The organism is Paenibacillus qinlingensis, assembly GCF_013204845.1.
Classification (GTDB): Bacteria; Bacillota; Bacilli; order Paenibacillales; family NBRC-103111; genus Paenibacillus_E; species Paenibacillus_E qinlingensis.
The window spans coordinates 1-57671 of record NZ_JABMKY010000034.1; the positions used below are offsets into that span (position 1 = coordinate 1).

52 protein-coding genes and 2 riboswitches (1 of these 54 running past the window's edge) are annotated in these 57671 nt (G+C 46.6%); of the genes, 34 read left to right on the top strand and 18 right to left on the bottom strand.

From position 1 onward, the window contains the following. Window positions 1–402: 402 nt before the first annotated feature. Complete coding sequence (locus HQN88_RS34325) at window positions 403–933, bottom strand: MarR family transcriptional regulator (protein ID WP_173120757.1); 531 nt, start codon at window positions 931–933, stop codon at window positions 403–405. Window positions 934–968: 35 nt separating this feature from the next. Continuing rightward, the gene (locus HQN88_RS34330) at window positions 969–1691 is read right to left on the bottom strand and encodes a siderophore-interacting protein (RefSeq protein WP_173120759.1); all 723 of its coding nucleotides are present in this window, start codon (window positions 1689–1691) and stop codon (window positions 969–971) included. Window positions 1692–1846: 155 nt separating this feature from the next. Here HQN88_RS34330 and HQN88_RS34335 point away from each other — a divergent pair, with 155 nt between their 5' ends. The 8 genes from HQN88_RS34335 (at window position 1847) to HQN88_RS34370 (ending at window position 13255) form a co-directional block, all read left to right on the top strand. Next, window positions 1847–3154 carry an MFS transporter gene (locus HQN88_RS34335; protein WP_173120761.1) on the top strand — a complete coding sequence of 436 codons (1308 nt, stop codon included), beginning with the start codon at window positions 1847–1849 and terminating at the stop codon, window positions 3152–3154. 369 nt (window positions 3155–3523) lie between these two features. Beyond that, window positions 3524–4294 carry an ABC transporter ATP-binding protein gene (locus tag HQN88_RS34340; RefSeq protein ID WP_173120763.1) on the top strand — a complete coding sequence of 257 codons (771 nt, stop codon included), beginning with the start codon at window positions 3524–3526 and terminating at the stop codon, window positions 4292–4294. Then, window positions 4257–5357: an efflux RND transporter periplasmic adaptor subunit gene (locus tag HQN88_RS34345; protein WP_173120765.1), complete on the top strand. Its 1101-nt coding sequence runs from the start codon at window positions 4257–4259 to the stop codon at window positions 5355–5357. The genes HQN88_RS34340 and HQN88_RS34345 overlap by 38 nt, the downstream gene beginning before the upstream one ends. 5 nt (window positions 5358–5362) lie before the next feature. Continuing rightward, complete coding sequence (locus HQN88_RS34350) at window positions 5363–8272, top strand: ABC transporter permease (RefSeq protein WP_173120858.1); 2910 nt, start codon at window positions 5363–5365, stop codon at window positions 8270–8272. 1 nt (window position 8273) lies between these two features. After that, entirely contained in the window at window positions 8274–9200 is a 927-nt protein-coding gene (locus HQN88_RS34355) for an ABC transporter ATP-binding protein (protein ID WP_173120767.1), read from the top strand. Beyond that, on the top strand, window positions 9197–10681 hold the full coding sequence (locus HQN88_RS34360; protein ID WP_173120769.1) for an ABC transporter substrate-binding protein: 1485 nt from the start codon (window positions 9197–9199) through the stop codon (window positions 10679–10681). Before HQN88_RS34355 ends, HQN88_RS34360 begins: the two co-directional genes overlap by 4 nt. A gap of 27 nt (window positions 10682–10708) precedes the next feature. Next, complete coding sequence (locus HQN88_RS34365) at window positions 10709–12859, top strand: hypothetical protein (RefSeq protein ID WP_173120771.1); 2151 nt, start codon at window positions 10709–10711, stop codon at window positions 12857–12859. A gap of 168 nt (window positions 12860–13027) precedes the next feature. Continuing rightward, on the top strand, window positions 13028–13255 hold the full coding sequence (locus tag HQN88_RS34370) for a helix-turn-helix domain-containing protein (protein ID WP_173120773.1): 228 nt from the start codon (window positions 13028–13030) through the stop codon (window positions 13253–13255). Here HQN88_RS34370 and HQN88_RS34375 read toward each other — a convergent pair. Both HQN88_RS34375 and HQN88_RS34380 read right to left on the bottom strand, forming a co-directional pair. Further along, entirely contained in the window at window positions 13252–13983 is a 732-nt protein-coding gene (locus tag HQN88_RS34375; protein WP_173120775.1) for a suppressor of fused domain protein, read from the bottom strand. The genes HQN88_RS34370 and HQN88_RS34375 overlap by 4 nt on opposite strands. Window positions 13984–14207: 224 nt before the next feature. After that, entirely contained in the window at window positions 14208–16409 is a 2202-nt protein-coding gene (locus tag HQN88_RS34380; RefSeq protein ID WP_246320621.1) for a YhgE/Pip family protein, read from the bottom strand. A 196-nt stretch (window positions 16410–16605) separates the two neighbouring features. Between HQN88_RS34380 and HQN88_RS34385 the strand changes: the two genes are divergently transcribed. Next, a complete protein-coding gene (locus HQN88_RS34385; RefSeq protein ID WP_173120779.1) occupies window positions 16606–17496 on the top strand; it encodes a LysR family transcriptional regulator in 891 nt (296 codons plus the stop codon). On the opposite strand, the gene HQN88_RS34390 is transcribed toward HQN88_RS34385, so the two are convergent. The 3 genes from HQN88_RS34390 to HQN88_RS34400 are packed head-to-tail and all read right to left on the bottom strand — an operon-like array spanning window position 17456 to window position 19171. Then, on the bottom strand, window positions 17456–18469 hold the full coding sequence (locus HQN88_RS34390; RefSeq protein ID WP_173120781.1) for an NAD(P)-dependent alcohol dehydrogenase: 1014 nt from the start codon (window positions 18467–18469) through the stop codon (window positions 17456–17458). The genes HQN88_RS34385 and HQN88_RS34390 overlap by 41 nt on opposite strands. Window positions 18470–18501: 32 nt before the next feature. Next, a complete protein-coding gene (locus HQN88_RS34395) occupies window positions 18502–18723 on the bottom strand; it encodes a helix-turn-helix transcriptional regulator (protein WP_173120783.1) in 222 nt (73 codons plus the stop codon). A 1-nt stretch (window position 18724) separates the two neighbouring features. Continuing rightward, complete coding sequence (locus HQN88_RS34400) at window positions 18725–19171, bottom strand: hypothetical protein (RefSeq protein WP_173120785.1); 447 nt, start codon at window positions 19169–19171, stop codon at window positions 18725–18727. Window positions 19172–19346: 175 nt separating this feature from the next. Here HQN88_RS34400 and HQN88_RS34405 point away from each other — a divergent pair, with 175 nt between their 5' ends. The 7 genes from HQN88_RS34405 (at window position 19347) to HQN88_RS34435 (ending at window position 26843) form a co-directional block, all read left to right on the top strand. Next, window positions 19347–20918 (top strand): ABC-F family ATP-binding cassette domain-containing protein, encoded by a 1572-nt coding sequence (locus HQN88_RS34405; RefSeq protein ID WP_173120787.1) that lies wholly within the window; start codon window positions 19347–19349, stop codon window positions 20916–20918. Window positions 20919–20933: 15 nt separating this feature from the next. Next, window positions 20934–21377, top strand: a complete 444-nt coding sequence (locus HQN88_RS34410; RefSeq protein ID WP_173120789.1) for an SRPBCC family protein — start codon at window positions 20934–20936, stop codon at window positions 21375–21377. A 419-nt stretch (window positions 21378–21796) separates the two neighbouring features. Next, a complete protein-coding gene (locus HQN88_RS34415; RefSeq protein ID WP_173120791.1) occupies window positions 21797–22003 on the top strand; it encodes a hypothetical protein in 207 nt (68 codons plus the stop codon). Beyond that, window positions 21996–22580 (top strand): hypothetical protein, encoded by a 585-nt coding sequence (locus tag HQN88_RS34420; RefSeq protein WP_173120793.1) that lies wholly within the window; start codon window positions 21996–21998, stop codon window positions 22578–22580. Before HQN88_RS34415 ends, HQN88_RS34420 begins: the two co-directional genes overlap by 8 nt. A 42-nt stretch (window positions 22581–22622) precedes the next feature. Then, a complete protein-coding gene (locus HQN88_RS34425; protein WP_173120795.1) occupies window positions 22623–25061 on the top strand; it encodes an S-layer homology domain-containing protein in 2439 nt (812 codons plus the stop codon). Window positions 25062–25136: 75 nt separating this feature from the next. Beyond that, window positions 25137–26363 (top strand): redoxin domain-containing protein, encoded by a 1227-nt coding sequence (locus HQN88_RS34430; RefSeq protein ID WP_173120797.1) that lies wholly within the window; start codon window positions 25137–25139, stop codon window positions 26361–26363. Between the two features lie 84 nt (window positions 26364–26447). Further along, a complete protein-coding gene (locus HQN88_RS34435; RefSeq protein WP_173120799.1) occupies window positions 26448–26843 on the top strand; it encodes a VOC family protein in 396 nt (131 codons plus the stop codon). Window positions 26844–26848: 5 nt separating this feature from the next. On the opposite strand, the gene HQN88_RS34440 is transcribed toward HQN88_RS34435, so the two are convergent. From HQN88_RS34440 to HQN88_RS34450, 3 genes are all read right to left on the bottom strand, one after another. Beyond that, on the bottom strand, window positions 26849–27373 hold the full coding sequence (locus tag HQN88_RS34440) for a hypothetical protein (RefSeq protein WP_173120801.1): 525 nt from the start codon (window positions 27371–27373) through the stop codon (window positions 26849–26851). Window positions 27374–27458: 85 nt separating this feature from the next. Beyond that, on the bottom strand, window positions 27459–28115 hold the full coding sequence (locus HQN88_RS34445; RefSeq protein ID WP_173120803.1) for a DUF2306 domain-containing protein: 657 nt from the start codon (window positions 28113–28115) through the stop codon (window positions 27459–27461). A 126-nt stretch (window positions 28116–28241) separates the two neighbouring features. Beyond that, entirely contained in the window at window positions 28242–29000 is a 759-nt protein-coding gene (locus tag HQN88_RS34450) for an exodeoxyribonuclease III (protein WP_173120805.1), read from the bottom strand. Between the two features lie 535 nt (window positions 29001–29535). Here HQN88_RS34450 and cysK point away from each other — a divergent pair. From cysK to HQN88_RS34480, 6 genes are all read left to right on the top strand, one after another. After that, window positions 29536–30474: a cysteine synthase A gene (gene cysK / locus HQN88_RS34455; RefSeq protein WP_173120807.1), complete on the top strand. Its 939-nt coding sequence runs from the start codon at window positions 29536–29538 to the stop codon at window positions 30472–30474. Window positions 30475–30666: 192 nt separating this feature from the next. Continuing rightward, window positions 30667–31683 carry a helical backbone metal receptor gene (locus HQN88_RS34460; RefSeq protein ID WP_173120809.1) on the top strand — a complete coding sequence of 339 codons (1017 nt, stop codon included), beginning with the start codon at window positions 30667–30669 and terminating at the stop codon, window positions 31681–31683. An 18-nt stretch (window positions 31684–31701) separates the two neighbouring features. Continuing rightward, the gene (locus HQN88_RS34465; protein ID WP_173120811.1) at window positions 31702–32703 is read left to right on the top strand and encodes a FecCD family ABC transporter permease; all 1002 of its coding nucleotides are present in this window, start codon (window positions 31702–31704) and stop codon (window positions 32701–32703) included. After that, a complete protein-coding gene (locus HQN88_RS34470) occupies window positions 32696–33484 on the top strand; it encodes an ABC transporter ATP-binding protein (RefSeq protein WP_173120813.1) in 789 nt (262 codons plus the stop codon). Before HQN88_RS34465 ends, HQN88_RS34470 begins: the two co-directional genes overlap by 8 nt. After that, the gene (locus tag HQN88_RS34475) at window positions 33484–33993 is read left to right on the top strand and encodes a HugZ family pyridoxamine 5'-phosphate oxidase (RefSeq protein WP_173120815.1); all 510 of its coding nucleotides are present in this window, start codon (window positions 33484–33486) and stop codon (window positions 33991–33993) included. The genes HQN88_RS34470 and HQN88_RS34475 overlap by 1 nt, the downstream gene beginning before the upstream one ends. A 32-nt stretch (window positions 33994–34025) precedes the next feature. Beyond that, a complete protein-coding gene (locus tag HQN88_RS34480) occupies window positions 34026–34517 on the top strand; it encodes a DinB family protein (RefSeq protein WP_173120816.1) in 492 nt (163 codons plus the stop codon). Between the two features lie 48 nt (window positions 34518–34565). Here the strand turns inward: HQN88_RS34480 and HQN88_RS34485 are convergent, their stop codons facing one another. Continuing rightward, window positions 34566–35348 (bottom strand): lipase family protein, encoded by a 783-nt coding sequence (locus HQN88_RS34485; RefSeq protein ID WP_246320622.1) that lies wholly within the window; start codon window positions 35346–35348, stop codon window positions 34566–34568. Between the two features lie 177 nt (window positions 35349–35525). Between HQN88_RS34485 and HQN88_RS34490 the strand changes: the two genes are divergently transcribed. The 5 genes from HQN88_RS34490 to HQN88_RS34510 all read left to right on the top strand — a co-directional run bounded on the left by HQN88_RS34490 (window position 35526) and on the right by HQN88_RS34510 (window position 41335). Then, complete coding sequence (locus HQN88_RS34490; RefSeq protein ID WP_173120818.1) at window positions 35526–37241, top strand: ABC transporter ATP-binding protein; 1716 nt, start codon at window positions 35526–35528, stop codon at window positions 37239–37241. A 149-nt stretch (window positions 37242–37390) separates the two neighbouring features. Then, window positions 37391–38467, top strand: coding sequence for an ABC transporter permease subunit (locus HQN88_RS34495; RefSeq protein WP_173120820.1), 1077 nt, complete (start codon window positions 37391–37393; stop codon window positions 38465–38467). A 62-nt stretch (window positions 38468–38529) separates the two neighbouring features. Then, window positions 38530–39420: an ABC transporter permease subunit gene (locus tag HQN88_RS34500; protein ID WP_173120822.1), complete on the top strand. Its 891-nt coding sequence runs from the start codon at window positions 38530–38532 to the stop codon at window positions 39418–39420. Window positions 39421–39945: 525 nt separating this feature from the next. After that, window positions 39946–40839: a methyltransferase domain-containing protein gene (locus HQN88_RS34505; RefSeq protein ID WP_173120824.1), complete on the top strand. Its 894-nt coding sequence runs from the start codon at window positions 39946–39948 to the stop codon at window positions 40837–40839. A 46-nt stretch (window positions 40840–40885) separates the two neighbouring features. Next, complete coding sequence (locus HQN88_RS34510) at window positions 40886–41335, top strand: YdeI/OmpD-associated family protein (RefSeq protein WP_216855919.1); 450 nt, start codon at window positions 40886–40888, stop codon at window positions 41333–41335. Between the two features lie 14 nt (window positions 41336–41349). Here HQN88_RS34510 and sugE read toward each other — a convergent pair whose 3' ends face one another. The 5 genes from sugE to HQN88_RS34535 form a co-directional block, all read right to left on the bottom strand. Next, a complete protein-coding gene (sugE, locus tag HQN88_RS34515; protein ID WP_171629092.1) occupies window positions 41350–41670 on the bottom strand; it encodes a quaternary ammonium compound efflux SMR transporter SugE in 321 nt (106 codons plus the stop codon). A 96-nt stretch (window positions 41671–41766) separates the two neighbouring features. Then, a riboswitch (guanidine-I (ykkC/yxkD leader) is annotated at window positions 41767–41869 on the bottom strand. Between the two features lie 70 nt (window positions 41870–41939). Then, on the bottom strand, window positions 41940–42551 hold the full coding sequence (locus tag HQN88_RS34520) for an MSMEG_1061 family FMN-dependent PPOX-type flavoprotein (RefSeq protein ID WP_173120826.1): 612 nt from the start codon (window positions 42549–42551) through the stop codon (window positions 41940–41942). Between the two features lie 192 nt (window positions 42552–42743). Further along, window positions 42744–43214 carry a C40 family peptidase gene (locus tag HQN88_RS34525; RefSeq protein ID WP_173120828.1) on the bottom strand — a complete coding sequence of 157 codons (471 nt, stop codon included), beginning with the start codon at window positions 43212–43214 and terminating at the stop codon, window positions 42744–42746. Between the two features lie 3 nt (window positions 43215–43217). Further along, a riboswitch (cyclic di-AMP (ydaO/yuaA leader) is annotated at window positions 43218–43356 on the bottom strand. A gap of 167 nt (window positions 43357–43523) precedes the next feature. Further along, window positions 43524–44342 carry a hypothetical protein gene (locus HQN88_RS34530; protein ID WP_173120830.1) on the bottom strand — a complete coding sequence of 273 codons (819 nt, stop codon included), beginning with the start codon at window positions 44340–44342 and terminating at the stop codon, window positions 43524–43526. Window positions 44343–44433: 91 nt separating this feature from the next. Continuing rightward, window positions 44434–46434: a M1 family metallopeptidase gene (locus HQN88_RS34535; RefSeq protein ID WP_420794153.1), complete on the bottom strand. Its 2001-nt coding sequence runs from the start codon at window positions 46432–46434 to the stop codon at window positions 44434–44436. A 188-nt stretch (window positions 46435–46622) separates the two neighbouring features. Between HQN88_RS34535 and HQN88_RS34540 the strand changes: the two genes are divergently transcribed. Continuing rightward, window positions 46623–47114 carry a YwhD family protein gene (locus tag HQN88_RS34540; protein WP_173120832.1) on the top strand — a complete coding sequence of 164 codons (492 nt, stop codon included), beginning with the start codon at window positions 46623–46625 and terminating at the stop codon, window positions 47112–47114. 172 nt (window positions 47115–47286) lie between these two features. On the opposite strand, the gene HQN88_RS34545 is transcribed toward HQN88_RS34540, so the two are convergent. Then, the gene (locus tag HQN88_RS34545; RefSeq protein WP_420794152.1) at window positions 47287–49398 is read right to left on the bottom strand and encodes a transglycosylase domain-containing protein; all 2112 of its coding nucleotides are present in this window, start codon (window positions 49396–49398) and stop codon (window positions 47287–47289) included. 285 nt (window positions 49399–49683) lie between these two features. On the opposite strand from HQN88_RS34545, the gene speE reads away from it, so the two are divergent. The 4 genes from speE (at window position 49684) to argS (ending at window position 54186) form a co-directional block, all read left to right on the top strand. Further along, entirely contained in the window at window positions 49684–50511 is an 828-nt protein-coding gene (gene speE, locus HQN88_RS34550; RefSeq protein ID WP_173120834.1) for a polyamine aminopropyltransferase, read from the top strand. 761 nt (window positions 50512–51272) lie between these two features. Beyond that, window positions 51273–51776: a DinB family protein gene (locus tag HQN88_RS34555; protein ID WP_173120836.1), complete on the top strand. Its 504-nt coding sequence runs from the start codon at window positions 51273–51275 to the stop codon at window positions 51774–51776. A 320-nt stretch (window positions 51777–52096) separates the two neighbouring features. After that, complete coding sequence (locus tag HQN88_RS34560; protein ID WP_056621981.1) at window positions 52097–52507, top strand: YwiB family protein; 411 nt, start codon at window positions 52097–52099, stop codon at window positions 52505–52507. Window positions 52508–52512: 5 nt separating this feature from the next. Next, entirely contained in the window at window positions 52513–54186 is a 1674-nt protein-coding gene (argS, locus tag HQN88_RS34565; RefSeq protein ID WP_173120838.1) for an arginine--tRNA ligase, read from the top strand. A 133-nt stretch (window positions 54187–54319) separates the two neighbouring features. On the opposite strand, the gene HQN88_RS34570 is transcribed toward argS, so the two are convergent. After that, window positions 54320–55486 (bottom strand): S8 family peptidase, encoded by a 1167-nt coding sequence (locus HQN88_RS34570; protein WP_173120840.1) that lies wholly within the window; start codon window positions 55484–55486, stop codon window positions 54320–54322. Between the two features lie 707 nt (window positions 55487–56193). Between HQN88_RS34570 and rpoE the strand changes: the two genes are divergently transcribed. Beyond that, complete coding sequence (gene rpoE, locus HQN88_RS34575; protein ID WP_173120842.1) at window positions 56194–56772, top strand: DNA-directed RNA polymerase subunit delta; 579 nt, start codon at window positions 56194–56196, stop codon at window positions 56770–56772. A gap of 352 nt (window positions 56773–57124) precedes the next feature. After that, window positions 57125–57671 carry the 5' end (the start) of a CTP synthase gene (locus HQN88_RS34580; RefSeq protein ID WP_173120844.1) on the top strand. Its footprint extends 1055 nt past the window's final position, so the window shows 547 of its 1602 coding nt (coding positions 1–547); it begins with the start codon at window positions 57125–57127; its stop codon lies beyond the right edge, outside the window.

Consider the following 57671-nt stretch of genomic DNA (forward strand, 5'->3'; position numbering starts at 1 on the left):
ACCGTCTGTTGTTTAAATTCATCATTATACCTTTGCCGCTGTTCACCCAAAATGAACACCTCCTGATAAGATTATTATCCTCATCTCCTAACGAGGTGTCTACTTTTTATTCTAGTTTCATTTCTCCAGCTATTTGAAGCGGATTTCTCGAACTCGAAAGATTAACTGTATTCCCTGTAGTTAAATTCCTTCGATGTCCTCGATTTTTCAAATTTCAAACAAATTAAATGTACTTTTTCCATCTAATTACGAAAATACATCAGTTTAGAGCGAATTAGCTGTAGTTTATGCATCTAAAGATGAATCGGCAGTTACCTTGCGTTCACAAGCTACAAATCAACCTCAAGCCTTCCTCAGGGTTGCCTTTTTGGGCAGCCCCTTTATTCGCGTAGATCAGAGTGATTAGCCATCGGAATCTTCTGATGCCGAAAGTAAGCGATCTATTTTATCCATGGAATCGTCCAAAGCCTGTGATACGTCCCCCATCAAGGTCGCTAAGAAGGCGAGCTGTGCCTCAGAATAGGGCTGAAGGAATTGATGGAATTGTTTCTCTGCCATCTCATGATAGTGATTATGTGCTTGGTACACTTGCAAGCCCATGGCTGTGAGCCGGTAATGGACTTCTTTCGTATTTGCAGTAAATTCGATTTTCTCGATCCAATCACGGGCAAGCAATTTTGTGTTGATCTTGGTAATGGCGCCTTTGGTCATGGTCATCTTCTCAGCAAGTCGGGTGACATTAATCGAACCCGCATGCCCAATTTGTTCAACAACATGGACTTCCGACATGGTTAAGTCCCGAGTCACATTGGCAATCCCCCACCTCTGAGCAAGCTGTACCATCAGCTTCTTTTCCATCTCTTCTACGGCTTCTAATTGATGATATACCTTCTGCAAACTAATAAATAAATGGTGTTTGTCATGATCTTTCACGTGTGTCAGCCTCCGAGTTGCCCTATAGCGTAACGTTATTCAAGTCCAGTTTTACCTGGCATCCAAAATGGCTTTACCTTGATTTGACGGCTATCCCATTGGTGATGTTGTTTCAAATAGTTACGCAACTCCACACAAACGCGTCCGTCGCCGCCTACGTAAACCAGGCCTTTTCCTTGTGCTTGCTTGAGGATCAGTTCAATTTGTTCAATTAACTGCTGTACGGGATTAGGTGGCAGGGTAAGAAAGGAGAGTGGTGATGTCCCATCCAGATCGGCGAAAAAGTCTTGTTCATGATCAGCATAAATAAGACTATATACTTTTTTGTGAGGAGGAATATGGCGATTAATTTCATATAAATGGGCTAAAGAGGAGATATCTCCGATAAGGATGTAGTAGTCACCGGAATCATCTTGCACAAACTTCCCTTTGGGTCCAGTGAAATATACGGTTTCATCTTTTTGTAGACGCTTAGCCCAACTTGCACCTGAGCCGGAGGAAAATGTACAAACCGCCATATCGATGGTCTGTGATGCCGCGTCATATCCCCAAACGGAGTAGGTTCGAACCATCTCAGTTAGTTTGACAGATTGATCGACGCCTACTAAAACGCGGAGAAACTCTCCGGGGGTGTAGGACAAACCTTTCGAGTCTTGGAGCTTAAGCGTGATTCGGAAGGTATGCTCAGCAATTTGTTGCTTATTCGTGACGATAGCTTTACGCGAAATTCGTTTGCCTAAGTTTTCTAAAACTCCCATAGAAACAACCCCTTTGATTTCTGGTTTCCTAGGAAACAATGTAACATGATTGGCAGGATAAGGCAATGAAATTAAGTAATTTGAAATAGCCAATAACGCCGGACACAGGTATGATATGACAAAAGACGTTTCATAGCAGGGAGGGAGATTAGGAGATGGCTGAAGGCAGCGAATGGATTCAAACATATAAGCATTCTCCAGAAAAACAACAGCAGCTCTATCGGAAAACGTTACTTATCGTTATTATAGCTCAACTATTTGGCGGAGCAGGGCTCGCCGCAGGTGTGACGGTCGGAGCCCTGCTTGCGCAAGATATGCTAGGAACGGATAGTTTAGCTGGCCTCCCCTCCGCATTGTTGACGCTTGGCGCTGCTTCGTCCGCCTGGATAGTTGGACGATTATCGGGGCGTTACGGTCGGAGGATAGGCTTGACAGCAGGTTTTCTCGCCGGAGGAGTAGGGGCCATGGGCGTCGTATTCGCTGCTGCTGCGAGTAGCCTGCCACTCTTGTTCTTCTCGATGCTGATCTACGGCGCAGGAACATCGACGAATCTTCAAGCGCGCTATGCAGGAACGGACTTAGCTAAGCCTAAGCAGCGAGCAAGAGCGATCAGTTTAGCTATGGTCTTCACGACGTTCGGTGCAGTCGCAGGGCCGAACTTAGTCGGAGTGATGGGGCGATTCGCGACATCTGTCGGTGCTCCAGCGCTTGCGGGGCCATTCATGCTAGCCGCTGCGGCTTTTGTGCTGGCGGGCTTGGTGTTGTGGATTAGGCTCCGTCCAGATCCTTATATTGTAGCTAAGGCAATAGCCGAAGCGCAGGCAACGAATCCAACGCAAGGAGGAGTTTCTGCGAAACCTTCAGCACCAGCTGGACGTGACCGAGGAGTTCTCATCGGAACCACGGTGATGGTGTTGACGCAGATTGTCATGGTTGCGATCATGACGATGACGCCGATCCATATGAAGCATCATGGACATGGCTTAGATGCAGTCGGCATGGTAATTGGCATTCACGTCGCGGCGATGTTTTTGCCTTCTCTGGTAACAGGGATACTTGTGGATAAACTCGGGCGTATATTCATGTCTTGTGCATCGGGAGTTACGTTGTTATTGGCCGGTTTGCTTGCCGCGTGGGCGCCAGCGGATTCGATGTTCTGGCTCATTATTGCGCTGGCATTGCTCGGACTTGGCTGGAACTTCGGTCTGATCAGCGGTACTGCACAGATTATTGATGCGACAACACCTGCAACACGTGCGAGGACGCAAGGAACTGTTGATGTCTTAGTCTCGTTGGCGGGAGCGTCTGGCGGAGCTTTGTCAGGCATGGTTGTTGCTCATTCAAGCTTTGCTTGGTTGTCTTTGGCGGGGGGATTCCTGTCTCTGTTGCTGATCCCTGTTGTGATTTGGTCGCGTAGAGGGAGTGCGAGTAGCCGCGAAGGTGTAACCAAATCATTTAAGTAGTCATTTTTCAAAAAAAACGAAAATTAGCGATTCATTCAATAGATGGTTGATTGCCAAGAAGTTGGCGGTGAACCGTCTTTTTGTTTAAATATAAGAATTTATATGTTTGACTAATAAGTCGGCTATATTTTTCCATAAACACTGTGATACGTCCTACTAGGATGGTGTAGTCGTTTATTTTATGTGATAAATAGGTATTTAGGTATATGGATGTATTTACCAATTAATAGTATATTCCAATGTATCAATTAAATGGGATTATCATCCAAATAAATAGATAAAATTCCTAATTTTCTTGAAACTTTTTAATAACTAGCTCCGTCTACTTTATCATACGGATACTTTGGAAATGAAAGGGAAATTAACAATATGGCGAGTTGGTTGCGTAAAAAAAGCACATTGGAGGTTTTTTCTGTTGAAGAAGAACCGTTTTCTAACAACGCTGCCTCCCGCATCATTGAGTCCGATTCACCTTTGTTGACGGTACGTGATGTGCATCGCTCCTTTCAAGTTGGGGGTCAGCAACTAGATGTCCTGAAAGGAATTGACATGGAGCTGAGGCCGCTGCAGCTTGTTATGCTCAAAGGTCGATCAGGTTCGGGGAAAACAACGCTGCTTAATTTAATTGGGGGGCTGGATCTACCAACGAAGGGGGAGATTTTGTTTCAAGAGCATGCCTTTCACCAAAGCAGTGATGATGAGAGGACGTTGATCCGTCGTAAGGATATTGGTTTTATCTTCCAATCCTATGCGTTAATGCCGTTGCTATCTGCTTGGGAAAATGTTGAGTTGGCGCTGCGGATGGCAGGTACGCCTCGCTCTCAGTGGAAAGAGCGGGTACATCATTGCCTAGATCTTGTCGGTCTTAGCAAACGGATGCATCATCGTCCCTATGAGCTTTCCGGCGGGGAGCAGCAGCGTGTCGCGATCGCCAAAGCTATTGCACATCGGCCATCGCTCATATTGGCTGACGAACCAACGGCTGAGCTGGATTCCCAGATGGGTGCCCAGATTATGTCTGTTTTCCGCAGTATCATCGCTACAGAGCAAGTCACGATTTGTATGACCACACACGACCCTACAATCTTGGAGGTTGCCGATCATGTTTATGAAATGGTGGACGGAAGATTCGTCACGTAAGTGGGCGATGAGACCGCTAGCAGCATTATTATTAAGTTCCACGCTCCTTCTTGCTTCGGGATGCGCCCTATTGCCGAAGGAACAGGATGAAGAAGCGCTTCCGTCGATTAATCCACCTAAGCTTTCGAAAAAGCCTGAATATACGGTAAAAACAGAAACCCTTGAGACGAAAGTGAGAGGGAGCGGGCGATTAATGGCCTTGCAAGAAGAAAAATTGTTCTTCTCCGAAGATATGTCTGCCAAACGGATAAGTGCCATACTTGTAAAAAATGGCGATTCTGTTGAACAGGGACAGCCGATTGCAGAGCTCGACCTCTCGGATATCGAGAGCGATTTAAAACGGAAGAAGCTTCAAACACGTAAGGACGAGCTGACGATGATCGAAACGCTTCGCAAGGCTGACGAAATGTCTCCTGAACAAGTCGAGCAGGCGAAGATTGATTTTGAACTGAAACGTGAGGAGCTGACGAAGCTTGAATCACAAGTGAGTAAAGCGAAACTGCTCGCACCGTTCAGTGGAACAATTGTCACCGTAACTGCTAAGAAAGGTGATACCGTGAAATCCGGGGAATCTGTAGCAACTCTCGCTGATTTGAATGAACTAACTGTCGCTGCAAGCATTAGTGCTGATGATGCGAAGAAAGTGGCTATCGGCATGGAAGTTCAGGTGGATATCAACTCAGCTGGTGGGCACAAAGGGAAAGTAAAGCAGCTTCCAAATCCACAAGCTGGGAACAACAATGGTAACGGCGGATTCCCTGGTCAGGGGCAACAAGGGGAACAGGATACGATTGATAACTATTTGGTTGTTCAGTTGAATGAGTTTCCCAAAGGGCTGAATCGCGGTACGCCGCTAAGCGTGACGATTATTACCCAGAGGAAAGAAAACGCCACGACAATTCCGCTTGCAGCACTACGTTCCTATTCGGGTCGAAATTACGTGCAAGTGGTTGATGCCCAAGGAAATAAGAAAGAAGTGGATGTAGAAATTGGTCAGCAGACGTCTACCGATGTGGAAATCATAAAGGGTCTCACAGCCGGACAGAAAGTAGTAGGTCGCTAATGTCCATGCCGATGCTGCGGTTTTTATTTCGGAAAATGTGGAATACCCGCTGGCTAACGCTCAGCACCCTGCTTGGTCTTGTCATGGCCGTGGCCTTCACCACGAGCATTCCCATGTATGCCGATGGGTCACTGAAGCGTGTCGTCGCCAAGTCTTTAGAAGAAAAGAGTGAGGGACTTCCCGCAGGCTCGCTACTTATGCGGTATCAAGCAGTAGGAACAGAACGTGCAGATTTGAATGATCTGGAGAGTATCAAGACGTATATTCAACAGGATGTTCCCAAAGATATTGCTTTTCCTATACATACATATGCAAGTAGTTATGCAATCAAAGGGGCTCAATTATCTCCTGCTGAGGGGACAAAAGCCGATCCAAGTAAACGCCGTCAAATGACGTTAACATCCATAAGCGGGTTACAGGATCAAGTCGATTGGTCCAATGGACGTATGCCTTCTGGGCAACTACAAAATGGCCAAGTGGAAGCTGTCGTCCTAGAAGAAGCTTTGTTTCGCAATGATTTGCACGTAGGGGACGTGTTTAACTACTCCGTTGCAAGCGCAAGCGGCAGTCAATTGCTTAAGGTGAAGATCGTAGGTTCCTTCAAACCGAAGGACGAAACGAGTGCCTATTGGTTCCAAGGGTTAGAAGGATTAATTAATGCACTTATTATTAGCGATGATCTATTTATGAAGACGTTGCTAACGGAGAAGAAGATTCCGCTGCAACTTGCCAATTGGTATTATGCTTTCGATCTGCGCAACATTCAAACAAGTCAATTGTCACCGCTAGAGAGTCGTTTGGAACGACTCGATATTAACTTGTTCCAGAAACTTAAGAATACCAAGGTAGATGTATCCTTCAAACCGATTCTAACTGAATTTAAAGCTCAGAGCCTACAGATGCAGATCTTATTATTCACATTGGCGGCGCCGATGATTGCCATGGTCTTCTATTATATTATGATGAATGCCAGACAATCGCTGGATCGACAGCGCGGAGTGATTGCGATTTTGCGAAGTCGTGGGGGCAGCACGAATCAAATTGTAGGAATTTACTTCCTAGAAGGATTGTTATTAGGTGTGATTGCGCTGTTGATCGGACCGTTTATGGGCTGGTTCATGGCGAAGAGCATTGGTTCTACCAGTGGGTTCCTAACCTTCGTGGATCGAAAGTCGATTCCGATTAGCTTTACACCAGAAGCGATGCTTTACGGTGGGCTGGCTGTTCTCATTGCGATTCTTGCCAGCGTTATTCCAGCTGTGCTTTTCGCAAGATCTTCAATCGTCAACTATAAGCAGCAGCTTGCAAGGTCAGACCGTTCGCCACTATGGCAGCGGTGGTTTCTCGACATTGTCCTACTGGGGATAGTTGGGTATGGGTTCTACTTATTTGACCAACGTCAAGTATTATCGGTGCAAACAGGCATGACAACGGATCAACTTCAAGTGCACCCGCTGCTGTTTTTCGTCCCAGCACTTTCGATCTTCGCATTGGGACTGTTCTTTCTACGCATTTTTCCGTGGCTGCTGCGGTTGTTCGGTTGGTTTGGCCGAAAGTTTCTGCCCGTGCCGCTTTATTTAACGCTTGTTCAACTGTCTCGTTCAGCCAAAGCATATTATCCGCTAATGCTGCTGCTCATTCTTACGCTGGGTCTTGGCGTGTACAATTCCTCGGCTGCACGTACGATAGATTTAAACTCTTCGGAGCGAATCTTATACCAATATGGTACCGACGTCGTGATACAAACCGTGTGGGAGGGTTTCTCCGATGATGTACCGCAGGATCCGAACGCAGGTGGAAAAGGCGGCGAAGCTCAAGGAGGTAATGGGGCAAACGGCGGGGCCGGTTCAGGCGGTGGCCAAAACCAAGGTCAAGGTCAAGGCGGCCCGAAGCCTGGTGAGGAAACCACCACCAAAATACGTTATGTTGAGCCGCCATTTCAAGTATTCCGCGATTTGGAAGGCGTTCAGGCTGCTGCCAGAGTGATGCAAACCAAAGGGAATGTCGTCGTTTCCGGTAAATCTACCGGGCAGGGAACGATTATGGGGATCGATAATACGGATTTCGCTAAAGTAGCGTGGTTCCGACCTGACTTATTCCCTGCCCATCCGAATCAATATTTGAATTTGCTAGGCAGCTATGAGCAAGCCGTTATCATTCCATCCAGTTATGCTAACAAATATGCGCTGAAGGAGGGTGATTTGCTTTCCATTACAATCGGACAGCAGCCCTTGGAATTCGTGATTGTTGGAATATTACCGTATTGGCCGGCTCAATATCCGGATCAGACACCATTTTTTGTAGCAAATCTGGATTACATCTACGATCAAGCACCAATTTTACCCTATGAGGTATGGCTCAAAATGAAACCGGACGCTAAAGTGGCTCCGATCGTTACAGCTTTACAGGCCAAAGGGATTGAAATTGCTTCCATCAAGGATGTACGCAATGAGCTCATCGTCCAGAAGAAGCTCCCAGCAAGAGGCGGTGTATTCGGTATTCTTAGCTTGGGTTTCCTTGTTTCTGTCGTTGTGTCTTTGATCGGTTACATGCTCTATTGGTTCTTTAACTTATCAAGCAGGGTTGTACAATTCGGTGTCCTGCGTGCTATGGGACTCTCTCGTAAGCAACTGACGGGTATGTTGTTGCTCGAGCAAGGGTTCACGGCTGGTCTATCTATTGTATTAGGTATCGTAATTGGCAAGCTAACGAGCTATTTCTTCCTTCCCTTTCTACAAACTTCCCAGAATGTAAAGACGCAGGTGCCGCCGTTCCGAGTCGTATTCGATTCCAAAGACACCTATCAGTTATATTTCGTGGTTGCTTTCATGATGCTAACTGGCGCACTGCTGCTGTTTTTACACATTAGAAGGCTGCGCGTTCATCAGGCAGTGAAGCTAGGGGAGGAGAAATAGTGTGATTACTTGCGAGGGCTTAGTTAAAATTTATAAAACCGACGAGATCGAAGTTGTCGCGTTGCAAGGGCTTAATATTCAGATTGACGACGGCGAATTAATGGCAATTATTGGAAATAGCGGAAGCGGTAAATCTACTTTGCTGAACATTTTAGGAGGTCTTGATCGCCCTTCTGCAGGTCAAGTGAAAGTCGGAGATTGGGATTTGCTTAAGATTACAGATAAGCAGCTCGTTGATTACAAACGACATACGGTAGGTTTCATCTGGCAAAATAATGCGCGAAATCTCGTTTCTTACTTGACTGCACTTGAAAATGTGGAAATGCCCATGATGCTCAGCGGGAACTACGACCCTGCTTACGCGAAGCAATTGCTGGACTGGGTCGGCCTTAGCCACCGTTTGAATAATAAACTGCAAGAGCTTTCCGGTGGTGAGCAACAGCGCGTAGCAATTGCGATTTCATTAGCAAACCGTCCACGTTTGTTGCTTGCGGATGAACCTACGGGGTCGGTAGATACGAAGACGGCGGATATGATTCTTTCTATTTTCCAACGATTGAATAAAGAATTAGGTGTCACGATTGTGATCGTTACCCACGATATGTCTATGGCAGGCAAAGTAGGGCGCGTCGTAGCTATTCGTGATGGGATGACAAGTTCTGAGTTTATTGCCCGCAACCCTTCGATTTCAAATGTAGAGGGAATTTCGACAGGACTCACTGTTGAGGCTCATGAGGAATATGTCGTATTGGATCGTGCGGGTCGTCTACAGGTTCCCAAAGCTTATTTGACCGCTCTGAATATTAACGGGAAAGCAACGATGGAATTTGATGGCGATACGATCATGATTAAAGCACCAAGAGAACTACCGGCAAATGAGGAAAAAGATTCATCGAATTCACCAACGGTCGGAGGAAAATTAAAATGATAAACATGACACGTAAAGCGATTGTTACAACTTTAACTTTAACTTTAATGGCTCCACTTGCTGTTGCTTGCACAAAAGGGGAAAAAGCCGACGATAACCAAGAGCGTGTGCTTAAGATCGCTACGAATATGGGGTATGGTGGTAATTATGAATATTTCACACAGCAGTTCACTGAAATATTTGAATTTGCTAATCCGAATATCAAGCTAGAATTAATTTCAACGATGGATGAAAAGTTCATGAACGGAAACATTCAGCCAGGTGAGAAGATGCCAGATCCGATGGAGAAGCTCAAAGAAGTGATGCAGAGTGATAATCCGCCGGATGTGGTCATGCTTGGTTATGAACAGTTGCCAGAGATTATTGAAAGTAATCTGCTACAACAATTGGATTCTCGCATAACGAAAGATAAATTCGATACGGCAGGCATTGTTCCCGCTGTAATAGATGGAATGAAAAATGCGGGTGGCGGCAAGCTGTATGCCCTTGCTCCGACATTCAGCTCTTCTGCACTTATTTATAATAAGAAAATGTTTCAAGATGCGGGAGTTGATTATCCGAAAGACGGCATGACATGGGATGAGACATTTGATCTTTCAAAACGATTGGCGAAAGGTGAAGGGGATAAGCGTATCAATGGATTCTCTTTTACAACACAATCCCAGGGTGGCGATTTGTTCTACGGCATGCAAATGTATACAGCACCTCTGCAATTAAAAATGTTTGATGATGCTGGGGAGAAGATGACGGTAGATACGGACCAGTGGGAGAAAGTATGGGCCAAAATGGCACAGTTGCAAAAAGATAATGTTTTCCCAGCGGTAGCAGATCCGCAGAAGCAAATGAATCAAAGGTTTGATCAGAATAATCCTTTTGCGTACGATGATTTTATGTCGGGTCGGTTAGCTATGGGGATTCTCAATTATGGCCAAATTCAACAGCTCACGAACGCAAATAAAAATGCAGCCAATTATAAAGGCTTCACACCGATTGATTGGGACGTTGTCACAGTACCTTCTCACCCTGAAGCCAAAGGCGTTGGCGGCTCTATTTATATGAACGGCATTATGGGCATTAACGCTAAATCGCAAAATCCAGATGATGCCTGGAAGTTTATCAAGTTCATTAATGGCGATGAGTGGGCCAAACTAAAATCGCGTAGTCAAAATATGTTGGTGGCACGCTCCAAATATTTGAAACCTACAGATGGATTAGATTTTCATATGGAAGCTTTTTACAATGTAACACCGGCTCCAATTGAGGATAATTCCAAGATTTATCGTAATAATCCAAATATTTATCAAGTGCAGGAGATTGGTCATAAGCTTTTTGCTGATGTTCTTCAAGGGAAAATGACAGCTCGAGATGCGCTTAAGAAATGGCAAACGGATGGCGATGCCATGCTCAAACAAATGAAAGAAAATCCAAGTGCGCCAATGCAGCCGATGACGAATCAAGCTGTGGCAGTTCCCGCGGGTTAAGATTGATAAGGAAGGAGAAAATAGCCCATGATCAACAAAATTCACCATAAGTGTGTAGCAACGATAGCCTTGTCAGCGCTGCTTACGCTTGGAGCCATTACACCTGTCTGGGCCGATAGCAGCCCCTCCCCACTTGTTCTAGATGTGGGAAAGGTCAACATGACTGGAAGCAGTTATTTTACATTGAAACAGATCCATCTTCTACAGGATCCAAGTGGTAGGTTAGCGACATTTACCATTACCATCCATAACGAAGGCAGCAGTGAATTGCAATTTATCGATTATTGGGCGCGCTTGAAAAGCAAATCCGGCAATCAATTCTCTGTTCGATTACTTCCGGCAGATAAGGATAAGAACCGGGTAGCTCCCGGTTCAACGACAGATATAACGTTCTATGCAAATGTGAATACGAGCACGAACTTACAAGATCTCGTTGTGCAATTCATTAAGTGGGATTTCAACCAATCTAATTTTGAACGAGTGTTAGGTGAGATAGCCATTCCTGATGACTATACAGATGTAACACCTGCTGGTCTTGCATCTGAGATTTCGGTGGGTGGAACTAACGTGAAGGCTTCGATTAAAAAGTTCGTCAGTAACAAGAATGAGAAATATCATGTTCCAACGGTGTATGTGAGTTTAGAGAATGTTGGAAGTCATACTGTAACTATTCCTGCATACCTCTTCTCTATCCGTACTTCAGAAGGACTGCTGTATCCGATGGAAGCCAAAGGATTGAAGGATTTGCAAATTAATCCGAAGGAGACAAAAGAAATTCAGCTCTCCGGTTCAATTCCGGTTGCTGTTGCTGCAGATGCTTGGCAATTAGCGATTGCGGAAACAATTCCAGACTTGAAATTGAATGTCGCCGTTGCAAATTTCCAGCTTCCAACTGTTTCACAGCAGGAAGGAGGCTCCGTAGGGAAGGCATATACCTTCACAAGTAAATCTGGTGTGTATACGACACAGCTTAACGGTTTGCACAGATTGCCGTGGGAAGATCAGGATCTGCTTACAGCGGATTTAACACTGAGCAATAGTGGGGAAGAATCACTGCCTATACCGAAATTATCTGGGTATTTCTTATTGGATGGCGCAGTGAAAATTGATGCTAAGCTTATCCAGACAGCTAAAGTAATTGGGTTGGGAGCGGGGGCAAGCGTCAATCTGCAAATTGCAGGCAAAGTACCCTACACGTACGAGTTTTCTAAAATTAAATTAGTTCTCCAAGAAAATGAAGGGGAAACGGCAGGAACAGGTACAAGTACAGGCAGTACTACAGCAACAGATGTGCTGGAGTTCTCGACACAAGCTGAACTGCAAGCCATTCCATTCATCGGTATGGGGCAATTTTATACATCGAATGATATCGGGCGAAAGGCGAAGTACGGGGTTCGGAGCGTATCGACCTATGAGGATAAAACGAATATCATGTACTCCGCAATGGTGGAAGCCACTAATTTGGAGAAGCGGTTCACGAATGTATCCAAGCTCGTTGCCAATTTCCGTTCGTCTGACGGGACGGTATTCCCGGCAAACGTTGTTGAAGTGAAGAACAAGATTAGTCCTACTGGCAAAGCACTACTCAATGTTTGGGCATCGGTTCCGAAGGGATTCTCCACGACCAATATGAATTTACTTCTAGGAGAAGCAGTTACGGAGGGCAAGCTGTCGGAAGGTGAGAAATCCGTTCCAGATTCCTATGTGAATCCAATAGCTTACTGGCTGCCAGATGAGAAGACCAATGTAGGGACAACACTTAAGAATGTAGATTTGTTCCCGTATACGATCTCGATTGATAAAATAGGCACATCCATTTCGGACGGTATATTTACGTTGCAATTCAACTACGAGTTAATCAAAGAGAAAATGACGGAGATTAATACCGAAGGTCATAACTTGCTGCTTGTTTTTGAGGATGGCGGCGGGATTAAGCGATTTGAGAAGACATTTGATTTCAAAGATTTCGATGTTATTAATGGCGATTCAACAGCGGATCAAGATGTTAAGATTCGTCTTGGTAAGCGAGATAATTTTAAAATTTCAATTCCAGATCCCGGTCTCATTTATAATACGAAGTTTCTACAAAAGTATTCACTCAGCATCTATGACGAATTCCAAGGTCAACGAAAGCTGCTAGCCACACAAAAGGCTGATTGGTTTATTACTACGGACTAAAAGCCCAAAATCAAAGCGCTTAAAGCAAGATTTCCTATCTTTGCTTGTAAACCCAACCTAGGCATACACTATTTGTGAATGCTGAGGCTGGGTTTTTTACTGCGAATAAAAGCTTCTAACATTGGCGAGGCTGTTGGTAACAATTTTTTGGATAGGGGTTAGCCGCGAATGAAATTTGAACTGGGTCGTTGTTTACTACAACAACGCTTGGCTGAGCACGGTATGGGTAGGGAAGAACTAGCACGAGCCCTGTTGTATAAGTCTGAGCGGATCGCTGACTATATGGAAAATAAGAGAGTCATGCCCTTGCAAGTGGCGATTTCCGTTGCGGATACCATCGGTTGCCAAGTGAGAGACTTGTATGAGTTGATTGAGGTGGGCTCTGGTCCTAGTTAGAATAAGCCGAATAATTTCTTGCAAGTATTTTTACGTCGAGGATCAAGTAGCTCATTAACGCTTGCTTTGTCGAGTTTTTCGAATAGTGCCTCGGCACCATGCTTAAGCTTATAGTCCATTTCTTCGCTATAGAGTGGTGTTAAACTAAAAAAATGAATTTCTTTGTCTGACGAGACAGTTAGTGTGAAAAACTCATTAATCTGTTCCACAATAGAGGGGATTGTTAGCATCATGCCCATCAGCTTCGTATTGCTTGCATACGGTTCGGGTGGGTTATTATTGGGAATGGTGTGGGCTGCATACAGCCAAGTGTTGTATTCGTGAGGGAGTCTGGCTAACATTTTAAGGATGCGAATAGGCCAATAATTTTCTTCTTTTTGGATGATTTCGTTCGATAGCTCCCAATCTGGTGGGAGACAAATGATAAGTTCGGCATAGCGGAAGGCTTCTGCTCCTTCAGGGACAGTCATTGGTAGGTTGCTCATACCCGAGGTTACCAATGTTATGTAATTACGTTCTTTCGTCGGAGCGACGTAAAGGATGTCAATATGAACCAAGTCGGAGACGATTTCATGAAATACCGATTGGATCGGCCCGATGTACTTCTCCACATGCTGAGAAATGAGCTCAAACGAAGTTTCATCTCCTTTGGCGAATGTATAAGGTCGATCAGTTGCTTGATGGCGATATATGGTGCTACCACCTGATGATTGCTCTTTCGTATTCATTGTGACTCCTTCTGGAATAGGTTTAAGATTACTATATCGGAATTTGTCGAATTTGGGAATATTTAGTTTTAATGTAAAGCGAATTGAATATTGTTGAGTTATGATCTTACTACCTCTTTTCTAGTTGATATTAGCTAAAATACAAACAGCGAGTACCCGAAATATCGGGATACTCGCTGTTTAATTATGGAAGGAGTTAATGAAATACACGAATTCCTATTTCATCACACCGTAACAGGCATCAACTGCTCATGTTCATCATCGTTGTTATTTTCAGTCTTTTTACGTGTAAGGAAGTAAACGCTGGTTAGAATCAAGGAACCGACAAGGTAGATACTCAAGTAGCCCACTTGATGCCACATGTCCGTGTACTGACCACTGGAAATGACATATCGGAATCCTTGAATCGCATACGTCATAGGCAGCCAAGGGTGTAAGGCTTGGGCCCAATTCGGCAGGAGCTCCAGCGGATACGTCCCTGCGCTTGATGCCAATTGCAGGATCATCAGCAGCAGAACAACGAATCGACCTGGTTGATCCAACCATGTGACGAACATTTGGATAATCAGCATGAAGGTTAAGCCGACGACAAAGGTAAAGACGTAGAACAAGGGAATGCTCTGCACCTTCAAATCTAGTACATAGGTGAGAACGGTCGTTGCAATGCCAGCTTGGAAAATACTCATTAGGCTAAAAGTAAGGAGCTTGCTTACTAGTAGTCGGAACCCTCGTGCCCCTGGTGTGAATGTGCTTCTGGCTGCATAGATGGTCGTGAATACCAGCGACCCTGCAAACAACGCCATGGATATGAAGTAAGGAGCAATGCCGTTCGCATAGATCGCAACCTTACGATCATCATTGGCTGTAATCTTCACGGGTTCTGCCAGCATTTTGATCGTATTGTCATCAGCTTTGACGGCTGCGGTTTGTTTCGCGGCATCGTTCAATTTTGTGGCGAGTTGTCCGCTGCCATCGACCAATTTCGGTGCACCTGCGTCAAGCGCAGTCGCTCCTTCATTCAGTTGCGCTGCGCCGCTGGCTACTTTGTGAATACCCGCGGTCATTTGCGTCATGCCGTTGGCTAGATCTCCAGCTCCGGTACTGACTTGCGCCGCGCCGCTTTGCAGCTTGGTGCCGCCAGCAGATAGCTGTGGCAAGTTCGCATTGAAGGTGTGCAAGCCATCAGCAAGCTGCTGCCCACCTGTCTGCAGTTGCGTTGCACCAGCAACGAGTTGCTTGTTACCGTCACGGAGCTTCTCGGCTCCTGTGACTAGCTTTTCCGTGCCAGAAGCGACAGACTGCCCTCCTGTAAGGAGTTTCTTCTCAGCGTCATGCAGCTTCTTGTTTCCTTCTGCGACGTCCTTGCTGGCTGCAAGGAGCTTGGTTACTGATGCATTCGAAGCAAGATCAGGATGCGACGCGACGAATGCCTCAAGACCGGAAGCGAGCTGTGCAGAGCCGTCTTCCAATTTATCAGATGCGCTTAGGGCTGACGTAAGGCCCTCTACTAATTGTGTGCTGCCTTTGGAAGATGAGGCTAGGCCAGAGGCCAATTGATCGGCTCCCGTTTGGGCGGCTTGCAATCCCGTAACTAAGGAAGAGGCGCCAGCAGCTGATTTTTGAGCACCTTGTTCCAATTGTGCGCCAGCGTTTTGCAATTGGTTTACTCCGCTCGATAGTGCCGCGGCGCCTTTGCTAACTTCCGAAGCGCCTGCGCTTAGGCTGCTTGCCCCTTTTTGTAACAAGCCAGCACTGTCATCTAATTGCTTAGTGCCGTCCGCAAGAATAGCCAAATTGGTTTGTACCTCATGAATTCCATTACCTAAGGTTTGTGCGCCAGCCTGAAGATCGGAGGCACCTTTCCCTGCTTCGCTGAGCCCATTCGAAATGGTTTCGAATTCGGAGAGAATACTCGTTGAATAGGCTTCTGTCAGCGTTTTGGATAATTTATTTTTTAACTCTTTCGTTGCGCTTTCCCCGATCTGACCGGCAACAAAGTTGTAGTAACTGTTAGACTCAAAAATAATTTCTGCCTGCTTCGGTGTGGTGCTTGTAATCGATGCGGCATCTGTTGAAAAGCTAGGGGGAACCGTGATCGTCGCGTAATAATGGTTATTTCTCATTCCCTGTGCAGCTTCTTCTGCACTCATAAACCCCCACGAAAAGCTGCTGTTTTCCTTCAGCTCATCGATAAACTCATTGCCTACATTTCGTGACTCGCCTTCAAAATCAGCCCCCTGATCCAAATTGACGACGGCGATAGGCAGTTTCTCCAGTTGGCCGTAGGGGTCCCAAGTTCCTTTTAGCAAGAATCCACTATATAAAATAGGAACTAAGGCGACAGCTACGAAAGTAAGGATCATCATAGGGTTCCTAATAAAGCGGCGAAATTCAGATGCAAATACGTTTAATATGTTTTTTTTCAATTGCAATGCTCCTTTACTTGTGACAATCGTCGTTAATGATGTTCCCTTAATCCAATCATTTATTCGAAAGATGTAAGATTCCATCTAGGGTGACTCGGCAAGGTGAATAGGATTACTGTATAATACCACTGATAAATGATAAAATATATTTAAGTTTATTTTATTAACCTAAACAAATTATTAAGGATGAGTGACATTGAATATTATACAGCTCCAGTATTTCGTAGATTCGGCGGAGTCGGGCTCGTTTACAGAAACGGCCAAAAAGCATAGGATTACCGTCCCCGCCATCAGTCAATCCATCAGCCAACTGGAGAATGAGTTAGAAGCTACGCTTTTTACCCGTTCGAAAAAAGGAATTGCTCTTACACAGGATGGGTTTAAAGCTATGCAATATGCACGTACCATACTGACCAACGTCCGAAATATGAGAAATGAGCTCTCCAAGTCCAAACCAATCAACACGGGCAATATCGTTATCGCTACCATACCTGGGATGGTTTCCTTGGTAACGGACACCACAATTACCTTTATGGGGATCTATCCTCATATTAATGTTCAACTTTTGGAGGGCGATAATACAGCGGTTATGAATCAAGTTATGAAAGGGGAGGCGGATATGGGGTTCGTCTCTTTGTCACGCGAGAGTCAGGACGACTCTTTCATGTGGGAGCCCGTGATTCGCGGGGAAGCTGTTATTGTCGTGAATAAACAATCGCCACTACGATTTTTAACTGCTATAACAGGCTCCGACTTACATAATGAAGTGTTGGTTATTTATAAAGACGCTTATATTGAGCGGATTGCAGCGGAATTGATAGCCGGGGATTCGGGGAACCGGATTGCCTTAACGACCAATAACACACAAGCCATTATGCAAATGGTTAGCCGCGGCAATGCCATCACCATCGCAACGGATTACATCGTGACTACGATGCCGGAGAAATTCAAGAATGGGGTCGTCGCGATACCAATCGGCAAATATAAAAAATACCCAAACTATCTCTGGCGAATTACGAAGAAGGATGTTGAAGTATCTGCGCTTATTAAGGAGTATACGCAGCATTTGTATGCAAATTTGGAGTGAGGGATGCCCCCCCAAACGTAATCACTACATTCCCCTTCTTACGCCCTGTTTCCACATACCTATGAGCCTCAACCATCTGTTCCAACGGATAGCGTTTATCAATCACGGCTTTCATCTGACCCTTATCAAAAAGCTCCGCGAGAAACATGAGATTCTCTTTCTTTTGCTGTAAGCCTGAAGCTGTGAACTTGGCTTTTTTACTGCCGATCTTGGAAGTCCATGACATCTGAAGCATAATCCCTAGCGATGGAACGGTGGTGAGATAGACGCCTTTGGCAGATAGCGAACTTTTACATTGTAAGAAAGAACGCTTGCCTACCGCATCGAAAATAACATCATAAGTCTGACCACTTTTGCTGAAATCCTCCTGCGTATAGTCCATAACCCGATCAGCCCCTAGCGATTTCACGAATGCCGCATTCGTCGAACTGCACACACCCGTCACCTCTGCTCCGAAGTACTTAGCCAGTTGTACCGCGTAAGCCCCTACAGATCCGGAGGCACCGTTGATCAAGATCTTTTGTCCCTGTCGAAGTCGTGCCGTATCTCGGAGAAATATCAATGCGGTTAAGCCGCCGTCACAGAGGCCCGCAGCCTCTTCGAAGCTCGCATGAACTGGAAGACTAGCCAGTGTGGCAGTTTCAGGCAGACAGACGTACTCCGCATAAGTTCCGAAACTAGTCGGACTAATACCGGAAACACGGTCGCCAACCTGGAAGGCTGTCACGTTTTTACCCACAGCATCAATCTCACCTGCGAATTCCACGCCGAGTATCGTATGTTTGGGCCTGCGCAGACCATACATCAATCGGATGATAAAAGGGTCAGCCTTGCGAAAAGCGCAATCTGAAGGGGTGACAATAGCTGCGTGTAGTTTAATCCGTACTTCATTGTCCTTAGGTTCTGGCCTAGCTACCTCTTTGAGATGAAGCACATTAGGTGACCCGTACGTGGTACAAACAATCGCTCTCATGGGAACCCCTCCTGAATGGAAAATAATCTCTCTCACACCTGCTCATCCTCAATAAAGAAAACATCTTCCAGCGGCATCTTAAAGACTCTCGAAATACGAAAAGCCAATTCTAACGAAGGAGAGTATTTGCCCTGTTCGAGGGCGACAATGGTTTGTCTCGTTACCCCGACTTTATCTGCCAGTTGCTGTTGCGTCATTTCATCTTGATTAAACCGTAATTTCCGTATGTGATTGCTGATCAGACTTTTGCCCATCTTAAACTCCTTTCCGATAATGATAGAGCTGTGTGAATACACCGGCCATTTCTGACAAGAATCCAGAGAAGATCAGAATGATGAACATCGTAGCAGGTGTCATATCGATTACCAACGATCCCATGGCCAGAAGAAAACCAAGCGTAAACACATAATGCGAATTTCTCGTAGCTTTCAAATCAATTAATTTGTCGAGTTCATCGGAGAAAGAAGGCTCCACTTCTTTGGTCGTAATGCGATAAATGATATTAAAGATGATAGCAATGATGATTTTGGCTACAATGGACACCGGAATTAAGATTAAGATGGCTGCCGCCCAAAAGCGGAGAGTTTCCGTCGTATCCATATTCGTATTGGGAACTTTTTGAAAGACATACCAACAATAGAAGCTAAAAATGAACACTGTGCTTATAAATGAAACGATATGCTTTTTCTCTTGATAGGACATTTCTTTCATGCCTCCTGTATGCTTATTTTTACCTAATGTATAATATTATATACATAATGTAACTTATACTATACATTAAGTCAATTGTACAATACACCACTTAATAAAAAATGTTGTGACCCCAAACATGATATAATCAGCCTAGAATGAATGATGCAGGTCAAAGGGGATAGCCATGAGTGTAATACGTTTGGAGAACGTTACGAAGAAATATGAGGACGCGATGATTTTTCGCGATATTTATTGGAAGGTGAGTCAAGGTGAGCGAATTGGCTTAATTGGACGGAACGGTGCTGGGAAATCGACGGTTTTTAGACTGATCATGGGAAAAGAAGAGCCCACATCAGGCAAGGTAGAAGTTGATCCTCTGGTTAAAATAGGGTACTTCTCGCAATTCTCGGAAATGACCGGGAGCTTATCCGTTCAGCAAGAGTTGGAAATGTGTTTTGAGCAGGTTGCGCTGATTGAACGCGAGTTGCAAGAAGTTGGTGAAGGGCTTGGTACCGTTACGGATGACGGCGAGATGGATAAACTCTTGACCAGGCAGGCTGAGTTGTTTGAACAAATGGAGCACTTGGATGGGTGGAACGTGTCTGTAGAGATTAACACGGTTCTCACGAAGCTAGGGTTTAATGATCGGTCGCGTCATCAACCTGTTGATGAGTTGTCCGGCGGCTGGAGAAACCGTGCGGCGCTTGCCAAAATGCTCATAGAGCAACCTGATGTTGTCCTGTTGGACGAGCCGACCAATTACTTGGATATCGAAGGGATCGCTTGGTTGGAGCAGTGGCTGTATCGCTTTAAAGGCGCGATGATTCTGATTTCGCATGATCGGGAATTTATCGACAAGGTGGTCACGCAAGTGATCGAGATTGAGAACTATCGCTTTCAGGATTATGAGGGGAATTATACCGACTATATCCGCAAAAAGAAGATGCGCAAAAAGGAGCTCGACCGCCAATTTGAGTGGGAAGAAGAGCTGCTCCTCATGGAGTCGGAAGCTATTGACAGCCGCGCCAGCAAGAAAATGTCCAAGGACCGTCTCTCGCGCCAGCTAGCAGATAACAAGAAACGGATCGAGCCTCACCCCGTCAACGTGCTGATCACGGATATTTATGAGCGTCTGCGGTTTCCGGACAAGCTGTGCGAGGTGAAAGGAATCGGTCAGACATACGAGGATCGGACCATCTTTGAGAACGTTAGCTTCGATATTCAAAAGGAAGACCGCCTAGTCATCGTAGGCCCGAACGGAAGCGGGAAATCCACGCTTATTAAGGTGCTTACGGGACAGGAGAAGCCGGAGTCCGGCGAGGTGATCTGGGAGAAAGGCGTCAGCTACGCGTATTTTAACCGGATGTGGGAAGAGCTTAATCCGAAGGATACCGTTAGCCATGCGGTGAATACGTACGGCCTCGGACTGGATGCGCCGCGGAAAAAGGTGAATAAATTTCTTGCCATGCTGCAATTTTCGGAGATGGACCTCAGCAAGTTTATTGGCAACTTGTCCGGTGGTCAGAAGGCACGGGTCGCGTTAGCGAAGTGTCTCCTCTCCGGCGCCGCGGTCATCATCTTGGATGAGCCGACGAACCACCTCGATCTCATGAGCATTCAAGTCATGGAGCAGGCTCTGATTCATTTCCCAGGTGCAGTAATTACGGTCAGCCACGATCGGTTCTTTATTGATAAAATTGGTACGAAAATGCTGACGTTTGACCCTGCAACGGGGGTCACTGAGCAGAATTTATAAGGAGGAGCGGCAGGTATGGAACAGTTTACAGTCGTCCAAAGTATTTGGATTCAGGCTTCGCTGGAGCGTGCATGGCAAGCTGTGACGGAAGGCGAGCAGCTTACGGAGTGGTACTCCCCAGGCTCGCCATGGGACGTCTTGGAGCTTGCGCCGGGGGCTGAGGTATACTTTCACCATGTACCGAATGAGTACCACGCGGGGACGGAGGTTGTCACTTTGCGAGCGATTATCGAGGCCGTTGAACCTCAGCAACGCTTCGCGGTGCGTTGGGAGTTTAGTGTGCCGGATTATGAGATGATCACGACATTCCTTACTACGGCGGAAGGCGATGGCACACGTGTAACGATTACCGAGACGGGGTATGAGACCCAAGAGCAGGCGAAGCCGACCGAAGAAGGGTATACGATGTCGTTGGACAATTTGAAGGCTTACTTGGAGGGGCATGAGTTGCCTTATTAGAAAGCGTGAGCCTTAGGTTGGAGTCACTAACTGGATAACATACAGTTAATTTCGCTCCAATACGCATTTTTGTTCAATTAGCTGTAAAAAGCGCAGTTAATTTCAAGGCTAGCTGTCAAAAACGGAAGAATGCGAAGAATTAACTGTACGTTCTCCATCTATTTCGGATAAATAGGTGTTTCACGTTAAAATAGATGGAGCTTTTCCAGTTAATGAGGTGGCGGCATGAGATGGTGAGGTAGATTTACATAGTATTTGTACGGCACCGACATGTTGATTTTCCTGCCTGGCGTCAAGGGGGAGGGAGCTTGAATTACAGGCGAATTTCTTAATTCCGAGAAAACCGATTGGAATTAATTAAAAAATGATTGACATAACAATCAATGCCATTTAAGATAGGTTTACATTGAGATTCACACATGTCGTATGCATCTCAACAGATATCGAATGTGATCTACTGGACAGCCAGAGATTCAACAGGAGCAGAAGTAATTGCTCTTCGTTGTGTCTCTTTTTTTTATCTTCTAACCAAGCACAAGGAGGATGACAGCGAAGAAGCAAGTCGGCATGATGGCAACTGCAAGGAATTAAACCTCAAATGGAAAGGGATGTTCAAACATGGCTAACATTGGACTATCAAAATTTAAATTATTGGCAATACTCGCAGCGATTGCTGTACTTATTGTCATCTATGCGGTCACCGTATCCGCTTCGAAGAGCACAGATAACAATGGAACGACGGCAGTTGTAACAACAACACAAGCTCCTTCAGCTACACCGAAAGTGGAGACTCCATCTCAAACTACGGTAGCCGCAGTTGCTGAAACTAAGCCGCAAGCAGTTACAACACCTGCGGTAGAAGCGACACAGACACAAGTTGCTGCAACACCAGCAGCCACAACTGCATCTACAACGAACACTGCGGCAACCACTGCCGTGAATACGAAAGCACCTGAGGTTAAGACAGCGGCAGTAACTACTGCGACTGAAACAAAAAAAGCAGAAGTCGTCACAAAAGCGGAAGAGCCTAAACCAACAGCTGAACCAGTGAAGAAAGAAGAGCCTAAAGCTGCCGTAGCTGAAACTCCACAACCTGCTCAAGTGAAGCCAGCAGCTACACCAGCGCCTGCCAAAGCGGCTGCAACTCCTGCGCCTGCTGCCCAAGATGAAGAGAACTGCGACATCGAAGAAGAGGGTTGCTAATTGGAGCAATAAACTAACGAAACTAACACAGAGGAGAATACCATGACTAAATCATCGACTACGAATAAAGCATTAACGCTGCTCCTGGCTGCTACGCTCGTTTTACCATTTTTTAATACGAGCCAAGCAAGCGCCGCAGCGTCATCAGCCCCAATCAACAGCACTTATACCAGTTATTTTAACCAAAAATATGATAATCTCGTTGACGATAAGAACGTTTTTAAAACAACAACCTATCATGAACTTGATTACTTGCTAGACTCCGAAGGTACATATGTCTTCCTATTCGGCGGTGCTTGGAGTAAAGATACGCAATCTGTTGTCGGATACATAAATGAGGTAGCACAAGCGAAAGGAATCAAGGCAGTCTATAACTTTGATACGCGATTAGATGGTCAAGACCCAGCTACGGATATCGCAGATTCCGCTAACAATCCAATCTCGAGACGTTATGTCGATTTGGTTAATAAGTATTTAACCAACCTCAGCACACAAATCGAGGGTTCAGAAAGTGTTACATACAGCAATGACGTAACTTCAGGCAAGGCGCCTAACCTAGTTACCAAAACCCTGACAGGTACAGCTCAAAAGATTCAAACCCCGTACTTGTTTGTGTACAACAAAAATAACAAAAATGGCTCTGCCAACGCACCGATTATTTCTTCGGTAGAGGGAATCGACGCACTTTTAACTAATGGTGTTGTGGATCAAGCCAAAGTGGATGCGTATAAAGCGAAAGTCAGCGCAGCCTTTGATGCGGTTCCAGCTAACCTGAAAGCAGGGTTGCAAGCCGATCAAAATAATAACAACTATATTGCCTCCTCCTATAACGAATTCGCGGGAGAAACGATCTTTGGCGAAGCGGATAAAGACATCGTGCTTGATCCAGTAACCTATGACGAGCTTAATGGTGTGTTGAAAAGCGAAGGGAACTATGTTTTCCTATTCGGATGCTCTTGGTGCCCTAATACACGAGCAGTTGCGAAGTATGTCAATGAATATGCCAAGAAATACAATATAACCAAAGTGTACAACTGGGATACGAAGCTGGACGGAGGTATTGGCGGGACGCCAGATGTGCCTGCTGGAACGGATAGCAGCAATTTCCTTCAAATCAGAGCAACCGGAGCTCCATTTTCCGATCGTTACGTAGATCTGGTTAATACCTACTTAACGAATATCGAAACGCTTTATGCGAAAGCAAGCAATAACGTCAGCTACAAGGACGCGAATGGCGTTGACCATGTAGCTAACAAGCTGCAAGTGCCTTACTTCTTTATTTACAATAAGGATCATAAAGATGCACAAGGCAAACCAGCCCCAATTCTTGATCATGTGGAGTTAATGTACACGTGGAAGGATATTCAACCTGACTATGAATTGAATGGTAAAAAAGGTGTTAATTACAACAACTACATTGAGGCTCTAGATCGTGCCTTCTCCGAACTGCAAGGTGCGGCTGATCAAGCAGCTCCAACAGGACTGACAGGGAAAGCTCCGAAGTCAGACACGAGCAAAGATGGTCAAATTAGCGGTACATCTACAGCTCTTGAGTACAAACGTGCAGAAGACAAGGCTTATGCACCAGTAACAGGCACTTCCCTTACAGGGCTTACACAAGGTACTTATTACGTGCGAGTTGCAGCTAAAACGGGCTTCAAACCAAGTCCATCTACGATCATTGACTTGAATTTGGAACAACCTGCAGCACCTACGGGACTTGGCACTGCAGCAGCAACAACTTCGTTGAGTCTGGATGGAAAAATCACAGGCACAACTGCGCAGTTGGAATATAAGCTTTCCGGAACTACCAAGTACACAGCAGCCAAAGCGACAGAAACGACAGGATTATCCACAGGTAAATATCAAGTTAGATATGCAGCCAAATATGGGTATAACCCAAGTCCAGCGACAGATGTTGTTATCTCGTACACGAAATCTGCCTTTGTAGATGTGCCAGAGTCCGCGTGGCACGATCAAGCGATTAACTACTTAGCAGCCAATAAGATTGCTGGCGGTACAGACGAAACTCATTTCAGTCCGAATGACAAGCTGACAAGAGGACAGTTCATTACGCTCCTATTAAAAGCATACGGCATAGCGCCGGAAGAGAACGCGAAAGACAATTTCGCGGATGCAGGCAACACGTATTACACGCCTTATTTGGCGGCTGCTAAACGTCTGAACATCGCAGGTGGTGTTGGCGACAACCAATTTGCGCCGAATCAAAGCATCTCTCGTGAGGAGCTATTCACACTATTACATCGCTCGTTAGGTGTACTGAATAAGCTTCCAAAAGGGAATGGGACAGCTACATTGTCTAGTTTCACGGATGCGGACCAAATCGCAGGATTTGCACAAGAAGCATTCAAATCACTTGTTGAGGGCGGGATCCTAACAGGGGATAACGCTAAGCTTAACCCGCAAAACCTATCCACAAGAGCTGAAGCCGCTCAAGTGTTATACAACTTACTTAAATAAGAGGTGAAATGGGTAGCCGCAAGGCTGCCCATTTTTGCCCATTTTGGTTAAAACGATCATTGGAGGAGAACCGATTTGGATTTCATCTTGGCTTTTTCAGCGGGGCTGCTTTCATTCATATCCCCTTGCGTTCTTCCGCTCATTCCTGTGTATTTTAGCTATATTGTAGGCTCTTCCATACCTGATATGGTTACAAATAAAGGGAAGAGTCATGTTGTCTATAAATCCTTATTCTTTATATTGGGATTCTCCCTCGTGTTTATAGGTTTAGGTATTTCCGTAAGCTCGATCAGCAAATTATTTACGTCCAATTTATCGATCTTCAGACAGATTGGCGGCGTAGTCATTATTCTGTTTGGACTTCATATGACAGGGATATTTAAGATTAAATGGTTGTATTCCGAAAAAAGGTTCTTAACCGGCGGCCCATCTGCGAAAAAAACAGGTCCCTTCCTGGTAGGGATGGCCTTCGCAGTCGGATGGACACCGTGTATCGGTCCGATGCTCTCTACGATTCTTATTTACGCAGGCAGCATGGAAACCATCCAAAAGGGCGTCCTTCTGCTTATGGCCTACTCACTAGGGATGGCGGTGCCTTTTGTACTTTCGGCCTTTTTAGTTGAACATTTATCGCGATTGTTGAAAAAGGTTTCCAAATACTTGCCCATTTTTTCCGTTGTCAGCGGCATTATTATGATCTTTATGGGCTTTCTTGTGTTCACGAATCGGATGGAGACGATTAATCAGTCCCTTTCCTTTTTAACCAGCTCATATAGCATTAGTGAAGAGGCGGTGGTGCAAACTTCCAGTTTGCAGACGGTGGATGCGAATACGGAGAGCACAGAGGGGGCAACAGCGCCCAATACGCTATTACTCGATGTTCAGGAGCGAGAGAATGCGATTGATTTCACCGTAACGGATTTACATGGTCAGCGGGTAACCTTGAGCGATCTAAAAGGCAAGAACGTGTATATCAACTTCTGGGCGACTTGGTGCAAATGGTGTATCAAAGAAATGCCGGATATGGAGAAGGTCTATCACGATTATAAAGATGATAATATCGTTATATTGGCTGTTGATGTAGGCGAAAGTCAGGATAAGGTAAGCCAATATCTGAAAGAACATCCCTACTCCTTCCGTATAGTGCTCGATCCGGATAAAAAGGTTACCCAAGCGTACAAACTTCGATCCATTCCGGTTTCCATTTTTGTAGATAAGCAGGGACGAGTTGCCTACAACCGGGTAGGCACGTTAACGGAGGATCAAATGAAGAGCGTTATTAAGGATCTGCTGGTTGAGTAGAAAATTCACGAGATAAGAACACTTGATCCCATTCGGTTGTACGTGTTACAATTTTAGGAAACTAAAGAGTGGTGGGATGGTCAAATGAAAATTCAATTAGAAGGCATCACGATGTTATCAAAGGATGTTGCACGACTAGCTCGTTTTTATCGGGAAGTGCTTGGTTTTCGAATTGTGGTGGAAGAAGCGGACTATGTTGAATTCGACAATAGCGGCGTTCGTCTAGCCATTTTTACGACTCCCCTCATGGCGGATAATACGAATGATCATCCTTCGTTTTTGGAAGAGCGCAAAGGGCAAGCTTTTGAGTTTAATTTTCAATGTGACTCTCCAGAAGACGTGCACGCGCTTTATGAGGAGTACGTCTCCAAAGGGGCTACGGCGATTATGGAGCCCAAGGTGAAGTCATGGGGACACGTAACGGCTTTCTTTGCTGATCCGGATGGGAATATTCATTCGCTTTTTGCGGTTAATCCCTAATCAGCTCAATGCAAGGCTAAAAATTCACTAGGATGCTCTCGTATGTACGCCGCAATGCTTCGAAGTGTGAGATCTGAAGCTTCTAGCAAATCCGTGTACAGCGGGCTTATCTCCGACAACAGCTCAGGATCATGGTCGAGATCACTTGCAGAAATATCAAAATTCGTGATATTCCTCGGGTGATTTCGTTGCCGGAGCAGCGACTCCATGCGCTCGACAAGAGGCAACGTGATACTGTCATTGAAAAAGCGCAGCGCGCTTTGAATCCCCGTCCATTTTGCCGGCTGAGCTAGGAAATAGGCGCTCCACCAATAGAAATCAACCTGCGATTTGATGGCATGGGTATGATAGACCCAGAAGGCGAATAGGGCTTGTTGGCCAGAAGTAAGTTCTTGAAATGCCCCAGCGCTGAAATCCTCACCTCGCGTCTGAATCTCTTTGTAGGCGTGAATGATAGGCTGGAAGCAGGTTTCAATCAGCACTTGATCCCCTGCAAGCTGGAAAGTTTCTTGCTTCATTTGTCCGAACATAACGATCGCTCCTCCTCCTCCATTCCGTTTATACCGAAGAAACCTCTTCATCATGGAAGAGGCACTCAGCATATTAATAATAATTTTACACGTTCAAAGGACGCGCCACTCTACGTAGTCCAGCGCGAATGATCATCTCCGCTAAGAGCAAATTCGGCAACCAACAGATCCAAGCTATAACGCCGAACGTATCATTCGTATCCGTGAGACCCCAGAACACAGCTGCGAGTGGCGTCATAACACGGAGAGAGATTGCAGCGCAGGACAACGCGTAGTTTCGCAACATCCATTGACCATGTGCGCGTGGGTTGCGATCGGCAATAATGCTCTTTAGGCTTTGGTAAAGCGTGTACAACCACATGAGAGATAGGGCTCCGAAGCCTAGCTGGGCACTCAAGCCGCCACTCGTGTAATAAGCCATATACAGACCTGTTACACCTGCTACGGTAATCATTGTTGCATAGGCATAGCCAATCGCGCGATGGACATTCGGTGTTCGGAGTCGAATCCTCTTAATGAATTGCAGCCATCCAATACCGAGAGCAACGCCACCAGAAACTGCGTGGAACCATAGCACGGTATACCAGAGATCAGGCATAGTACCTTTCTCGGTCACGAAACCTTGATCTTTGATATCGTCTGGGTTGCCATACAGTAGCAAGGCATATGCTGCGATCCCAACGGCTAGAAAAGCTAAAATACCAAACACCCAATTCCGTTTTCTTCTTCGGTTTCTCTTCACTTTGCATCCCTCACAGCGCATCGAATTCTTGTTAATTCGATCTTACCACTTAGGAAGTTATTTCCAGAAGCGACCAAGGTCGGAGCGGGTGCTCCTCCTTTAGTCGGGGTTTAGATCAGGGGATATCTAGGCTAAATCCAACTCCAAGACCACCGGACAATGATCGCTCCCTAGAATATCACAAGCAATAGAGGCCTCGGTGATCTTCGGTGCTAATCGCGCTGATGCAAGGAAATAGTCAATCCGCCAGCCCACATTTCGAGCACGAACACCAGGCATATTGGACCACCATGAGTACACATCTGTTCTCTCTGGATACAGGTGCCGGAACGTATCGAGAAAGCCTGCTGCCAATAAATCCGTCATTTTGCCACGCTCTTCGAGGGTGAACCCGGAGTTATTATGATTGCCTTTGGCATTTTTCAAGTCGATCTCGTGATGGGCGACATTTAAATCACCGCAAACCAGCACTGGTTTAACCGCGTCCAAACCGACTAAATAATTACGGAATCGATCCTCCCACTCTAACCGATAGGGCAATCTGGATAAATCACGCTTCGCATTGGGCGTATACACAGTCACGAGGTAAAAATTCTCGAACTCTAAGGTCAGGATGCGACCTTCAGGCTCGGAATCTTCTTCGATACCGTATCGGACAGAAAGCGGCTCTACTTTGGAGAAAACAGCCGTACCGGAATACCCTTTTTTCTCCGCATAGTTCCAATATTGTTTATATCCGTCTCCCAGATCGAGGTCGATTTGCCCTTCCTGCAGCTTTGTTTCCTGCAAGCAGAAGAGATCCGCATCCACCTCTTTAAAATAATCCGTAAACCCTTTATTCACGCAGGCTCTCAAGCCATTCACATTCCAAGATACCAGTTTCATTTTCGGTTCTCCTTGCACTCTATTTATGATAGTTATCATCTAAAAATCAGTGTACCATATGTTCGCATCATAGTTCTCTTCTAATCCATACTGACTTGCATTGAATTTCGCTTAATCTGTTTCAGAGTCGAACTAGATGGATTTTATGATGTTATTTTCGCCGTATTTTCCAAGTTCATCGCAATAAATGGATTTTGTACAGTTAATTTTGACCGAGGAGGCTGTAAAGGCAAGTTCGGCTATTATTAACTGTAGATTTTCCATGTAAATCCAATTCCCCCGAGAAATCACGGGAATTAGCTGTAGTTTATACAGGTAAAGCTTCGCATTATCATGACCAATACGGGTGACATCATCACCTTTCAGCCACACGGGGAGGCGCAACGGCCCGTTGCCTAAATCCCCGAATATAAGAAAATACCATACTTCTTCATCAGGATTATTGATTTAAGTTCCCTCGAAACAGGTGCTATACTCTATATAACCAACTAAACGTATAGGTTTAATATTACACGCGTGAAAGTGAGGGTCCTCCATGACCAAAATATATAATAATTTAACCGAACTCATCGGAAATACCCCATTACTTGAGCTCTGGAATTTCAATAAAAGGCAAGGGCTTGAAGCTCGCATTGTCGCGAAACTGGAGTATTTCAACCCGGCGGGCAGCGTAAAGGATCGCATTGGCTATGCCATGCTGAAGGATGCAGAACGCAAGGGGAAAATCAATCAGGATACCGTCATTATCGAGCCGACGAGTGGGAATACGGGCATCGGTTTGGCTTTTGCAGCAGCAGCTTTGGGCTATCGGTTAATCATTATTTTACCGGATTCGTTCAGTGAGGAGCGCCGCAAAATTGTGAGAGCCCTAGGCGCAGAACTTGTCCTTACACCAGCTGCGGAAGGCATGCAGGGTGCCATTCGCAAAGCCAAGGAATTAGCTGCTGGGCTGCCCAATTCCTATATTCCGCAGCAGTTCAACAATCCAGCCAACCCTGAGGTTCATCGCAGGACCACGGCAGAAGAAATTTGGCGGGATACCGGCGGTAAGGTTGATATTTTTGTAGCAGGCGTAGGTTCGGGAGGCACCATTACAGGTGTAGGAGAGATTCTGAAACAACGACATTCCGATGTTCAAATTGTGGCCGTTGAACCTGCGGGTTCCCCTGTGCTCTCCGGAGGCACACGTGGTGTGCACCAGATCCAAGGGATCGGCGCAGGTTTTGTGCCGGATAACTTCAACCGGGCCATTGTGGATGAAATTCTCACGGTTAGTAATGAAGAGGCGATGGAGACGGCGCGCCAATTGGCCAAAAGCGAGGGGCTTCTCGTTGGTATTTCGTCTGGAGCCGCAGCCTTTGCAGCTGTTCAACTGGCGAAGCGACCTGAGAATAAAGGAAAGACAATCGTCGTTATCCTGCCGGACACGGGGGAGCGATATTTGTCATCGGCGCTTTTCGCGGAGCTCGAATAAAGGAGAATAAGGTTGGATAATAGACCGTGAAAGGTAGCGAAATCGCACCTTTCACGGTTTTTTGCATGCTGAAATCTAGCGAATTTCATCCCGTGCAATACGACAATAAAATTCTTATTGAAAACAATTATCATTATCACTATAATAATAATGAAAATCATTATCAATTAAAATAGGGGGATTCAACATATTATGAAACAGGGATCTGTAAAAATAGGTATGGCCGTACTCTTACTCTCGTTGACTGTCGCTTGTGGTCAAGGGACTTCCACGGAAACAGCTGTATCACCAGCAGCAAGTGCCGCAGCCAAAGCTGCCGCAACGCCAGCTCCAACAGCAGCCCCAACAGCAGCCCCAACGGCAGCGCCGAAGGTTGCGATTGATGAAGCGAAAGCGGCTGAGCTTCTTGCTCAGTTCAAAACACCAAACCCTGCGAAAGTCGTTACTGTCTCTGTAGGGATCTCCGAAATTCTTAATGAGCTTGGCGTTATGCCAGTTGGCGTACCTACTACGACGAGTAAGATGCCAGCAGCTTATGCGAACGTGACGAAAATCGGCAGCTCCCATGCACCTGATTTAGAGCAAATTGCTAAGCTAACGCCTGATGTGATTGTTTCACCTGCGTCCATTAAAGATAGTCTAGAGAAGAAATTCCAGCCAGCTAAGCTCCCGTCTGCTTACATTCCGGTAGATTCCTTAGAGGAGTTGAAACTTTCTACAGTTGTCTTAGGTAGATTGTTCAAGCAAGAAGCGAAAGCGACAGCATTGCTTGAGAAAACAACAACCGAAGAAACAGCAGCACGTGAGCTTGGTAAAGGTAAAGCAGCACCGAAGGTCCTTATTCTTTTCGGATCTGCTGAGTCCCTGATGTTCATGAACGAGAACACTTTCACAGGCAGCTTGGTGAAACAATTGGGAGCTTCCAACGTGGTATCCGATGTTCTTAAGTTGAAAGAAGCGTATGTGCCTCTGAACATGGAAAGCATTGTTGCTGCGAATCCGGATGTGATTTTGCTCGTAGCTCATGGTGATCCAGCTGCTGTATCGAAGAAATTAGAAGAAGACTTGAAGAAGAACGGCTCTTGGGAGAAGTTGAATGCGTTCAAGAACGGTAAATTCAAACCACTGGATTATAATCTTTTCGGAATTGCATCCATCGTTAATGCACCTGCTGCTTTCAAAGATCTGGCGCAAGTTTTGTATAAATAAGCACGGGGGAATGCATTCGTGGTCGAGAAGCAGAAAAGAAAAGTCACGTATATAGGGATCGCATGTGTTCTGCTTCTTCTGGGCACATTGCTTTCCATCGGCCTGGGTAGTGTCCGTATCTCACCAATGGATACACTCCTCACCGTATTTGGTAAGGGGAGTGAGTCCAATGTAACCATTCTGTGGGATATTCGTATCCCCAGAGTTTTTCTAGCTCTAGTAATCGGGGCTAATCTAGCAGCTTCCGGTGCATTACTTCAAGCTGTCCTGCTCAATCCGCTTGCAGATCCTGGATTGACTGGCGTTTCGAGTGGCGCAGCGGTTGCTGTATTGCTCATTTTATTGGCCTTTCCTACCTTATACTCTTTAGTCCCATTAGCTGCCATTATTGGAGGCTCCGTAGCCGCCATCATGGTCTATGTATGGGCATGGAGTAAAAGGACCGGCTTCGCACCAATCCGGGTTATTCTTTCCGGCGTTGCCGTGAATGCCGTCTTCGGCGGAGTGATAGGACTACTCTCTATTCTATATAGCGACAAGCTGCCAACAGCGCTTCAATGGCTGAACGGAAGCCTATCTGGAAAGGGGATGGATGGTGTTACGACAATTCTCCCTTACTCCCTCGTGGGATGGATAGCTGCGCTTCTGTGTATTCGCCAAGCGAATATCTTGCGTTTAGGCGAACAGGCAGCGCATAACTTAGGTCAGAACCTGACACGTATCCGTTTCACACTTTCTTTCGTTGCTGTTTACTTGGCTGCCATTTCGGTATCGACAGTTGGGCTTGTCGGGTTCGTAGGACTCGTCGTCCCGCATATCGCACGCATGCTCATTGGTTCCGATTATCGCGTTATGCTGCCGCTGAGTGTTGTGCTCGGAGCGCTCGTTCTGCTGATTGCAGATACGCTCGGACGTACTGTATTTGCTCCCTTAGAAATCCCCTCTGGCATTGTTATGGCGATGGTTGGAGGTCCTTATTTCCTGTATCTGATGCGAAAGGGGGAATCAGCCCGTGCTTGATGTACAGTCCTTAACGATTCGATACGGGGAGAAAACAATCGTCAATGATTTCTCGCTAGATGTGAAAGAAGGAGAAATTGTTTCGATTATCGGACCCAATGGTTCTGGGAAATCGACGATTCTCAAAGGCGTATCCAGACTCATTCCATGTGAGAGCGGACGTGTGTGCATTGCACAGCAAGAGCTGCAATCGCTCAGTACGAAGCAGGTATCGCGCATCATGTGTATGTTGTGTCAATCTAACACAAGTCCAGCGGACATGACGATTGAAGAGCTTGTTGGCTATGGCCGGATGCCGCATAAGAAATGGTTTGAACGTTTTAATGGCGAAGATTATGACATTATCAACTGGGCAATGGAACAGACAGGGTTGCTCACTTATAAGGACCGTCTGGTGAACTCCTTATCTGGCGGCGAAGCACAACGTGCTTGGATCGCTATGGCACTGGCGCAGCGTCCCAAGGTATTACTATTGGATGAGCCAACAACTTATCTAGACATCGCGCATCAATTGGATGTGCTAGAGCTTGTTCGTAAGTTAAATCGCGAGCTTAACCTTACCGTAGTTATGGTTCTGCATGATTTGAATCATGCGAGTGCGTATAGCGACAACATTTGTGTGCTGAAGAATGGGCAACGCTATCAATATGGCACACCGCAAGATGTGCTAACGAGCGATCTGCTCCGACATGTCTACGAGGTAGAAACTGACATTCAATATGGCGAGCAGGGTGCGGGTCCCCGCATACATATTCTAAAGAAAAGTAGGAGTGTGTCCTAATGAAGCAACCGGATCTAGAAAGCAGCAAACAGCAGTATTTGAAGTTCTCCGAAGGCTTGAAAACGTTAATGCTAAGCACGGTAGATGATAAAGGTAAGCCCTTCACATCCTATGCCCCTTTTGTAAAGAAGGAGGGAAAGCTGTATATTTTTATTAGTCGAATTGCGAATCACTTCCGTTATATGGAGAACAATCCTTCGGTTGATGTGATGTTAATTGAAGATGAAGCTTCCACAGAGAATCTATTTGCAAGACAACGTGCTCGTTTCGTATGTACAGCGACTAATATTGGGAATGAAGATAAAGAAGATATTTTCGAACTGTTCGGTGAGCGCTTTGGTAAGCAAATGATTAATGTATTGAAAACGCTGGACTTCTCCTTATTCGAGCTTTCGACGACGGAAGGCCGCTATGTAGCTGGCTTTGGTCAAGCTTATGATATTGATTTGGCAGCGACGAAGTTTGAACATGTTGCTAGAGACGGTCATCAACCAGCGAAAACGTCCTGATAAGATCCTAAATCTCAAAGGAGTGTCTACATATGAGTTTTGAAACCGTATTGCCAATTTGGAACGCGATCCAAGGTCGTTTTCATAAAACAGTCCAAAAGCTCCCTGAAGCTGATTTGACCCTTGAATTGGGTTCAGCTTCAATCGGTTATATGCTTCGTCATAATGCCGAGGTTGAATATATGTTTGCGAACTGGTTTTTCGGTGTGAAAATTCCAGAAGGCATTAAGCTGTTTACTGCTGGAGGTCCCAATGGCCCGAAGGTAAAGCCTGCGTTCACTAACTTGCAAGAATTGGTTGATGATTTGACAGCCTCAAACGATTATCTAATTGAAGCGATGCGTAACCTGCCTGAAGAAGCTTGGACCGTGCCGGTTGAGTCACCAATGGGCCCATCGACGCCGCTGGAGGCAGTTGGCAGATTGATGTACCACACAGGCATTCACTCAGGTCAAATTTCGTTGATTCAGAAGCATTTCGCTGTTAAAGAGAATGCGGCAAAAGCCCCCGCGCAGCATGAATAGACTTATATGGTGAAAAAAGAGACTATGGGGACCCTCCCATAGTCTCTTTCAATTCGGGCAGAAGCCCGGCGTCTTGGCGCAGAGGAGTTTTGCATATTTCGGATCGAGCTTAGCCAGCTCCGTGAAATAGCTGCTAACGGCATGATTACCAGCAAATGATCCGGTTGGAAAGTCTAGCTCAACGGCTTTTTTTACATGAATATAGTGATAGAGGTCACCTGTACGAGGCGATTTGTACACGAGAGGCGGCAGCGAAGGAACCATATCGCTGCGATTATATACGCGATAATGAGGACCTGTTTTGCGATTAAATTGACCCGCGAATGTTGTGTTGCCAACCCGGGGCGAACCGAACGTATAAACGGAGGGATCCTTGAACTTCGTGTTCGTTGCCAAATCTGCCGCACATAAAGTGGCGAGCGAACCGCCTAGACTATGGCCTGTGAGGTAGAGCTGTTTGTGAGGAGATAGTTTACGCATGGCGGTTATAAGTTGTTTGCGGGCGGATTCGTAAATGTCTAGAAACCCTTGATGTACGAGACCGCCCTCTTTGGCATAGGGGAAATCAGTCTGTCTGGCAATGGCATCCGAGATCCAGTCCGATGTAGTGGACGTGCCGCGAAATACAATGACAATTTGACTATCAGATTCTGCAATAAAGCCGAATAACTCACGTCCACCGAAGGCAGAATTCGCCGTAAACGGAGTCACAATTTGATAGGCAGCCGGTAAAATAACGCTTTCCGTTCCTTGTTCTAGTTGCGTATAGCTTTGACCGCACATCGCTGCGAGGCGAAGGGAAGTTCGCGTATCCATAGAGTTGTTGAACATGATGACATGCCTCCACAGCCAGGATAAGATATATGTATTCATATGAAAATATTGGATACATGTCCTCCGGCAATTGCCTATTTGTGGAGAATTTCAGGTATAATAGGCATGTTGCAACCAGTACCATAAGTGCGAAGCTATGTTGGTTGTCAACGATATGAAAGGTGGAATAGATACATGTTGAGAAGGTTTTTTTCGTACTATCGGCCCTATAAGCACTTATTTATTTTGGATTTCACTTGTGCGGTGGTGGCTGGGTTGCTGGAACTGGGGTTCCCGCTGGCCGTCAATCAGGTTATCGATAAATTGCTTCCTGCAGGGAATTGGGCTTGGATTATTTGGGCGTGCGTGGGATTGTTGGCCGTCTATGCGCTGAATACACTGCTAAACTTTGTCGTAACGTATTGGGGTCATATGCTAGGGATTAACATTGAAACGGATATGCGGAAAAAGCTGTTCACGCATCTGCAGAAGCTGAGCTTCCGATTCTATGACAACAACAAAACAGGGCAGCTCATGTCGCGTATGTCGAATGATTTGCTTGAAATCGGTGAGGTCGCGCACCATGGTCCGGAGGATCTATTTATCGCTGTGATGACACTGATTGGCGCGCTGTTACTTATGCTGCAAATCAATGTGAAGCTGGCGTTGCTAACGTTCGTCATCGTGCCGTTCCTCCTATGGATTGCGGTGTATTTTAATCAGAAAATGACCAAAACGTTCCGGCGCATGATGGGCGATCTCGCGGATATTAATGCTAGAGTTGAAGATAACATCGGCGGTATTCGTGTCGTACAAGCGTTCGCAAACGAAGCTCATGAGAAGAAATTGTTCGAGGTGAATAATGGCAGATTCCGACTGACGAAGTTGGCTTCTTATAAAATCATGGCGTGGAACATTTCACTAAGCTACATCTTAATGCGTTCCGTAACGGTTTTCGTGCTTATCTGCGGTACGTGGTTTGTTATCGATAAGCAAATCAGCTATGGCGAGTTTATTGCCTTTGTTCTATTAACGAATGTATTCTTAGGCCCGATTCAGAAAATCAATAACGTCATCGAGAGCTATCCGAAGGGGATCGCTGGCTTCAAGCGCTATGTAGAGGTCATCGACACCGAGCCGGAGGTTGCCAATCATCCGAATGCTCGGAAGGTGGATCATCTTGATGGTCAAATCAAATTCAACAACGTGTCCTTCGGGTATGGGGACGAAGCTCGTGTTTTGAATAACATCTCCCTGTCCATTCGAGCAGGGGAGACCGTTGCATTCGTCGGTCCTTCAGGCGCAGGCAAAACGACGATCTGCTCCCTGCTGCCTCGTTTCTACGATGTCAGCGAGGGCAGCATCGCCATTGACGGTCTCGATATTCGCCAGATCGAGCTGGAATCGCTGCGCCGCCAAATCGGCATCGTGCAGCAGGATGTGTTCCTGTTCTCCGGCACGATGCGGGAGAACATTGCGTACGGCAAGCTAGGCGCGACGGATGAGGAGATCTGGGACGCTGCGCGGCGCGCGCAGCTGCAGGGCTATATCCAGTCCCAACCGAAGGGACTGGATACAGTGATCGGAGAGCGCGGCGTCAAGCTCTCCGGCGGGCAGAAGCAGCGCCTCGCGATCGCGCGCATGTTCTTGAAGAATCCGCCGATTCTCATCTTAGATGAGGCGACATCGGCGCTGGATACCGAGACCGAAGCGGCGATCCAGCAGTCCTTGGCGGAGCTGTCGAAGGGCCGCACGACGCTCGTCATTGCACATCGACTCGCGACGATCAAGAACGCGGACCGCATCGTCGTTGTGACGGAGGATGGCATCACCGAGCAAGGCGCGCATGAGGAACTCATCGCTGTCGGCGGTGTGTACAGCCGCCTGCATCAGGCGCAGTTCAGTTCTTAAGAAGCTTTCGCCTCCCTGTTTGTTAGGGGAGGCGAAGGCTTTTGCTTTTTTCAACAGAATAGACTAGTCCTGCCCAAAACCTTCATGATAAACTATGACCATATCACGATTATTTTACCTAAGGTAAATTATAAAAGAGGTGGCACGGATTGAAGTCAATAGGACGATGGCTACTGCTGGGTGCGATCACGCTGATCGGTATTTTTTTGCTGAGTAATATTCGGCAAATGTTCTTGTCCGTCCAGCCCGATCAGATCAAAGTGTCGGTCAATGCCAGCATTAGCCTGCAGAAGCTAAGTGAGATGCTGCCTGGAAGTAAGATTTTGAATGAGAAAAGCGGTCTGCTAGAAGTCCCATACGGCAAGTTCTGGGAGTACCAAGGCACGGCCATGACGATTAAAGGTGTGCTGCGATCCTCGGTCATTCCGCTAGATAAGCCTATCATTTCGTGGCGCTATTACGGCTATACCGTTAAGGATCAGCTGAATGGCTTTGTGCATGGCGATTTTGGGAAATATCGCGATCCGTACACCCGCAAGGAAGTTGCGATGACGACAGCAATTCCCGCAATGCTGCTCAAAACCTGCACCTATTTCATCCCAGGTTTGCTGCTCGCGATCCTACTCAGTATGCTAGTTGCTCTGTGGGCGTCCATATCAAGGCGAATGGGCGTCGTGCTGGATGGTATTCATGCACTGCTTGTTGGATTACCAGACTTTTTCTTGATCGTGCTTATTCAATTAGCGGCGATTTATGCGACTAAGCTCCTTGGTCACTATGTGCTGCTAATCGTTCAAGTGGGAGACCGAACACCATTTCTCATTCCGTTTCTGACAATTGCTTTGATTCCGTCGGTGACGATTTATGGGACGCTGCGTGTCGCCATTGCGCGTGAGCTGGGGCAAGATTACGTTGTCACTGCACTGGCTAAAGGCTTGACGAGGCGCGAGGTCCTCTTCTCGCATGTACTGCGGAATGTGATGGAGGATGTGCTGGCTATTTTGCCAAGAGCTACGACATTAGCCCTTGCTAGTATGGCAGTTGCGGAGGCGATTTGTGGCATTGGAGGTTTAGGTGGCTTCATCATTCTGCCGATCTATCAGGGGCTTACTTCGATGTCTGCGATCTGTGTGGTGCTTGGTATAGTTGCCATGGCTTTTCATATCCTGTATGCGCTGCTGCGGAAGCGGTTCGTGGTACGTGCGGAGGAGGTGGCTAGACCATGAGACGACGTCCTTCTACTGCCTTTTATATATCTATCGCAATCTTGGTGCTCTTCCTGCTGGTGATGGTGTTCGGGTCCTGGTTGAAGCCACATGGCATTTCGCCAGAGGACAAAATCAACATGATCCAATATCAAGAAGACGGCAAAACCAGGTATGCAATCCCGCCTTACGCACCCAATAGCACCTTCCTGCTTGGAACCGATCACCGTGGGTTCGACATGCTGAGCTTATTATTGAATGGGTTAAAATACACACTAGGAACGGCGTTGGGTCTGACTTTGCTTCGTTTTGCCGTGGCGTTGCCTTGGGGGTTAGGAAGCGGGATGACGGGCAGGGGAAGAGGTCTACTCCGCTCTTTACAGTGGGCGGTTGCCGCAGTGCCGGCATTTATTTTCCTCTATCCGCCGCTTGCGGGGATGTATTACGGGCTAAGGCTCGATCTCGGAGCCAAAGCGGACCCACACAACAAGTTGTTGTTCAGCATCACCTTCATTATCTTAATTACTCTGATTGGCATCTTCCCGTTGGCACATCAGATCGCAGATCGGACACGCTATTATAGTGGCAAAATGTTTATTGAAGCCTCCCGCCTCATGGGCGGTTCGTTCTGGCATCGAACGCTTCGGCATATTTTCCCTTCCATGCGAAATGAAATGATGTTCATCTTCTTAAGCGAGTTCATGCAGGTGCTGTTCCTGTTGGGGCAGCTAGCTGTATTCAATATCGTGCTCGGTGGTACAGAGACGATCGGCGACGAGGAGGCCGGCTTCCAGATTACCATCAGCACCTCTGGGGAATGGCTGTCGCTGATTGCCTACGGTGCGCGCTATATCCGGCTGCACCCATGGATTATTCTCAGTGCGGGTACAAGCTTTGCGTTGTTATTCCTTTCACTGCAATTTTTCTTAAATCAGCTCAAACGCCGCTATGGCGAGGAACGTCAGCTGATGTAATAGAGTCGAGCGTCCATCCGAAGGGTGGTGCTCGGCTTTTTTTGTCGGTTGTGTAGGAGCTTCAGCAACACTTTAATACCTCAATCACTGAGAATCACCTCCTCAACGTTCAAGCCATACCGTTCGCACCCGGACCCGCACCCGCACCCTAGAGAAATTTAAAAACAAATGGAGATTATGTAGTTAATTCTGCTATATTTCCTACTTTGAGACGATTAACTGTAAAAAGTACAGCTAAATTCACACAATAGCACCGAACGTGGGGAATATGGAGGAAATAGATGGAGTTTTTCCATCTAGATCAGAAAAGTGGCTATAAACGTGAAAATTAGCTGTAGGAAATCCATCTAAAGTTGTGTAGGTGTGCCAGTGGGATCCAAAGAGGAAGCTGAGGATAGTTCAGGAATGAATCTACGGTATGTAATCATTGGAGCGCACGGTGGAGAATGTAATAATACAACATAATTAATGTTACAATGGTATATATTATGTGTTAGAATGAATGAAAAAGGAGGCGAGCAAACCATGGAGGATAAACAAGACAAAACGAAACGACTCTCGGTTTATTTGCCTGAGAAAGTGAAATTCGAGTTAGAAGAGATGGCGGATGCCACTGGCCTATCGATGACCCAGCTGATCGTCATGGCGACGCAGGGGCTGCTCGCGAATTATGCCGCACAGGGTGGCGCCATTTTTGCGGATCTGCTGTCAGCGAGACATCGCATCCTGCACGAAGTGAAGGAAAAGCAGACGCTTTTGGATCAGGAAAAGCTGAGTATGCAAGCCTACTACGGTGCACGGGCAGAGGAGTATGAACGGATTTACCACCGCGAGGATGCGGAGTATCAACAAGAATTGGCCCTTCTGTCAGATACCCTGAAGAAGCAGGTAGAGGGCCGCCGTGTGCTGGAAATTGCCTGCGGCACAGGCTATTGGACGCACATTGTCGCAGAAACAGCGGCGCAGCTGGTTGGCGTCGATATTCGCCCAGAGGTGCTGCGCATCGCGGAGTCGAAGTCATGGACGAAGGGGAATGCGTCCTTCAAGGAAGGAGACGCGTATGAGCTATCCGAGATAAAGGGGGAGTTCGATTACGGCCTGGCGAACTTCTGGTTCTCGCATATTCCGCGGAATCGGATCGACAGCTTTTTACAAGGCTTCCATGAACGATTAGGCAGCGGAGCACAGGTGTTTATCGCTGATAATGTATATGTGCCTGGTAGAGGCGGCGAACTTATCACCCATGAAGACAGCGAAGACACCTACAAAAGACGCGAGCTAGCCGACGGCTCCAAGCATGAAATACTCAAGAATTATTTTAGCTACGAAGAGTTAAATGACATTTTTCGACCCTTATCACAGCATTTGCGCATCTTTGTGGGGGGCAGCTTCTGGTATGTGAGCTATACAATCAAATAGCCGATTATCGGTACTCTATTTTACTAAAATAAAGGAGACCATAACCATGAGTGTGACGTTCCATACGACTGTTATGAAAGCTGAGAATAAGAATGCTACAGGGATTTCCATTCCCGAAGAGGTTATGACCACGTTAGCAGGAGGTAAAAAGCCCAGCGTGTCCGTGACCCTGAATGGTTACACATATCGGACAACCATCGCGGTCATGGGTGGCGAATACCTCATTCCGCTCAGTGAAGCCCATAGACAAGCCTCCGGCTTGAAGGCAGGTGACCCCGTCGAGGTGACGTTGGCTTTGGATCTTGCCCCTCGAACGGTGGAAGTCCCATCAGACTTGCACACAGCGCTGTCTGAACAAGACGGTGCCGTAGAACGGTTCGAGGCTCTGGCCTTCTCCAAGCGCAAAGAATTCGTCCGCCAGGTCGAGGACGCGAAGACACAAGAGACGCGCCTTCGCCGAATTGCCAATGTGGTCACTCAGATGAGTGGCGTGTAAGCGCTCATGGCTGCTTAGTGCCCTGATGTGAATTTCAGTCCGAGCACACCGACCAGAATCAAGACCATAAACAAGATCCGAGTTAAGCTGATCGGTTCATCGAGAAATAGAGTGCCAATGATAATGGCACCGACAGCACCGATGCCGGTCCAGGCTGCATAGGCCGTTCCGATGGGAAGAGTTTTCGTTGCTGCAGCTAAGAAATAGAAGCTGACAATCATGCCTAGAATCGTAACAATCGACGGGACAAGCCGCGTAAAGCCATTGGAAAATTTTAATGAGATGGCCCAGACGACCTCAAATACACCTGCAATAGCTAAAAATAACCATGCCATAATGAAACACTCCTTCATGTGGGGATATGGGGTTTTACGATGTCAGGGCCACAAAATAAACAGAGAAAAGCCCGGGAATATCGCACTGTTGCGATAGACTCCCGGGCTTTTCTCCCTCCGTGACCACAGCATATCTGCTGTGTGTTTTCCCTTGGACCAGCCGGCGGTGGTGCGCCGCGGAACCCTAGAAAACGACATGCCGTTATTATAGGCTCGCTAACATGCCATGTCAAGTTACACATTCTGGTTGCTACCTAGTTAGCTTATCCTTATTCCTCTAGTGCTATGTTGTTTAATGCCAAATGCGCACGGAACATAGCCATCGTATCTGGTTGTTCCTGTTCGGGCGCCCACGTTGCGGTATCCCATATTTTCGACAGCTTAAGGGCACGACTGCAGTGCACGAAGCATTCCTGCACCTCGACGCCAACAGCGGCGATGGGTGATTTCCCATTCAGCTGCATAGTCGCCAGAAGCTCTTCATCTTTCGTCAGCCAAGCGCGTCCATTGACGCGGAGCACCGTTTCGAACCCGGGGATAATGAAGATAAGGCCCACCTGCGGGTTGGTCAGTAGATTATACATCGAATCTATTCGACGGTTTCCGAGTCTTTCTGGATAAATCAAGCGATGATTATCGAGAACGCGAACGAAGCCTGGGCTATCGCCGCGGGGGGACACATCACATAATCCATTTGCACCCGATGTAGATAAGAAAAATAAAGATGATTTGGCGATGAACGCTTGGGCGTGCTCGTCAATTTGATTAATGACTTTATTTTGTACCGCAGGATGAGGCTCTCCAATAATATCTCTAATTTCATCAATGGATTGAACGATGCCAGGAAATGGGGGCGAAGTACTGTCTTGTGTGTTGTCCATGCGTTCTTTTCCTTCCTCGAGGCCAAGAGACCTTTAATTTCTTCATAAACACTGTGAGAAGTCCTCGAAGGACAGCGTAGCCGTTTATTTTGTATATTGTAGTATACGCCGATAACTCCGTTCAAATGAATGAAGCCCTGCAAGTCGCTCTTACGAGCAAAGCTTGCAGGGCTTCATTCTGTGACGAGAACATTACTTGGATTCAGCAGTTAGTTGATTGTAAATATCATCCCATAGAACACGTCTGGCTGATACATACCGCTTCGCATAATAGGATTCGCTCAACTTATTCTTAACAACACCTTGATTAGTAGCGGAGTGAACGAATTCACCATTACCGAGGTACATCCCTACGTGAGAGATGCCGCTGCCATCTGTGTTGAAAAATACAAGATCGCCCTTACGAAGATCATTTTTGTCAACCCAGTAGCCTTCACTGTTTTGTGATTTGGAGCTGTGTGGGAGGTCGATGCCGAACTCGTCGAACAAGTAGGACGTAAAACCAGAGCAATCGAAACCTTTGGTTGTCGTTCCTGCCCATCTGTAAGGAGTTCCAACAAGATCTTCTACCGCTTTATCCATATCGGATGCTGCGAAAACGCTTCCTACACTTACACTCAAAAACAAAACAAGACTAAAAATAAGACCAACAACTTTCTTCAACTGCTTGTCTCCTTCCGGTGCCTACGAGGTTAGCTGGAGGGTTCGGTTGAAGGTTCCCTATGATCCCTGTCTTGCAAGATCAATTCACCCGGAGTGGTTCCCCCGTTTCCCCAAAAACTGAGGAATTCGGCATGAAATATTTGGTTTTTTGATGCTAGTCCTTTTAATTCGTCATAAACAATGGAATTCCTCTTTTTTTATTAGAAAAAAGGCTGAAAAATAGGCAAATAGTTCGGGAAATAGACAAAAAAAAGCCCCTTTCTCAAAGAGAAGGGGAGAACGCTTAGCTATTCGCTGTTTTGCTGGATATTAACTGGATATTTTGGCAGAAAGAAGCTGATATTGGGAAGAAATGCCCCAAATTTGGATGAAAATGTGGAAGAGCGGATATAGTTGGTAAATGATTAGGGCTACCAGTCCTGCCCATACGTAAGTGGCCGTGACCGTGACCCCTGCCAAAAGTCCTGTGAACAGTAATAGGATGATGGCAAGTCCGATAATCGGCAGCGAATATCGAAAGAAAGAGAAAATAGTCGATGTAATGCCTAGCTTGGCAGCAATGGCGAATTGCACATACATAAACAGCAGCTGCAGGAGAAAGCCGTAGAGCATTAAACTAAGTATCCAAGGAAGAAGCTTGATAACGATCTGCTCGTAGGAGCCGCTATGCCCTAGCATATAAGCGGCTTTGGGAATAAGCCAGATGAGCGGGAAAAATGTAAGTGCGATGCGAATCAGATACACGAGCAGGAATGGGAGCATGAGCTGCTTCATCCCGCGAAAGAAACGATAGCCAGCATTCTGGTGAGAATGCGTGAGAGAATAATAAACACCGCCATTTAAGAGAGGCGTCAGCAGCATGCGAGCACATAAGAGTATAGCAAGCCACCATAGATAGGAATGGCTGAGATCTGTTTTAATTAACTGAAACTGGCCCTCTGCTAGGAAAATCTGCAATGCCTGCTTGGGTTGCTCAGCGCCAGGGAATCGATGCATGAGGGGGACGAGTATTCCCTGCACGAGCTTATACAGGAGAATACCCCAGCCCATCTGATATAGGAATAAAATGATCGTGGCAAATGGCTGCGCCATAGCTGCCCTGAAGCCAGCTTTGATATAAGTGGCCAATGAGGTCCCTCCTTAACGTTTTCTTTAAAATATAAGAGAGTATAGCTGCACGTTATACAATGCTTATATTTCTCCATAAACACTCTCGTCCTTACCAGGCGACTGAGCCAAATATGGCTTGTAGGAATTGAATAATGCCAAGGTTCCAACGAATTTTCCACTTTGTGTTTAATTGGGTTTGATAAAAGTTATTGATGTGCTTATTTTCGAGAATAAGCGTGTACTTAGGATCAATGCGCACCCAGTCGACAGGGGAAGCATGCGTTAATTTGAAGTCAATACTGCCTTCCTTGCCGTCCCATGTTTTATCCAACGTTGTACCATCCGCGAAGTGGAACTGTATCGGTACTTCCGGTGAGTTACCGCCAAGCTTCACGATGCGAACAGTGCTTTCGTAAGTCTCAGACCCTTTGCCACCCTGAGGCTGGACGTGAACACTTTCGACGGAGTAATCCATCATCAGATTGCCATAGACATACTGATTAAAGAAGTCGTCCCAATCTGTTTTACTAATCTCCTCAACGACCTGTTGGAAATCCTTTGTAGACGGATGCTTAAACTGCCACTTTTGGAAATAGGATTTCATGATACGATCCATCGTTTTGGTACCGACTTGCCCCTCGATTGCTTTGAGTACGAGCTTGCCACGCGTGTACACATTTTCAGCGTATTCATCATGTCCTTTGTAAGTCCATGCATCCTTCTGAAGTCCATTTGGTGAGGTGATATAACTGGACTCGACAGGCAAATTAGGTACTTCACCGTATTCGGCTTCCATCACTTTATCCTCTGCATAAGAGGTGAAGCCTTCATCCAGCCATGCTTCCTCGAATTCATTACTGGCGACCAGCCCATAGAAGAATTGGTGTCCGATCTCATGGACGACGACGCGTTCCAGTTCTAAGTCTGGATCTTTGTCACTGGCTCCCCATGCGGTGACTAAAGTTGGATATTCCATACCGCCAGCACCATTCCCGCCAGGAGGTGGGACGACGATGGAAAGGGTAGAGTAGGGATACGTACCGTACCACTGACTGTAACGGGAGAGTGCTTTTTTAGCCGCATACATGTAACGGTCCTTCAAATTTTGATGATTAGGATCCAAATACAGTTTGATTTTGACCCCTGGAATTTGTGGTGTAGAGAAGGGTTCTTCCACATAGACGAAATGAGGAGAGGCTGACCAAGCGAAGTCATGCACATCCTCGGCATAGAATTGGTATGTCTTCGTGCCCTTGTCCGTCACGGCAGGCTTAACAGGGAAACCGGTTGCTGCGACAATATAATTTGCGGGTACCTGGATTTTCACATCATACATGCCGAAATCCGCATAGAACTCGGAATTTCCATGATATTGGTGGAGATCCCAGCCAGGCTCAGCCCGTCCCCTAGTTCCCTTGCGCTCATAGGCGGCAACCTTTGGAAACCATTGACCAGCCATAACGAAGTCACCGACATAGCCCATTCTGGCAAAAGCTGCGGGCAGTTTAACAAGGAATTCGGTTTTGATCGTTACACTTTCCCCAGGTCCAACAGGCTTGGATAACGGTATTTTGAGCAGCGTGTGGTCATCCTTATTGCCGTCATCCGGTTGTACGAATGACATTCGCTTGGTGAGATCATCACCCGTATCTGATTTCACGGAGAGCAGTTCCATACTGCCGGTACTCTCATCCTTGGCTTCATCTTCCCGCAGCTTTCCACCTGATTCGCGCATAAATGTCGTTTTCTTCGAAGCGAATGCATTGGGATAGAGGTGGAGATACATATCTTGTACAGGAACTGAGCCAGGATTTTCCCATGTAAGTGTTTGTTGTCCTTGGAGCTGTTGGGTTTCTGGCGTGTAGGCAACATTCATGTGATATTCGGCAATACGATAACTAAGTGGTGTTGAGGTTTCTAACGGTTTGCCATTATCTGCAGGCTGCATGTCCGGTGTCTGAACAATAGGAACATCTTTAGAGACGACAGGAACAGTCCCTCTTGGTGTGGAGGGGAGCAAGGTATTCGTTATTAACACTGCGCCGGCAGCAAGGAGCATGACAGCAAACCACTGTACCTTGCGGCTATTGAATAGAGCATTCATATCCATGAGATTCACCCCGCCTAAACAAGCATCTACAGCATGTATATGTAGACAACCTAGGGAATATTTCTGCGAGGTGAAAGAAATATGTTAAATGTCCGTGGTAGCCCGCCGCCACTTGTTCTAGCGGTAGACTTTCGCTACAATGAAAGCATGTCGTCATTTTAACCTAATGTAGAGTGGAAGGTGCCCTTATGGAAGCGGATAAGAAGAAGCTGGCCTTAAATATAGTAAGCTCGAAAGTGAATCACAAAGGCTTCGGTGCGGGAGCCATTGATTTGAGTAACGTCTCCGGCATCATTATTGATGGGGATGAAGCGTATTTGGATGAAGGAACACTCCATGCCAAGAGTAAGATCGAGAAAGGGATTAAGTTCTCCACGAACAAGGAGGATGTCCCGAATGGTCGTAAAGCATGGATCGTATGGGTAGCAGTGGATCGGACGGAAGATGGCGCCTACTATGCGGGGATGTCGGCATGCGAAATGCTAGTGGACACCGAAGCGCGCCGCGGATGGAAGATTCTTGCGGAGCACGTGAACAAAATGGACGGCGCCATGAAGCGTAAGTTCATCCTAGAAGGCTTGTCTGACAGTGAACGAACAGCCCTTCGAAACTGCCTCATTGCGCACAATGAAGACTGGTGGAACCGCTCGGATCAAAGCCTTAAGGACGCACTCTCCTAAGCTTTAAGCGGCGAATATGGAGAATATGAACATTATGTGTCATCCATTGTTCCGCAATGTCGAAGCGGGTATACTATACCCTAGTGTATGTTACCTCATATACTAGGACAGCAAAAAGGCAGGACTAAGACGCGCTTAGTGCTGCCTTTTTGTGTTGTCTTCTTCGGCTGAATTAGTCGTTCCACCAGCGTTTTAGATCGTTCCACCAAGAGCCGTTATCGCCTTTGGGACCTGCTTTCTGACCGCCTGCTGCATCTGGATTAGCGGGTTTTCCTGTACAATATGTGGTTGGTTCAGTACCAACAAGGAAAGCTTCCATTTTAGAATTCGGACAGTCCTCATTCGACAATTTGCCGCTCACGGGATCAATGTAAACGGTCGATACACCTTCAGGGATCGGGAACAGCTTTGGCGGGATCGCATCCAAGGTCTGTTCGGTGAAATCCGCGAAGATTGGTGAGGCAAGATGTGATTCCACCGTTGTGATGTTACGGCTCTTGTCATAACCAACCCAGACTGCCGTAGATAGCTCTGGTGTGAAGCCGACGAGCCAGGCGTCCGTATCGGTAGTGCCAGTTTTGCCAGCAATTGGCCGCTTAATCGTACTGGCTACACGGTTACCGGTTCCACCCTCTTCGAACACGCTCTCCATTAGATTAGTCATCACATAGGCAACCGCAGGTGGTATCACTTGCTCCTCCGTAGGCGCCGCTTCATATAATACACGCCCATTAGCATCTTCGATCCGCAAAATAGCGGTCGTTTCATGATGTACACCTTGATTCGCAATAGAGGCAAAGGCCGAGGCCATTTCCAATGGACTCACAGGGAAGGAACCTAACGCTAAGGAAGGCAATGGCTTCATGGGCGAAGCAATCCCGAGTTTATGCGCGAAATCTATGACCTTCTGTGGACCCACCTCAAGAATCGTGTGCACCGCATAGATATTATCCGACTTCGAAATCGCTTGCCGCATATCAATATTCCCATTGGTATACTGGTCATTGAAATTTCTTGGCGTATATTGCAGGCGTCCCTCATCGTAAGTAAATACCGTTGGCTCACTCTTGACCATGGAGACAGGGGTGAAGCCATTCATGAGTGCGACCATATACACGAATGGTTTAAAAGAAGACCCTGGCTGTCGCGTATTCGACAGTACACGATTGAACTGATTTTCCGTATAGTCGCGTCCGCCGACCATGGCTTTGATCTCGCCTGTACGCGGGTCTACCGCGACCAAAGCGGCCTGCAACTCTGGTTTGCCTTCAAGCTGCTTTGTAATGACATTCTCCGCAATTTGCTGGGCATTTTTATCCAGCGTGGTATAGATGCGGATGCCGCCTTCATCGAATTGTTCTTCTGTGATGCCGAGCTTCTCTGTCGCAAGGTTACGTACATAATCCCTGAAATAGGGGGCAGCGGAAGGTTTCTTTTTCGTTAACGGCAGAATCGTCAACTTCTCCTTGCCTGCAGCGTCAGCAGCGCTTTGGGTAATAAAGCCGCTGTTCACCATCGTCTGGAGAACGACTTTTTGCCGATCCATTGCATTTTGCAAATCATAATAGGGGGAATAGTAACGCGGTCCTTTCGGCACCCCAGCGATCATAGCGCTCTCTGCTAAGGTTAATTCACTGGCATGCTTGCCAAAGAAAAGCTCAGAAGCAGTCTCAATCCCATAGGTCGAATGACCATAATAGATTTGATTCAAATAATCAGCGAGGATATCATCTTTGCCCAGCTGCATTTCCATTTGGATGGCATACACCGTTTCCTTGATTTTGCGCGTCCACGTACGATCATGAGTTAAGTAAAGGTTTCGAGCTAACTGTTGCGTGATTGTGCCGGCTCCTTGCACCTTCGCCATCGCTTGGACATTCACAATGGCCGCACGTGCTACGGCTTTGACATCCACACCGAAATGATCGTAGAAATGCTGGTCTTCCACGGCGAGCGTTGCATGTATTAAGTAAGGTGAGATTTCATTTAATGAAACCACCTGCCGATTTTGCCCTGAATAAAAGGTATCAATCACCTCGCCATGCACATCATACATCTGAGAGGTTTGCATCGTTTTGGTGACGGGAAGGGTTTGGGAGCGCAAATAAACTAGAAAGACAGCGGCTCCGATGAGCAACAACAGGCTGCAGGTAAAAAAGAACGAAAAGGTCTTCTTGATTCGTCTCATCCATCGCATGGAAGCAGGAATTTCATCTTTCCGTCGGGCAGATTGTGTTTCTGGTGTTTGTTGGCGGGGCTTCTCATTATTCTCATTGTCGGACATGCTTCCCATGCCTCCCTTCTCCTTGCCCAAATGCGCTATTAACCAGTATGGAAAAGCATGGCAGTCCGTATTCAACGAATTGTAAATATTTTTTGTTAAATGGTTAAAAGATCAAGGAAAATATTGCATTTTGGGGGTAATGAACTATAATACAATTTGTGCGTGTCAAGGGACTGGAAATTAGCGTCCGAACTCGTATGACTTTTTGGGCTGGTGGAACACTGTTAGAGATAACCAATGTCAGGAATTATTCATCCAAATAGAGAAGCGAAAGAAGGGTTACTTATGGAATTATGGTACACAGAGAAACAAACGGATAGCTTCGGTATCACGGCAAAAGTGACTGAAACTTATGTAAGAGAACAAACAGATTTCCAAGATCTATCCATGATCGAAACTGAAGAGTGGGGCACGATGTTAACGCTTGACGGCATGGTTATGACAACAGTGAGAGACGAATTCGTTTATCATGAAATGGTTGCTCACCCAGCGCTTGTTACTCACCCGAACCCAGAGTACGTACTTGTAGTAGGTGGCGGCGATGGTGGCGTTATTCGTGAAATCATGAAGCACCCGAAAGTAAAGAAAGCCGTTCTTGTTGATATCGATGGCAAAGTTATCGAGTATTCCAAGAAATACCTGCCAACGATCGCTGGTGAGTTGGACAACCCGCGCGTTGAAGTTATCGTTAATGATGGCTACATGCACATCCACGATCACAAAAACACTTATGATGTCATCATGGTCGATTCCACAGAGCCTGTAGGCCCAGCTGTTGAGCTGTTCTCCAAAGGTTTCTACCAAGGGATTTTCGATGCGTTAAAAGAAGACGGGATCTTCGTTGCTCAAACGGATAACCCATGGTTCAAAGCGGATTTGATCCAAACCGTAAATCGCGACGTGAAAGAAATTTTCCCGATCGTTCGTGTATACAGTGCGAATATCCCTACATACCCAAGTGGTCTATGGACATTCACAATGGGCAGCAAAAAGCACGATCCACTTCAAGTAGAAGAATCAGCAATCCCTGAATTCCCAACGAAATACTACACGCCACGCTTGCACAAAGCAGCGTTCGTGTTGCCTAGATTCGTTGAAGATTTGATTAAATAAACTGCGGAATCGCGGATAATAGGATTTGAATAGAAGAGGGAGCCGATTAGTCGGCTTCCTTTTTTGCGTGCTGGCATGGACCCAAGCTTCAGCTTCAATCTTACTACCGACCTGAACCCCGAACCCCGAACCCCGAACCCCGAACCCCGAACCCCGAACCCCGAACCCCGAACCCCGAACCCCGAACCCCGAACTCAACCCCCTAGAACCTCATTTGCAATAATCAACTGGATACTCACTCTCGCACCCATCTCGCACCCATCTCGCACTCATCAGGCTTCCGACTCCTGCTTTTATCCTCCCTCATCTATTTGCCGACTACAAACTTACCAATGTAACGGAACTAGGGTGCGCTATTTGAGCCATATTCGTCATTTTCAGACTTGAGGGGAACGGCAGTGCGCTAATTCAGCTAATTTGCAGGTCTTGCATCACTTTTAGGAAGAATAAGGCATCCACGTTCCCCTTGATCCTATGTCCAGCTACTTTTGAGCCCAATAACGCACTGACGTTCCCCTTCATACCCTTGGCGCTCCCCCAACTCAACTCACTTAACTCTCTTACGTTCCTTCAAGTAACAACTCTTCCTAAAACAAATTTCAATCACTGCCATACAGCTGTCAGTAGCACCTAGCTATACTGTAAACATAAGGACAGGACATGAATCGCAGCAGTGTGAGCACCAATGAAGTCAGAAGTGTCATCACTAGCACCAAGTACAAGCGAGCCTGTACCACCACTATCCCTAGGAGGTTTTATATATGTTTACAACGATTGAAAGCTTCATTCATGAATACCAAATGGAATCGACTACAACGCAGCAGCTGCTGGATACATTAACAGATGAGTCCCTAAGCCAAATTCAAGCCGAAGGCTACCGTCCACTTGGTTATATTGCTTGGCATCTGGTCCATGCGGAACGAGGCATGCTATACGGAACGGGGCTGGAATTCGAATCACCGGCTGCTGTAAGCGTGCCACCTGCAGAGGCAGCAGTCATTGCAGATGCGTATCGGACAACAACGCAGAACATACTCAGCGCGATCCGAACGCAATGGAAGGACGAAAATCTGCAAGAAGTGGTTACCATGTTTGGAATGCAGTGGACGATCGGCACAACCCTATACAGCTTCTTGAAGCATGAAATTCATCATCGCGGCCAATTGACTATTCTGATGCGTCAGGCGGGACTCCCCGTTGTCGGCGCCTATGGTCCAGCCAAAGAGCAGTGGGCAGCTATCGGAAGGCCAGTTCCGGCGTTATAAGCATAAACATACGAGCTTCCTTATCCGTTTTCCAGCGGATGAGGAGGCTTTTTTTCACAATAGAAAAGACGTTTTCAGTTTCCGAAAACGTCTTTCTATTTGGCGAAATACCATCATCTAAGCGCGGTCGCTCATCCTTAAATGGCTTCGATAGAGGTTTTATCATCATCTTTTGCCAATCACGAACTCGTCTCCAATCCTCTCAAACCCTTCCATGCATTGAATTTACTTATTCTTTCATATAAACTATTAGCTAACATGCCTACGTTGTGACACGAGTTGTCTTTCGTAGCAACAGAAGAAGAGGGGATTATCGAATCATGACGGACAAGCAGCGGGTGCGGATTCGAATCGAGAGTCGAAGCGGGAGTGAGACCACAGTGCAGAAGGCGCGCGGGGATCTGTATCGCAAGGGCGATCATACCTATATCCGCTATGAAGAAGAGCCGAATGAGCTTGGACGGACCGTGACGATCATTAAGCTCGAAGATAATCAGATCCGTATTATTCGCCAAGGGGATGTACAAGCGGAGCAAACCTTCGTTCCTGGAGAGAAGCGGACCGGCTTTTATCACACACCACAGCTCCGAATGGAACTGGAAATTGAGACGCACAAGCTGACCTCGGAGGCTATCCATGGCATCGGGATTACGAGGTGGAGCTATGATCTATATGCATCAGGCACACATACAGGAGCCTATCGAATCAAGTTGTTAATTCAGGAGGAGTAAGACAAATGGATGTTCTTAACGAAGTGAAAGCGAAAGTAAAGCAAGCAATTAAAGAGGCTGTTCTAGCGGCAGGTATCGTCTCCGAGGAGCAACTGCCAGAAATCATTCTAGAAGTGCCGAAAGAGAAGACACATGGCGATTTCGCGACGAATGTAGCGATGCAGCTGACGCGTATTGCGAAGCAGAATCCGAGACAAATTGCCGAGCAAATCATCGCCAACCTGAACAAGGATGAAGCGAGTATTGCGCAAGCGGAAATTGCGGGCCCAGGCTTTATCAATTTTAAAATGAATCAAGTCTACCTCTACCCGGTGATTGCTGATGTGGCGAAGCTTGGTGAACGCTATGGAGAATCAAACGTAGGACAAGGGCTCAAAGTGCAAGTAGAGTTCGTTAGCGCGAATCCTACAGGTTCCCTTCACTTGGGACATGCACGCGGCGCAGCTGTTGGTGATGTTCTTTGTAACGTATTAGATCTAGCAGGCTATGACGTTTCTCGTGAATACTACATTAATGATGCGGGGAATCAAGTCGTCAATTTGGCGAAATCCATCGAAGCACGCTATCTGCAAGCGCTTGGACAAGAAGCGGAAATGCCAGAGGATGGCTATTTTGGTGAAGATATCAAAGGCTTTGCAACGGAACTCGCAGCTTCAGAAGGTGATCGTCTACTGAGTTTGTCGGACGAAGAACGTCGTGCTTATTTCCGCACCTATGGACTTGAGAAAGAGCTAGACAAAATCAAACGCGACTTAGGCCGCTTCGGTGTTCATTTTGACCACTGGTTCTCCGAGACGTCCATCTATGAAGATAATCTCATTCCGCCTGTGCTTCAAGAGCTGCGGGATAATGGTCATATCTATGAAGAAGAGGGCGCAACATGGTTGAATACGACACCGCTTGGGGATGACAAGAACCGTGTTCTGATTAAGAACGACGGATCCTTCACCTACCTTACGCCGGACATCGCGTACCACCGTAATAAATTCGGACGCGGCTACGACCGCTTAATTAATATTTGGGGCGCAGATCATCATGGCTACATTCCGCGTATGAAAGCGGCTATGACGGCCCTTGGTTTTGAAGCAGACCGCCTCGTTGTGCTAATCGCCCAAATGGTGAGCTTATTCCAGAATGGTGAAAAGGTTAAAATGTCCAAACGTACCGGCAAAGCCGTTACGATGGAAGACTTGATGGACGAAGTCGGCGTTGACCCGATTCGTTATTTCTTCGCAATGCGGAGTATGGACTCGCATTTGGATTTTGACATGGACTTGGCGGTCTCCCAGTCCAATGAGAATCCCGTGTTCTATGTGCAATATGCCCATGCACGGATTTGCAGCATCTTCCGCCAGGCGGAAGAGCAGAATATCGCTGTGCTCCCGCTGGAACAGGTGGACCTGTCCCAGCTTACATCGGAAGCCGAGTTCGACTTGCTGCGCAAGATCGGCGAGCTTCCGGAAGAGATCGCCATTGCTGCTGAGCAGTACACGCCGCACCGCATGATCCGCTATGTCTACGAACTGGCAAGCCAGTTCCATAGCTACTATAGAGGCCACTACGTCATCACAGATGACGCAGCCTTAACCCAAGCACGCCTCGCGTTGCTCGGCGCGCTCCGCACGACCCTAGCCAACACGCTTCGCGTGGTTGGCGTATCGGCCCCTGAGCGGATGTAACACCCGCTCAGCCAGAAGAAGCTCCCCTTGACCACTGGTCAGAAGGGGAGCTTCTTCTTTTTCGACAAGCGCAGGAGGTACCCTCTGCGCTTACGCCGTAAGGCGCTGCGGCAGTTGTCTCCTGCAGCGCCAGCTATTCTTGCCCCGCCGCGCGGATCGCTCGCTGAGCGTTCAATTGCCCGGGCTGCCACCGGGCATTCGGGCGCTTGCTCAGCGGGAATGCGCAGCGGCGCAGCGCATTTTTGATTTGCTGCGGCGACATGGAGCGGATGGACAGCATTAAGGCAATAACGCCGCTTACATGCGCTGTTGCCATCGACGTGCCGCTGAGCTCGTTATATTTGCCGCCGATCCAAGCCGAATACACGCGCTCACCGGGCGCATAAATGTCGATTTGTGCTCCGCGATTGCTGAATGGAGCAATCCGCCCTGTGCGTGTAGTAGCGCCTACGGAGACAACGTGGGGGAACCGAGCAGGGTAATCAATGGTTTTCTTCCGGCCATCATTACCAGAGGAGGCTACAATAACCTTTCCTCGGTAGTAAGCGTTCAAAACCGCTTGCTCCAGTGCAGGATTGTACGTTTTCATACCGAAACTCATATTAATAATATCGAGGTCATTTTGGACGCACCAATCAATACCGGCGATGATATCGGATACATAGGCGCTTCCATTTTGGTCAAAAGCTTTAACAGGATGAATAATCGCTCGGGGAGCTACACCGATAATGCCGGAGTTTCGGCCAGTTGCCGCAATGGTACCCGCGATGTGTGTGCCATGCCCGTTATCATCATGAGGCATGAGCCTGCGATTTAATAAGTTGATGCCATGCGAGATCGAGTTTTGCAAATCAGGATGTTTATAGTCGATGCCGGTATCGATGACGCCGATGTGAATATTTTTGCCGACAGATTTGCTCCAGATCTCAGGAGCACCGATTTGATCAACTCCCCAAGGAATGGTGCGTGTGCGTGAGTTGGATAGAATTGTAGCTCGTTTCGGTACGGTCTTTCTACTTTTAACTTTATTTATAGTTAATTTCGTATCCGTTTCGATACGTGTCGTGCTTGAGAAGCTTCTGAGTTTTGTATCCGGACACAATGTACAGGAAAAGGCCTGAATAATGTCTAGAGGCAGAACCAGGGATAGTCTGGGGAGTTCAGACGTCAAGCGTAGGAGCTCTGACTTGCAGGCCAAGTAGTCTGTCTTTGAGGTGAAATGGATAAGGTGCTTTCTAGCTGGTTGTTTAGTAAGACCTAGATCTTCATGAAGCAGATGAAGAAAGGTGGCTGTATCCATCGTGCCATCCCCCCGTTACAGCATATAATCATATCTCCCCTATCCTATGTACAGGTCATCGTACTTGACCGTGTCATCGCCTTTATAGAGGATGTTAAAAAGTCCAATTTTGATTACGAAGTAGTCCAAGATGCATATTCGACATCGAAAATTGAATGTAGCAGGAAATTCCAGTGCTCACGTAGCTTCCACTACGCTCCGCTTCTCATTTGCTAGCTTCTTTCAAGCTTCTCGGTGCTGAAAACCAGACATGTTAACTCGCACTTATAGAAATAAATGGGTGCAGGGCCGTGTCAGATGCGTAGGTTCAACATAGGATACATAGAGAGGCGCGGGCAGGAGTGTCTCTTTCTCAGGTAGTGGAAACGACTGCTGTTCAGCAGCAAGCGGTTCCTTAGGGTACAGTCGCAGGCGGAGGGGGACCTTCGCCTGTATTCCTTTTCACAATAGACAATAAATAGGCTTATTTCATGGTAAACGCACTTGACCTAAGAGGTCGGTGTAGACGTTTATTGTGAACTATAGCATTTATCGTATCACTTCATAATTCGGCTATAATTTTAGATAAACGCATCCGTCCAAGCAGGTCGGATTAGCCGTTTATTTCAGGGTAGTTGCAATTTTAGAAAAAATAGGTTTTACTTAATGAAGATATTGGTTATGGTAGATAACGTAGTCAAGAAATGATCGAAAAGGATGTGCCTTAGATGAGCAGCGAATACACACTCAAAATCACCACAGAGCAAGCACGCGAAATGCCCATGGTGGATTTGGCGTTCGAATTGCTGAAGTCGGCGAATACGCCGTTTTACTACCGTGAACTTATGGCTGAAATTGCTAAAATAAAAGGGCTTTCTGAAGATAATGTCATGAATGTGATTGCCCAACTATATACGGAGATCAACATCGATGGACGTTTTGCTTGTGTAGGTACAAACCTATGGGGCTTGAAACGTTGGTATCCAGTTGAAAAGTCCGACGATGCGGTTGGAAACGCGAAGCGTCCTAGAATTATCAACGACGAAGATGATGATCTGGATGAAGACGTTTATGCGGAAGAAGAAGATACATACGCAGAAGAAGACGAGTATGATGCATTTGGTACCGAAACCGAAGAGGAAGAAGAAGCGGAAGAGGATACTGAATTCTTCGAAGATGAAGAAATCGAAGAGGATCTTGGCGAAGCGGGTATTGAAGAGAGCGATGATACTGAGGATGACGTAGATGATTTGGATTCCGATGAGGATGAAGAAGATTTGGATGAAGACGACGAAGACGACAAATAACTTGTCTTGACAGTCCCTATACGTTCAGAGTAAACTATTGCATGGGCTTTAAAAGAATCTTAACAATTCGCGCATGCGTTCAAAAAGTGCCCCGTCACTACGGGTGTCACTTTTTTTTGTTTTTTTGCGCTTTTTTTTTGTGATTTGTTCATGAAAACACTTATTTAGCAGAAGCTAATGCTATTACACCTTTGTTCTGGCGACACCCAAGAGCTTATGCTGATGAAGCCAGTTTTCTAGCACCTTTTTACACGTATCTTCATGATTATTACGAAGCCAGTTTTCTGGCGAAAACTTAGCGGTGATGCTTACCAAGTCAGTTTCATACTAAAACTTTTAGGAGGCGTACATAGTGACAAAATACATTTTCGTTACGGGAGGCGTAGTTTCATCCCTTGGCAAAGGAATTACCGCAGCTTCCTTAGGAAGACTGCTTAAGAACAGAGGTTTGAAAGTTACAATCCAGAAGTTCGATCCTTACATTAACGTGGACCCAGGAACCATGAGTCCTTACCAGCATGGGGAAGTTTTCGTAACAGACGATGGTGCAGAAACGGATTTGGATTTAGGTCATTATGAGCGTTTTATCGACATTAATTTGTCCAAAAGCTCGAACGTGACATCAGGTAAAGTATACTCTTCTGTTATTACCAAAGAGCGCAGAGGTGAATACCTAGGTGGAACTGTACAGGTTATCCCTCATATTACGAATGAAATCAAAGAGCGTGTTATTCGCGCAGGTCGTGAAGCTGGGTCCGATGTCGTTATTACTGAAATCGGTGGTACAGTCGGGGACATTGAAAGCTTGCCGTTCCTCGAAGCAATTCGTCAAATGAAAAATGATATCGGCCGCGAGAATGTCATGTACATTCACGTTACGTTGATTCCTTATATCAAAG

Coding starts and splice junctions, on each gene's coding strand:
- HQN88_RS34505 (WP_173120824.1), top strand. CDS start 39,946: ATGGAGGATAAACAAGACAAAACGAAACGACTCTCGGTTTATTTGCCT.
- HQN88_RS34570 (WP_173120840.1), bottom strand. CDS start 55,486: ATGGATACAGCCACCTTTCTTCATCTGCTTCATGAAGATCTAGGTCTT.
- HQN88_RS34370 (WP_173120773.1), top strand. CDS start 13,028: ATGAAATTTGAACTGGGTCGTTGTTTACTACAACAACGCTTGGCTGAG.
- HQN88_RS34450 (WP_173120805.1), bottom strand. CDS start 29,000: ATGAAACTGGTATCTTGGAATGTGAATGGCTTGAGAGCCTGCGTGAAT.
- rpoE (WP_173120842.1), top strand. CDS start 56,194: ATGAGCAGCGAATACACACTCAAAATCACCACAGAGCAAGCACGCGAA.
- HQN88_RS34415 (WP_173120791.1), top strand. CDS start 21,797: ATGTCGTATGCATCTCAACAGATATCGAATGTGATCTACTGGACAGCC.
- HQN88_RS34375 (WP_173120775.1), bottom strand. CDS start 13,983: ATGAATACGAAAGAGCAATCATCAGGTGGTAGCACCATATATCGCCAT.
- HQN88_RS34500 (WP_173120822.1), top strand. CDS start 38,530: ATGGTGTTCGGGTCCTGGTTGAAGCCACATGGCATTTCGCCAGAGGAC.
- HQN88_RS34440 (WP_173120801.1), bottom strand. CDS start 27,373: ATGTTCGGACAAATGAAGCAAGAAACTTTCCAGCTTGCAGGGGATCAA.
- HQN88_RS34540 (WP_173120832.1), top strand. CDS start 46,623: ATGGAAGCGGATAAGAAGAAGCTGGCCTTAAATATAGTAAGCTCGAAA.
- sugE (WP_171629092.1), bottom strand. CDS start 41,670: ATGGCATGGTTATTTTTAGCTATTGCAGGTGTATTTGAGGTCGTCTGG.
- HQN88_RS34435 (WP_173120799.1), top strand. CDS start 26,448: ATGAAAATTCAATTAGAAGGCATCACGATGTTATCAAAGGATGTTGCA.
- HQN88_RS34510 (WP_216855919.1), top strand. CDS start 40,886: ATGAGTGTGACGTTCCATACGACTGTTATGAAAGCTGAGAATAAGAAT.
- HQN88_RS34395 (WP_173120783.1), bottom strand. CDS start 18,723: ATGGGCAAAAGTCTGATCAGCAATCACATACGGAAATTACGGTTTAAT.
- HQN88_RS34365 (WP_173120771.1), top strand. CDS start 10,709: ATGATCAACAAAATTCACCATAAGTGTGTAGCAACGATAGCCTTGTCA.
- HQN88_RS34480 (WP_173120816.1), top strand. CDS start 34,026: ATGAGTTTTGAAACCGTATTGCCAATTTGGAACGCGATCCAAGGTCGT.
- HQN88_RS34350 (WP_173120858.1), top strand. CDS start 5,363: ATGCCGATGCTGCGGTTTTTATTTCGGAAAATGTGGAATACCCGCTGG.
- HQN88_RS34555 (WP_173120836.1), top strand. CDS start 51,273: ATGTTTACAACGATTGAAAGCTTCATTCATGAATACCAAATGGAATCG.
- HQN88_RS34335 (WP_173120761.1), top strand. CDS start 1,847: ATGGCTGAAGGCAGCGAATGGATTCAAACATATAAGCATTCTCCAGAA.
- HQN88_RS34390 (WP_173120781.1), bottom strand. CDS start 18,469: ATGAGAGCGATTGTTTGTACCACGTACGGGTCACCTAATGTGCTTCAT.
- HQN88_RS34560 (WP_056621981.1), top strand. CDS start 52,097: ATGACGGACAAGCAGCGGGTGCGGATTCGAATCGAGAGTCGAAGCGGG.
- HQN88_RS34490 (WP_173120818.1), top strand. CDS start 35,526: ATGTTGAGAAGGTTTTTTTCGTACTATCGGCCCTATAAGCACTTATTT.
- HQN88_RS34545 (WP_420794152.1), bottom strand. CDS start 49,398: ATGTCCGACAATGAGAATAATGAGAAGCCCCGCCAACAAACACCAGAA.
- HQN88_RS34460 (WP_173120809.1), top strand. CDS start 30,667: ATGAAACAGGGATCTGTAAAAATAGGTATGGCCGTACTCTTACTCTCG.
- speE (WP_173120834.1), top strand. CDS start 49,684: ATGGAATTATGGTACACAGAGAAACAAACGGATAGCTTCGGTATCACG.
- HQN88_RS34410 (WP_173120789.1), top strand. CDS start 20,934: ATGGAACAGTTTACAGTCGTCCAAAGTATTTGGATTCAGGCTTCGCTG.
- HQN88_RS34425 (WP_173120795.1), top strand. CDS start 22,623: ATGACTAAATCATCGACTACGAATAAAGCATTAACGCTGCTCCTGGCT.
- HQN88_RS34345 (WP_173120765.1), top strand. CDS start 4,257: ATGTTTATGAAATGGTGGACGGAAGATTCGTCACGTAAGTGGGCGATG.
- HQN88_RS34340 (WP_173120763.1), top strand. CDS start 3,524: ATGGCGAGTTGGTTGCGTAAAAAAAGCACATTGGAGGTTTTTTCTGTT.
- HQN88_RS34485 (WP_246320622.1), bottom strand. CDS start 35,348: ATGTTCAACAACTCTATGGATACGCGAACTTCCCTTCGCCTCGCAGCG.
- HQN88_RS34360 (WP_173120769.1), top strand. CDS start 9,197: ATGATAAACATGACACGTAAAGCGATTGTTACAACTTTAACTTTAACT.
- HQN88_RS34400 (WP_173120785.1), bottom strand. CDS start 19,171: ATGTCCTATCAAGAGAAAAAGCATATCGTTTCATTTATAAGCACAGTG.
- HQN88_RS34475 (WP_173120815.1), top strand. CDS start 33,484: ATGAAGCAACCGGATCTAGAAAGCAGCAAACAGCAGTATTTGAAGTTC.
- HQN88_RS34520 (WP_173120826.1), bottom strand. CDS start 42,551: ATGGACAACACACAAGACAGTACTTCGCCCCCATTTCCTGGCATCGTT.
- HQN88_RS34330 (WP_173120759.1), bottom strand. CDS start 1,691: ATGGGAGTTTTAGAAAACTTAGGCAAACGAATTTCGCGTAAAGCTATC.
- HQN88_RS34405 (WP_173120787.1), top strand. CDS start 19,347: ATGAGTGTAATACGTTTGGAGAACGTTACGAAGAAATATGAGGACGCG.
- HQN88_RS34420 (WP_173120793.1), top strand. CDS start 21,996: ATGGCTAACATTGGACTATCAAAATTTAAATTATTGGCAATACTCGCA.
- HQN88_RS34535 (WP_420794153.1), bottom strand. CDS start 46,434: ATGGATATGAATGCTCTATTCAATAGCCGCAAGGTACAGTGGTTTGCT.
- argS (WP_173120838.1), top strand. CDS start 52,513: ATGGATGTTCTTAACGAAGTGAAAGCGAAAGTAAAGCAAGCAATTAAA.
- cysK (WP_173120807.1), top strand. CDS start 29,536: ATGACCAAAATATATAATAATTTAACCGAACTCATCGGAAATACCCCA.